At 62.4% G+C, this 56,372-nt stretch carries 52 protein-coding genes and 1 pseudogene; 24 read left to right on the forward strand and 29 right to left on the reverse strand.

Annotation, left to right across the window (positions count from 1 at the left end; genetic code table 11):
* Positions 1–284: 284 nt before the first annotated feature.
* Together NDB2M4_RS13315 and NDB2M4_RS13320 are read right to left on the reverse strand one after the other, a co-directional pair.
* Complete coding sequence (locus tag NDB2M4_RS13315; RefSeq protein WP_139247271.1) at positions 285–539, reverse strand: hypothetical protein; 255 nt, start codon at positions 537–539, stop codon at positions 285–287.
* Between the two features lie 56 nt (positions 540–595).
* Positions 596–955, reverse strand: a complete 360-nt coding sequence (locus NDB2M4_RS13320; RefSeq protein ID WP_139247272.1) for a hypothetical protein — start codon at positions 953–955, stop codon at positions 596–598.
* Between the two features lie 761 nt (positions 956–1,716).
* On the opposite strand from NDB2M4_RS13320, the gene NDB2M4_RS20595 reads away from it, so the two are divergent.
* From NDB2M4_RS20595 to NDB2M4_RS13365, 9 genes are all read left to right on the forward strand, one after another.
* Positions 1,717–1,845 carry a hypothetical protein gene (locus NDB2M4_RS20595; protein WP_280173535.1) on the forward strand — a complete coding sequence of 43 codons (129 nt, stop codon included), beginning with the start codon at positions 1,717–1,719 and terminating at the stop codon, positions 1,843–1,845.
* Between the two features lie 454 nt (positions 1,846–2,299).
* The gene (locus NDB2M4_RS13330; RefSeq protein ID WP_072375923.1) at positions 2,300–2,905 is read left to right on the forward strand and encodes an ANTAR domain-containing response regulator; all 606 of its coding nucleotides are present in this window, start codon (positions 2,300–2,302) and stop codon (positions 2,903–2,905) included.
* Positions 2,905–4,134, forward strand: coding sequence for a CmpA/NrtA family ABC transporter substrate-binding protein (locus tag NDB2M4_RS13335; RefSeq protein WP_072375925.1), 1,230 nt, complete (start codon positions 2,905–2,907; stop codon positions 4,132–4,134). Before NDB2M4_RS13330 ends, NDB2M4_RS13335 begins: the two co-directional genes overlap by 1 nt.
* A gap of 294 nt (positions 4,135–4,428) precedes the next feature.
* A complete protein-coding gene (locus tag NDB2M4_RS13340; protein ID WP_072375927.1) occupies positions 4,429–5,730 on the forward strand; it encodes an MFS transporter in 1,302 nt (433 codons plus the stop codon).
* Positions 5,731–5,744: 14 nt separating this feature from the next.
* Positions 5,745–8,195 (forward strand): nitrite reductase large subunit NirB, encoded by a 2,451-nt coding sequence (nirB, locus tag NDB2M4_RS13345; RefSeq protein ID WP_072375929.1) that lies wholly within the window; start codon positions 5,745–5,747, stop codon positions 8,193–8,195.
* A 4-nt stretch (positions 8,196–8,199) separates the two neighbouring features.
* Positions 8,200–8,529, forward strand: a complete 330-nt coding sequence (gene nirD, locus NDB2M4_RS13350) for a nitrite reductase small subunit NirD (protein ID WP_072375931.1) — start codon at positions 8,200–8,202, stop codon at positions 8,527–8,529.
* Positions 8,530–8,531: 2 nt separating this feature from the next.
* Positions 8,532–11,222, forward strand: coding sequence for a nitrate reductase (locus NDB2M4_RS13355; RefSeq protein WP_072375933.1), 2,691 nt, complete (start codon positions 8,532–8,534; stop codon positions 11,220–11,222).
* Between the two features lie 8 nt (positions 11,223–11,230).
* Positions 11,231–12,133, forward strand: a complete 903-nt coding sequence (gene cobA, locus NDB2M4_RS13360) for a uroporphyrinogen-III C-methyltransferase (RefSeq protein ID WP_072375935.1) — start codon at positions 11,231–11,233, stop codon at positions 12,131–12,133.
* 27 nt (positions 12,134–12,160) lie between these two features.
* Positions 12,161–13,429, forward strand: coding sequence for a porin (locus tag NDB2M4_RS13365; protein WP_072375937.1), 1,269 nt, complete (start codon positions 12,161–12,163; stop codon positions 13,427–13,429).
* Between the two features lie 128 nt (positions 13,430–13,557).
* Here the strand turns inward: NDB2M4_RS13365 and NDB2M4_RS13370 are convergent.
* Positions 13,558–14,400 (reverse strand): annotated as a pseudogene (locus NDB2M4_RS13370) (Glu/Leu/Phe/Val dehydrogenase dimerization domain-containing protein); the annotation flags it as partial.
* A gap of 29 nt (positions 14,401–14,429) precedes the next feature.
* A complete protein-coding gene (gene rnk / locus NDB2M4_RS13375) occupies positions 14,430–14,879 on the reverse strand; it encodes a nucleoside diphosphate kinase regulator (protein ID WP_072375939.1) in 450 nt (149 codons plus the stop codon).
* A gap of 442 nt (positions 14,880–15,321) precedes the next feature.
* Between rnk and NDB2M4_RS13380 the strand changes: the two genes are divergently transcribed.
* The 4 genes from NDB2M4_RS13380 to folE all read left to right on the forward strand — a co-directional run bounded on the left by NDB2M4_RS13380 (position 15,322) and on the right by folE (position 18,944).
* On the forward strand, positions 15,322–16,110 hold the full coding sequence (locus tag NDB2M4_RS13380; RefSeq protein ID WP_171988103.1) for an FkbM family methyltransferase: 789 nt from the start codon (positions 15,322–15,324) through the stop codon (positions 16,108–16,110).
* A gap of 250 nt (positions 16,111–16,360) precedes the next feature.
* Positions 16,361–17,620, forward strand: a complete 1,260-nt coding sequence (gene zigA, locus NDB2M4_RS13385; RefSeq protein ID WP_072375942.1) for a zinc metallochaperone GTPase ZigA — start codon at positions 16,361–16,363, stop codon at positions 17,618–17,620.
* Positions 17,620–18,291, forward strand: a complete 672-nt coding sequence (locus NDB2M4_RS13390) for a DUF1826 domain-containing protein (protein ID WP_072375944.1) — start codon at positions 17,620–17,622, stop codon at positions 18,289–18,291. Before zigA ends, NDB2M4_RS13390 begins: the two co-directional genes overlap by 1 nt.
* Before the next feature lie 29 nt (positions 18,292–18,320).
* Positions 18,321–18,944, forward strand: a complete 624-nt coding sequence (folE, locus tag NDB2M4_RS13395) for a GTP cyclohydrolase I FolE (protein WP_083556340.1) — start codon at positions 18,321–18,323, stop codon at positions 18,942–18,944.
* A gap of 53 nt (positions 18,945–18,997) precedes the next feature.
* Here the strand turns inward: folE and NDB2M4_RS13400 are convergent, their stop codons facing one another.
* The 10 genes from NDB2M4_RS13400 to NDB2M4_RS13445 all read right to left on the reverse strand — a co-directional run bounded on the left by NDB2M4_RS13400 (position 18,998) and on the right by NDB2M4_RS13445 (position 27,910).
* Positions 18,998–20,104, reverse strand: a complete 1,107-nt coding sequence (locus NDB2M4_RS13400) for a site-2 protease family protein (RefSeq protein ID WP_072375948.1) — start codon at positions 20,102–20,104, stop codon at positions 18,998–19,000.
* 77 nt (positions 20,105–20,181) lie between these two features.
* Positions 20,182–21,582: a L,D-transpeptidase family protein gene (locus tag NDB2M4_RS13405; protein WP_083556386.1), complete on the reverse strand. Its 1,401-nt coding sequence runs from the start codon at positions 21,580–21,582 to the stop codon at positions 20,182–20,184.
* Between the two features lie 222 nt (positions 21,583–21,804).
* Complete coding sequence (thiL, locus tag NDB2M4_RS13410) at positions 21,805–22,833, reverse strand: thiamine-phosphate kinase (protein WP_072375952.1); 1,029 nt, start codon at positions 22,831–22,833, stop codon at positions 21,805–21,807.
* Complete coding sequence (gene nusB, locus NDB2M4_RS13415; protein ID WP_072375954.1) at positions 22,820–23,326, reverse strand: transcription antitermination factor NusB; 507 nt, start codon at positions 23,324–23,326, stop codon at positions 22,820–22,822. Before nusB ends, thiL begins: the two co-directional genes overlap by 14 nt.
* The gene (ribH, locus tag NDB2M4_RS13420) at positions 23,323–23,787 is read right to left on the reverse strand and encodes a 6,7-dimethyl-8-ribityllumazine synthase (protein WP_072376337.1); all 465 of its coding nucleotides are present in this window, start codon (positions 23,785–23,787) and stop codon (positions 23,323–23,325) included. The genes nusB and ribH overlap by 4 nt, the downstream gene beginning before the upstream one ends.
* A gap of 54 nt (positions 23,788–23,841) precedes the next feature.
* A complete protein-coding gene (gene ribB / locus NDB2M4_RS13425) occupies positions 23,842–24,990 on the reverse strand; it encodes a 3,4-dihydroxy-2-butanone-4-phosphate synthase (RefSeq protein WP_072375955.1) in 1,149 nt (382 codons plus the stop codon).
* Positions 24,987–25,580, reverse strand: a complete 594-nt coding sequence (locus NDB2M4_RS13430; RefSeq protein WP_072375957.1) for a riboflavin synthase — start codon at positions 25,578–25,580, stop codon at positions 24,987–24,989. The genes ribB and NDB2M4_RS13430 overlap by 4 nt, the downstream gene beginning before the upstream one ends.
* Positions 25,581–25,622: 42 nt before the next feature.
* Positions 25,623–26,756: a bifunctional diaminohydroxyphosphoribosylaminopyrimidine deaminase/5-amino-6-(5-phosphoribosylamino)uracil reductase RibD gene (gene ribD, locus NDB2M4_RS13435; protein ID WP_072375959.1), complete on the reverse strand. Its 1,134-nt coding sequence runs from the start codon at positions 26,754–26,756 to the stop codon at positions 25,623–25,625.
* A 3-nt stretch (positions 26,757–26,759) separates the two neighbouring features.
* The gene (gene nrdR, locus NDB2M4_RS13440) at positions 26,760–27,293 is read right to left on the reverse strand and encodes a transcriptional regulator NrdR (protein ID WP_072375961.1); all 534 of its coding nucleotides are present in this window, start codon (positions 27,291–27,293) and stop codon (positions 26,760–26,762) included.
* Positions 27,294–27,436: 143 nt separating this feature from the next.
* Positions 27,437–27,910: a winged helix-turn-helix transcriptional regulator gene (locus NDB2M4_RS13445; protein WP_244536173.1), complete on the reverse strand. Its 474-nt coding sequence runs from the start codon at positions 27,908–27,910 to the stop codon at positions 27,437–27,439.
* A gap of 61 nt (positions 27,911–27,971) precedes the next feature.
* Between NDB2M4_RS13445 and NDB2M4_RS13450 the strand changes: the two genes are divergently transcribed.
* On the forward strand, positions 27,972–28,574 hold the full coding sequence (locus NDB2M4_RS13450) for a flavodoxin family protein (protein ID WP_072375963.1): 603 nt from the start codon (positions 27,972–27,974) through the stop codon (positions 28,572–28,574).
* A 69-nt stretch (positions 28,575–28,643) separates the two neighbouring features.
* On the opposite strand, the gene glyA is transcribed toward NDB2M4_RS13450, so the two are convergent.
* The 5 genes from glyA to NDB2M4_RS13475 all read right to left on the reverse strand — a co-directional run bounded on the left by glyA (position 28,644) and on the right by NDB2M4_RS13475 (position 34,782).
* Positions 28,644–29,939, reverse strand: coding sequence for a serine hydroxymethyltransferase (gene glyA, locus NDB2M4_RS13455; protein ID WP_072375965.1), 1,296 nt, complete (start codon positions 29,937–29,939; stop codon positions 28,644–28,646).
* Between the two features lie 168 nt (positions 29,940–30,107).
* Positions 30,108–31,343: a 5-aminolevulinate synthase gene (gene hemA, locus NDB2M4_RS13460; protein ID WP_072375967.1), complete on the reverse strand. Its 1,236-nt coding sequence runs from the start codon at positions 31,341–31,343 to the stop codon at positions 30,108–30,110.
* A gap of 162 nt (positions 31,344–31,505) precedes the next feature.
* Complete coding sequence (locus NDB2M4_RS13465) at positions 31,506–32,753, reverse strand: L,D-transpeptidase family protein (RefSeq protein ID WP_072375969.1); 1,248 nt, start codon at positions 32,751–32,753, stop codon at positions 31,506–31,508.
* A gap of 238 nt (positions 32,754–32,991) precedes the next feature.
* Positions 32,992–33,501 carry a transcriptional regulator LdtR gene (locus tag NDB2M4_RS13470; RefSeq protein WP_072375971.1) on the reverse strand — a complete coding sequence of 170 codons (510 nt, stop codon included), beginning with the start codon at positions 33,499–33,501 and terminating at the stop codon, positions 32,992–32,994.
* Between the two features lie 162 nt (positions 33,502–33,663).
* The gene (locus NDB2M4_RS13475) at positions 33,664–34,782 is read right to left on the reverse strand and encodes an enoyl-CoA hydratase/isomerase family protein (RefSeq protein WP_244536174.1); all 1,119 of its coding nucleotides are present in this window, start codon (positions 34,780–34,782) and stop codon (positions 33,664–33,666) included.
* A 169-nt stretch (positions 34,783–34,951) separates the two neighbouring features.
* Here NDB2M4_RS13475 and NDB2M4_RS20495 point away from each other — a divergent pair, with 169 nt between their 5' ends.
* The gene (locus tag NDB2M4_RS20495) at positions 34,952–36,007 is read left to right on the forward strand and encodes an extensin-like domain-containing protein (protein WP_072375975.1); all 1,056 of its coding nucleotides are present in this window, start codon (positions 34,952–34,954) and stop codon (positions 36,005–36,007) included.
* 98 nt (positions 36,008–36,105) lie between these two features.
* Positions 36,106–37,185, forward strand: coding sequence for a porphobilinogen synthase (gene hemB / locus NDB2M4_RS13485; RefSeq protein WP_083556346.1), 1,080 nt, complete (start codon positions 36,106–36,108; stop codon positions 37,183–37,185).
* A gap of 55 nt (positions 37,186–37,240) precedes the next feature.
* Here the strand turns inward: hemB and NDB2M4_RS13490 are convergent, their stop codons facing one another.
* From NDB2M4_RS13490 to NDB2M4_RS13500, 3 genes are all read right to left on the reverse strand, one after another.
* A complete protein-coding gene (locus tag NDB2M4_RS13490) occupies positions 37,241–37,549 on the reverse strand; it encodes a penta-EF hand family protein (RefSeq protein ID WP_244536190.1) in 309 nt (102 codons plus the stop codon).
* A 258-nt stretch (positions 37,550–37,807) separates the two neighbouring features.
* Entirely contained in the window at positions 37,808–38,458 is a 651-nt protein-coding gene (locus NDB2M4_RS13495) for a DUF2155 domain-containing protein (protein ID WP_348533041.1), read from the reverse strand.
* Positions 38,455–38,856, reverse strand: coding sequence for an NADH:ubiquinone oxidoreductase subunit NDUFA12 (locus NDB2M4_RS13500; protein ID WP_072375980.1), 402 nt, complete (start codon positions 38,854–38,856; stop codon positions 38,455–38,457). The genes NDB2M4_RS13495 and NDB2M4_RS13500 overlap by 4 nt, the downstream gene beginning before the upstream one ends.
* 606 nt (positions 38,857–39,462) lie before the next feature.
* Here NDB2M4_RS13500 and NDB2M4_RS13505 point away from each other — a divergent pair.
* The 3 genes from NDB2M4_RS13505 to NDB2M4_RS13515 all read left to right on the forward strand — a co-directional run bounded on the left by NDB2M4_RS13505 (position 39,463) and on the right by NDB2M4_RS13515 (position 44,246).
* Positions 39,463–43,230, forward strand: coding sequence for a vitamin B12-dependent ribonucleotide reductase (locus NDB2M4_RS13505; protein ID WP_072375982.1), 3,768 nt, complete (start codon positions 39,463–39,465; stop codon positions 43,228–43,230).
* A gap of 11 nt (positions 43,231–43,241) precedes the next feature.
* The gene (locus NDB2M4_RS13510; protein ID WP_072375984.1) at positions 43,242–43,478 is read left to right on the forward strand and encodes a hypothetical protein; all 237 of its coding nucleotides are present in this window, start codon (positions 43,242–43,244) and stop codon (positions 43,476–43,478) included.
* A gap of 156 nt (positions 43,479–43,634) precedes the next feature.
* The gene (locus NDB2M4_RS13515; protein ID WP_139247274.1) at positions 43,635–44,246 is read left to right on the forward strand and encodes a hypothetical protein; all 612 of its coding nucleotides are present in this window, start codon (positions 43,635–43,637) and stop codon (positions 44,244–44,246) included.
* A 90-nt stretch (positions 44,247–44,336) separates the two neighbouring features.
* Here NDB2M4_RS13515 and NDB2M4_RS13520 read toward each other — a convergent pair whose 3' ends face one another.
* Together NDB2M4_RS13520 and NDB2M4_RS13525 are read right to left on the reverse strand one after the other, a co-directional pair.
* A complete protein-coding gene (locus NDB2M4_RS13520) occupies positions 44,337–45,623 on the reverse strand; it encodes a septal ring lytic transglycosylase RlpA family protein (protein ID WP_072375988.1) in 1,287 nt (428 codons plus the stop codon).
* A 166-nt stretch (positions 45,624–45,789) separates the two neighbouring features.
* Positions 45,790–46,533, reverse strand: coding sequence for a competence/damage-inducible protein A (locus NDB2M4_RS13525; protein ID WP_139247275.1), 744 nt, complete (start codon positions 46,531–46,533; stop codon positions 45,790–45,792).
* Positions 46,534–46,584: 51 nt separating this feature from the next.
* Between NDB2M4_RS13525 and sfsA the strand changes: the two genes are divergently transcribed.
* The 4 genes from sfsA to msrA all read left to right on the forward strand — a co-directional run bounded on the left by sfsA (position 46,585) and on the right by msrA (position 49,049).
* The gene (gene sfsA, locus NDB2M4_RS13530) at positions 46,585–47,298 is read left to right on the forward strand and encodes a DNA/RNA nuclease SfsA (protein ID WP_072375990.1); all 714 of its coding nucleotides are present in this window, start codon (positions 46,585–46,587) and stop codon (positions 47,296–47,298) included.
* A gap of 126 nt (positions 47,299–47,424) precedes the next feature.
* Positions 47,425–47,961, forward strand: coding sequence for a peptide-methionine (R)-S-oxide reductase MsrB (gene msrB / locus NDB2M4_RS13535; protein WP_210186548.1), 537 nt, complete (start codon positions 47,425–47,427; stop codon positions 47,959–47,961).
* 22 nt (positions 47,962–47,983) lie between these two features.
* On the forward strand, positions 47,984–48,388 hold the full coding sequence (locus NDB2M4_RS13540) for a YkvA family protein (RefSeq protein WP_139247276.1): 405 nt from the start codon (positions 47,984–47,986) through the stop codon (positions 48,386–48,388).
* 10 nt (positions 48,389–48,398) lie between these two features.
* Entirely contained in the window at positions 48,399–49,049 is a 651-nt protein-coding gene (gene msrA, locus NDB2M4_RS13545; RefSeq protein ID WP_072375992.1) for a peptide-methionine (S)-S-oxide reductase MsrA, read from the forward strand.
* 24 nt (positions 49,050–49,073) lie between these two features.
* On the opposite strand, the gene NDB2M4_RS13550 is transcribed toward msrA, so the two are convergent.
* The 4 genes from NDB2M4_RS13550 to NDB2M4_RS13565 form a co-directional block, all read right to left on the reverse strand.
* Entirely contained in the window at positions 49,074–50,015 is a 942-nt protein-coding gene (locus NDB2M4_RS13550) for a catalase family peroxidase (RefSeq protein ID WP_244536175.1), read from the reverse strand.
* A gap of 139 nt (positions 50,016–50,154) precedes the next feature.
* Entirely contained in the window at positions 50,155–51,579 is a 1,425-nt protein-coding gene (locus NDB2M4_RS13555) for a carotenoid oxygenase family protein (protein ID WP_072375996.1), read from the reverse strand.
* A gap of 60 nt (positions 51,580–51,639) precedes the next feature.
* The gene (gene crcB, locus NDB2M4_RS13560) at positions 51,640–52,032 is read right to left on the reverse strand and encodes a fluoride efflux transporter CrcB (RefSeq protein WP_139247277.1); all 393 of its coding nucleotides are present in this window, start codon (positions 52,030–52,032) and stop codon (positions 51,640–51,642) included.
* A gap of 202 nt (positions 52,033–52,234) precedes the next feature.
* Entirely contained in the window at positions 52,235–54,301 is a 2,067-nt protein-coding gene (locus NDB2M4_RS13565) for an elongation factor G (protein WP_072375998.1), read from the reverse strand.
* A gap of 331 nt (positions 54,302–54,632) precedes the next feature.
* Here NDB2M4_RS13565 and NDB2M4_RS13570 point away from each other — a divergent pair, with 331 nt between their 5' ends.
* Positions 54,633–54,851 (forward strand): hypothetical protein, encoded by a 219-nt coding sequence (locus NDB2M4_RS13570; protein WP_072376000.1) that lies wholly within the window; start codon positions 54,633–54,635, stop codon positions 54,849–54,851.
* A gap of 164 nt (positions 54,852–55,015) precedes the next feature.
* Here NDB2M4_RS13570 and NDB2M4_RS13575 read toward each other — a convergent pair whose 3' ends face one another.
* Positions 55,016–56,218 (reverse strand): pyridoxal phosphate-dependent aminotransferase, encoded by a 1,203-nt coding sequence (locus tag NDB2M4_RS13575; protein WP_072376002.1) that lies wholly within the window; start codon positions 56,216–56,218, stop codon positions 55,016–55,018.
* Between the last annotated feature and the right edge of the window lie 154 nt (positions 56,219–56,372).

The following is a 56,372-nucleotide window of genomic DNA, read 5'->3' on the forward strand; positions in this document are numbered from 1 at the left end:
CGTGAAACACGTTCTTAGCGATATCGAGGCCGACCGTGACTGGCTGCACCATCTGACTTCCTCCATCTCTAGCCCGATAACCATACTGGTCGCTCGGGCCGGCTGATGGATGCCGTCCACAGCATCACGAGCGGACCTCGTCGACGGGTAGTCAGGGCGTGTCGACCAAATGCCGCTAATGGCAGCTATTGGGACCGAGCGCGAGTTCACCCGGGAGCGCGAACTGAAGTTTCAGTTCATCGACTCCACCTCATCACGCTGAACCCGAGGAGCGCCACTGAGGCCTAGTACTTCGCCGTCACCTTCACATCTTTGAACGATTGGCTGTGCACGTCGAAGTATCTCATCACCACGCTCTCGTCGGGGATCTTCATAAACCGCGCGAGGCACTTCACCATCCCCTCCTTGCTTCCTAAGAATTTGTTCATCCGCCGTTTGAAGGTCTCTGCCTCTTCAAAGTGGCCCGCCGCTTTGATGGCTTTCGACATCATCTCGATTACGTCTGCATCATTGATGATTGAAGTCGTTAGCCAGCCCATCAAACACTTCATCCGCCGCAACGACGGCTCCGTCGTCGACGGGACGGGGTCTCCGCTCACAGCTTTCGATAGGTTTCGTTCCAATGCCTATGCGGGTCAAATCCGTAGTCGGCCTCTCTCGGCACTATCACGAGATGCTCGAGCGCGTTCTCCATCTGCGCACAGTTCTTCCAGTTTCGGCGATCTGCCGGATAGAGTTGTGGCACATGTTCCATCCAGTACCGCTCGATGTGCAGCAGTTCGTGCGTCACACCCTGAGCCATCACCGGAAATCCGTCGCGCAAGCGCACCGTAGCTCCTGCCGAGGTCATTTCCGCGGCTGGCGCATCTGGGTTAACCTCTCCTGGATCGGCCGGTGTTGAATAAGAACTGAAGGAGATTCCGCGGCCAGCGTAACCTTCGAGCTTTTCCAGCAACGCTTGGCTCTCCGGCGGCAAAGCCTCCAAAACCTCCGCGCGCCAATTTTTCGGCTCAGTCAACGGCTTACCTCAGTGTTAGCTGGGCATGCACCTGCTACGGCACCCGAATGTCCCCTTGATATTGGTGATAGCCCGCTGGCCGAGCGAGTTGGGGACAACATTGCCCGTCTCCCGGACTGGCTTCTGTCGAACGCCCTTGTGCGCCGATGTCGTGCCGTCATCGGCCGCCGGAATGCGTCGTACCAGAGCACACTCTCGCCTCGAGAGCACTCATTAGGCAGTCAGGCTAATTGATCGCAACTACGTCCGATCCCCTCCAGAAGCGTTCGTGAAAGTCGACGGAGTCCGCATGGACCAACTAATTCCCTCAACTTCCGCTGTTGGGACCGACCAGACGAGCGCAGAGTCGCGAGAGGCAATCTCGGCTAGCACGCCAAACCTTGCGCGTTGTATCATCCCGTATGACTTTGTGGATCAGCGAGACAGCCATTAAAGCCGTTCCGACTCGCGTAATCTTCGGACCGGACTAACCCAACATTCTACCCAGCGCTTGACCCAACACGAATTTGCATCACGATAAAATACCGCGACAGTTCAATAGATTACAGAGGCACGCACCAATGACCTTACTCCTACCCGCGGAGCCAATTCCCCCGCCAAAAGTCCCCGTTTTACGGGCCTTTCCTTTCACGCCAGCACCTTCCTCACCAGTACTGACCCAACAGATGACCAACATCGCGTCGGGATGGGCCACGAGGATGAGGTTGCAGCACCTGCGCAAGCGCCGCGGCTACTGGTACTACATCCGTCGCGTCCCTGACCGCGCCCGGCCCGTCGATCCGCGCAAGTGGATCAACAAGACGACCGGGCATCAGGATCGCAGATGATCCGCGCGGCATCTGCGCCGGCGCCAGAGCGGCGCAGCTCGAGACCTTGCTCATTCCCGAATGGGAAGACCGCCTCGCAGGCCGCGCCCCGGCGCCTGCCATCGCGTTTGCGCGAAACGTCGACATCGCCAAGCGTTACGCAGTCGCCTACCTCGCGCACGACGAGGTGCGGCAGCTGCCGGGTTCGTCGATGTTGAAAAGCTGGGCCGCGCTCGGATTTGGGGGGCCACGCCGGGAAGCCTCAATGTCGAGATCGATCTCCAAGAGGGTTCTGCTTTCACACTAGAGTCGGTCGTCAAGGAGAGCATTTGATTGTCCGTCAGGGCCGCCGCGACGTGGTGATGACGGAGCGCAAGGCATTGGTCACACTGCCTACGCTTGAATGACCGCCGCTATAGTTGTTGCTCATCGTGGTAACGTGCTAAGGGCGCTTCCTTCATCGCAAGAGCGCGCCATGCCGGAACGCCCAAGCCCACTGTCGATCCTTATTATCGATGAGAACCGCCTGCGAGCGGCGGTCATCGAGGATGGATTGCGGGATGCGGGTTACTCCAATCTCACTGTCGTCAACGATGTGCAGGGGATCGCACGCAAAATCGCGGACTCCGCGCCGGACGTTATCGTTATCGACCTCGGAAACCCCAATCGCGACATGCTGGAAAGCATGTTTCAATTGTCCCGCGCGGTAAAGCGACCTATCGCCATGTTCGTCGACCGCGCGGACCAGGCATCGATCGAGGCCGCCGTCGAAGCTGGCGTCTCGGCCTACGTTGTCGATGGCCTGAAGAGAGAGCGCGTCAAGCCAATCATCGACATGGCCATCAGTCGATTCAACGCGTTTGCACGCATGGCGCGCGAGTTGGATGAGGCAAGATCGCAGCTGGAAAGCCGCAAGCTGATCGATCGCGCCAAAGGCATCCTGATGTCGACACGCGGCTTGAACGAGTCCGATGCCTACGCGCTGTTGCGCAAGACTGCCATGAACCAGAACCGCAAAATCTCCGACATTGCGGAAAGCCTGATTACGGCCGCGGGGCTTCTCGCCCCACCGGAGGAGTGATGAGCGCAAAGAGCAACCACGAGATTGTCGCCGGCTTCATGCCGCTGCTCGACAGCGCCATTCTCGTCGCTGCCAAGGAGCGGGGATTTGCGGCCGATGAAGGCATTGATCTCCGACTCATCCGAGAAACGTCATGGGCCAGCATTCGCGATCGTATGGCCGTCGGGCACTTCCAGGTCGCGCACCTCCTGGCGCCGATGCCGATCGCAGCGAATCTTGGCTTGACGCCACTTGCGGCCAAGACCATCGCGCCGATCGCGCTTGGCCTCGGCGGCAACGCGGTAACCGTATCCAATGCGCTCTGGGCGCAGATGGCAGAGCACGGCGCCACGGCGAGCTTGGACCCGGCACTTGCCGGCCGCGCACTGCGCTTGACCATCTCACAGCGCGAAGGTGACTGGGTACCCCCACTGAAATTTGCCGTCGTGCATCCGTTCTCTGGACACAACTACGAACTACGCTATTGGCTCGCCGCAAGCGGTATAGCGCCAGATCGCGAAGTCGAGATCGTCATCCTGCCGCCGCCGCTCATGGCCGATGCACTCGCCGCCGGGACCATCGACGGTTATTGCGTTGGCGAGCCCTGGAGCACGGCTGCAACGACCGCGGGCGTCGGACACATAGCCACCGTGAAAGCTGCGATATGGCGGTCGAGCCCAGAAAAGGTTCTCGGAGCAGCGGCAAACTGGGCAGAGCGTGAACCTGACGCGCTCGCCGCGTTGCTGCGCGCGCTATGTCTCGCGGCCCAGTGGTGCAGCAGTGCTGAAAATCACGAAGAGCTGGCACAGATGCTTGCCGAGCCGAACTACGTCGCGCGTCCGGCTGATTGGCTGCTACGCGGCCTGTCCGGAAAGCTTGACGTCGGCGGTGAAGGGACCAAGAGCATCGAGGACTTCTTCGTGCCGTTCGCCAAGGGCGCGACGTTTCCGTGGAAGAGCCACGCGCTCTGGTTCTATTCGCAGATGGTACGGTGGGGACAGGCCGCGCACACACCGGAGAATGCCGCCATCGCCCGCGAGACCTATCGGCCGGACATCTATCGCAGCGCCCTGAAGCCACTCGGCATCGCCCTTCCCGCTGCAAATGCCAAGGTCGAGGGCGCGCTTCGGACCCCCACACCCGTCGGATCCACCGGGGCCAGTCTGACACTGGGCCCTGACGGCTTTTTCGACGGCGCGCTGTTCGATCCGGACAAGCTCGATCAGTACATCGACGCGCAAAAGCTCTGACGAGCAGCGACTTTGCGCTGCACAAACTTTGAGCCGCTACGCGTTGTTTTTGACTATTCTTTGGGCTTGCCGCGCCGCACCCAAACGCGTAGCAAATTACTCATCAGGTTGATCTGAGCCGATTACCGCCAGTCACGAAGGCTGGCATCCGATCTGCTCACCGATGATCGACCAGCGCCCAATGACGGGCGCACATCTGGCAAAGCTGCCGTTCAAACCATTGCGCCACGCGTGCGCAGCGGTTTGGCCGGCAGCTTTTTTGTTTTTGGGCTTTGCGACGCTGGAGATCGCCGAATGCACGAGACCAGAACTGCGGACCTGAACCCAACCACCGAGGAAGGGCGCGCCCTCTGGGTGTCTACGTTGGCTTTCACCGTCTGCTTCGCAGTGTGGACAATTTTTTCAATCATCGGCGTACGCATCAAGGACGAGTTGGGCCTTACCGAAACCGAATTCGGCCTCCTCGTCGGCACGCCTATTCTCACCGGCTCGCTGTCCCGCATCTTTCTCGGCATCTGGACCGACCGCTACGGTGGACGTCTGGTGTTTACGCTCGTGATGCTGGCGACCAGCATTGCAACGGTCCTCCTCGCCTTTGCTCACACCTACGCGCAGGTGCTTGCGGCAGCCCTTGGCGTTGGCCTGGCAGGCGGGTCGTTTGCAGTCGGCGTGGCCTACGTATCGCGCTTCTATCCGCAACAACGACAGGGCACGGCCCTTGGAATCTTCGGAGTCGGCAATGTCGGCGCCGCCGTCACCAAGTTCGCCGCCCCCTTCGTGCTGCTCGCATGGGGCTGGCAAGCAGTAGCGCTCGTCTGGGCTGGCGCACTCGCGTTGATGGCAATCGCATTTTATGTCTCGACGATCGACGACCCAGTGCTCATCGAGCGTCGCCGAACCGGCGCGCCGGCCAAGCCAATGCTGCTTGAGCTGTCGGCACTGCGAGATCTGCGCGTATGGCGCTTTGCATACTACTACTTCTTCGTGTTCGGCGCCTTCGTTGCCCTGGCACTGTGGCTGCCGCGCTACCTGATCGGCGTCTATGGCTTCGACATCGCCACCGCGGGTATGATCGGCGCGCTCTACTCAATTCCAGCAAGCATCTTTCGCGCCTACGGAGGCGTGCTATCCGACCGCATCGGTGCGCGCTCGGTGATGTACTGGAGCCTCGGTGTATCGGCTGTAGCGACGCTCATCCTTTCCTTGCCGCCCACCAGCTACGTGATGCGCGGAATCAAGGGTGATATCGCCTCGCACTTCGAGATCGGGGTAATGGCCTTCATCGTCGCCGCGTTCGTCCTCGGCTTCTTCATGAGCCTCGGCAAGGCGGCCGTGTTCAAGCACATAGCATCCTACTACCCGAATAACGTTGGTGCAGTCGGCGGATTGGTCGGCATGATTGGCGGCCTGGGCGGCTTCATATTGCCGATCGCCTTCGGTGCGCTCAACGACCTTACGGGACTGTGGTCCAGCTGCTTCATGCTGCTGTTCGCCATCGTCGTCGTGGCCCTCGTGTGGATGGACGTCTCAGTACGCCGCACCAAGCAGCCGCAAACTGAAAGTTCGCCCCGAAACGTCGTCGTTGCAGCCGAATGAGCGGGGGAGTCCAAATGACTGAGAAACTCGTCATCATCGGCAACGGCATGGCGCCCGGCCGTATGCTCGAGCATCTGTTCGAGCGCGCGCCGGACCGCTACGAAGTCACCATCTTCAACGCCGAGCCCCGGGTGAACTACGACCGCATCATGCTGTCGCCCGTGCTGTCAGGCGAGAAGGAATACGAACAAATCATCATTCACGGCGACGGCTGGTACATCAAGCACGGCATCACACTTTACAAAGGCCACCGCATCGTCGCCATCGATCGCTCGGCCAAAACGGTAACGTCCGACCAGGGTGTCACCGCTCCCTACGACAAGCTCGTCATTGCCACCGGGTCAGTACCGTTCATCCTTCCTGTTCCGGGCAACAATCTTCCGGGCGTGCTGTCGTATCGCGACCTCGATGACGTCAACGCCATGCTGCTGGCGGCGCAGTCCCGTGCGAAGGCGGTTGTCATTGGCGGAGGACTGCTCGGCCTCGAAGCAGCGGCAGGTCTCTCCGCACGCGACATGGACGTCACTGTGGTGCACCTCATGCCGACGCTGATGGAGCGCCAACTTGATCCGGCTGCCGGCTACATGCTGCAACGCGAACTGGAGAGCCGCGGCATCAAGATCATCACCAAGGCAGAAACTAAAGCGGTACTAGGCGACCGCCGCGCCGAGGGAGTCGAGTTGGCCGACGGCCGCATCATTCCAGCAAATCTCGTCGTTATGGCCGCGGGCATCCGTCCAAGCACGGGCCTCGCCCAAGACGCCGGTCTCGCAATCCAACGCGGCATCCTCGTCGACGACGGGATGCACACTTCCGATCCCGACATCTTCGCCATCGGCGAGTGCGCCGAGGTGGGCGGACATGTGTACGGCCTCGTCGCACCGCTCTACGAAATGGCGCGCATCGCAGCTGCACACATCACCGGCGACACCAGTCCACGCTTTGTTCATAACGACACGCCGACCAAACTTAAGGTCACAGGGATCGACCTCTTCTCGCTCGGTGACTTCGCCGACGGTGACGACCGCCAGGAGATCGTGCTGCGCGATGCTGAGGCCGGTGTCTACAAGCGGCTCATCCTGAAGGAAAACCGCATCATAGGGACCGTGCTCTACGGTGAAACATCCGACGGAGCGTGGTTCAACGACCTCAAGAAGCGAGAAGTCGACATCACCGAGATGCGCGACACGCTCATCTTCGGCCAAGCGTACCAGGGCGGCGCGCCGCTGGACCCTATGGCGGCCGTTGCAGCGTTGCCCGATGACGCAGAGATCTGCGGCTGCAACGGCGTATGTAAGGGCAAGATCGTCGACACCATCAAGGCAAAACGCCTCTCGTCTCTAGACGACGTGCGGGCACATACAAAAGCCTCGGCCTCGTGTGGCTCTTGTACAGGGCTTGTCGAGCAAGTGTTGAGGCTGACGCTCGGCGATGCGTACAATCCGGCCGCCGTCCAACCGATGTGCGGTTGCACCGACCTAGGACACGATGAAGTCCGCAGGCTCATCAAGGCAAAGGGCCTCAAAACCATCTACGCCGTCATGCAGGAGCTCGAATGGAGGACCTCCTGCGGCTGCGCGAAATGCCGCCCCGCGCTCAACTACTATCTCGTGTGCGATTGGCCAGGCGAATACGCCGACGACTACCAGTCGCGCTTCATCAACGAGCGGGTGCACGCCAATATTCAGAAGGACGGCACCTATTCGGTCGTGCCGCGCATGTGGGGCGGCGTCACGAGCGCAACTGAGCTGCGCGCCATTGCCGACGTCGTCGACAAGTTCAACATCCCGACGGTGAAGGTGACCGGCGGCCAACGCATCGACATGCTTGGCATCAAAAAGGAGGATCTGCCCGCGGTCTGGGCGGACCTCGGCAGAGCTGGATTCGTCTCTGGCCACGCATATGCAAAGGGACTGCGCACAGTGAAGACCTGCGTCGGCTCCGACTGGTGCCGCTTCGGCACACAGGATTCCACCGGCCTCGGCATCCGCATCGAGAAGTTCATGTGGGGCTCGTGGACACCAGCCAAAGTGAAGATGGCCGTGTCGGGCTGTCCGCGCAATTGCGCTGAGGCGACCTGCAAGGACGTCGGCGTCATCTGTGTCGACAGCGGCTTTGAGATCCACTTCGCGGGAGCCGCCGGGCTCGACATCAAGGGTACAGAAGTTCTCGGGCTCGTGAAGACGGAGGATGAGGCGCTCGAAGTGATTGTCGCTCTGGTGCAGATGTACCGCGAGCAGGCACGATATCTGGAACGCATCTACAAATGGGCCAAGCGCATCGGCATCGACGAAGTGCGCCGCCAGACACTTGAAGATGCCGAACGCCGCATCGCCTACTTTGGCCGGTTCGTTCACTCGCAGAAGTTCGCCCAGGTCGATCCGTGGTCGGAGCGCGTATCCGGGCTGCACAAGCACGAGTTCCGCCCGCTCGCGGCGGTTCCGCTTACCCAGGCAGCGGAGTAACGGCATGCACTGGACAGCTATCGGCACGCTTTCCGACATCCCCCAACGCGGCGCCCGCTGCATCGAGACACCCGAGGGAAAGATCGCAATATTTCGCACCGGCGATAACAGGGTGTTCGCGATCGATGACCACTGCCCTCACAAAGGCGGTCCCCTCAGCCAGGGCATCGTGCATGGCGCGTCAGTCACCTGCCCACTGCACAGCTGGGTGATCTCGCTCGAAACCGGCAAAGCCCTCGGTGCCGATGAAGGATGCGTCAGAACCATCCCAGTCAAAGTCGAGGATGGAAAGCTCTACGTCGCACTCAACCTGAATGCCGAGCGCGCGGCCTGACCATGGACATGTCAGCCCCACGCTCGATCAAAACTACGTGCCCCTACTGTGGCGTCGGCTGCGGCGTCATCGCCCAGATTGGCAGCGATGGAGACGTCAGCGTGCGCGGCGATGCTACGCATCCGGCCAACTTCGGCCGTCTGTGCTCTAAGGGATTTTCCCTGGCGGAGACCATCGACCTAGACGATAGGCTCTTAACGCCTCAGGTGCACGGCGCCCGCACCGACTGGGAGACGGCTCTCAATCTCGTTGCAGGGAGGTTCAACGAAACGATCCGCGAGCATGGGCCCGGTTCGGTCGCGTTCTACGTCTCCGGTCAACTCCTGACCGAGGACTACTACGTCGCCAACAAACTGATGAAGGGCTTCATCGGTTCGGCGAATATCGATACCAACTCCCGCCTCTGCATGGCGTCCTCGGTCGCAGGCCACCGCCGTGCATTCGGTTCCGACACCGTGCCGGGCTGCTATGAGGATCTGGAGATAGCCGACCTCGTTGTGCTCGTCGGCTCCAACCTCGCCTGGTGTCACCCTGTGCTCTACCAGCGCTTGGTTGCCGCAAAAGAAAAGCGGCCTCACATGAAGGTCGTCCTGATCGATCCACGCCGCACCGCGACGGCGGACATTGCCGATCTGCACCTGCCTATCAAGCCCGACGGTGACGTGGCGCTCTTTCTCGGGCTGTTGCGCCACCTCGCCCGCAATCGCGCCATCGACCGAAAATTCGTCGGCCGCCACACCAATGGATTCGACGAGGCGCTGCGGATTGCAAACACCCTCGACCTCTATGCCCTCGTGCGCCTCACGGGACTTTCCGCGCCATCGTTGCAGGCATTCTTCGAGTTATTTGCAAAGACGGAGCGCACGGTCACGGTCTATAGCCAGGGCGTCAATCAGTCCGTAGCAGGCACCGACAAAGTCAACGCAATCATCAACTGTCACCTCGCTACGGGCCGCGTCGGACGGCCCGGCACGGGACCGTTCTCTGTCACCGGCCAGCCGAATGCCATGGGCGGGCGCGAGGTCGGCGGCCTGGCCAACATGCTCGCCGCACACATGACGATCGAGAGCCCGGCCGACCGCGACCGCGTCCAGCGGTTCTGGCAATCACCGACCATAGCGGTCAAACCAGGCCTGAAGGCAGTAGATATGTTCCGCGCCGTTGCCGACGGGCGCATCAAGGCATTGTGGATCATGGCCACCAACCCGGTGGTCTCGATGCCGGACGCTGAGAGCGTTGCAGAAGCTATCCGCGCTTGTCCCTTTGTTGTCGTCTCCGACGTCACCGCAACGACGGAAACGGCCAAGCTTGCGCATGTCCTTTTGCCGGCCGCCGCCTGGGGTGAAAAGAACGGCACCGTCACCAACTCCGAACGGCGCATATCACGTCAGCGTAGTTTCATGCCCCCCGCAGGCGACGCGCGACCCGATTGGTGGATCATAAGCGAAGTAGCATGTCGGATGGGTCACGCAGGCGGTTTCACTTACTCCGAGCCGGCCGAAATTTTTGCTGAGCACGCGGCGTTGTCGCGCTTCGAGAATGCTGGCACGCGCGACTTCGACATCGGCAGCTGTGCGAATATCGACTCCGAAAGCTACGACGATCTCGCCCCGTTCCAGTGGCCCCGCCCCGCGGACCGCGCTTCCTCGCAGCGCATGCTCGGCGACGGCCAATTCTTTACTCCTGACCGGAAGGCCCGCTTCGTCACGGTCGAGGTTGCATCAAACACACCGCCACACCCCGGTTTTCCATTCACTCTCAACACGGGCCGCGTGCGGGACCATTGGCACACCATGACGCGCACGGGCAAAAGTTCGCGCCTGTCGCAGCACTATGCCGAGCCGTTTGTCGAAATTCATCCAGACGACGCCGCTCGCCTGCACATTGGTGATGCCGACCTCGTGCGCGTATCCACCGGGCTCGGCGCCATCATCGTGCGTGCACTGCTAACCTCGCGTCAGCAAATCGGTTCGATTTTCGTGCCCATGCACTGGAACGACGTGTTCGCCTCGCGTGCGCGCGTTGACGTCCTGATAGAGGGACGAACGGACCACTCCTCCGGCCAGCCAGCCCTGAAAACTATGGCCGCGCGCATGGAACGTTTCGTTGCCCAATCCTACGGCTTTGCCGTGCTTCGGCGCCGGCCGGCAATGGTCGACGCGACGTACTGGTCCCTCGCCAAATGTAACGGCGGGTGGCGGGTCGAGTTGGCATTTGGCATCGATCCAGACGACTGGACACAATTCATGCGAACGCTCGTCGGCGCGAACGTCGAAACGGTCGCCTATCGTGACGGACAGGCCGGGCATCAGCGCTTCGCCTGCTACGAGAATGGCACGCTCGAGGGTCTGCTCTTTCTCGCGTCGGAGCCGGTAGCCGTCTCACGAGAATGGGCTGTATCCCAACTCACCGCGCCACAAGCGTCTGCGCGCAAGCGCAGCACCATCCTCTCAGGCCGTCCCGGAGCAGACGCCCTCGATCGTGGACCCACTGTTTGTGCCTGCTTTGGTGTCGGCATCAATGAAATCGGGGAAGCATTCGCGCGAGGCTGCACGAGCGTCGCCGCAGTCGGCGCCGCAACGCAAGCCGGAACGAATTGCGGCTCCTGCCGCTCCGAGATCCGCAACATCATCGAACAGAAGTCGGCAATGCTAATGACACAGGCGCCGAAAGCTCTCGTGACGTCGAGCTAGGAGACCAGATGCGCAACGCTTTGATACTGTCGCCAACACTAGGGGACCTGCTCGCCACGCTTCTTCAGCGCGTGGGCACCATTATGCGCAACAAGATTGCATCTCATAGCGGCGAATCAACCCCGACCGCGAGAGCAGGCAGCCAGCACGCTCACGTATCGCTAGTCGGCGCGGGGCCCGGCGATCCGCAGCTCGTTACGCTCAAGGCGTTACGCGCGCTGCAGAGCGCCGACGTCATCTTGCACGATCAGCTCGTTTCGGCCGAGGTTCTTGCCATGGCTCCAACGCACGTCGAGCGTATTGACGTCGGTAAGAAAGGCTACGGCCGCGCCTGCCGCCAATCCGACATCAACGCCCTGATGGTCGGCCTCGCATCTGCAGGCCGCCGTGTCGTTCGCCTCAAGGCCGGCGACCCGCTGATGTTCGGGCGCCTCGACGAGGAGATCGCGGCGCTAGAGCACGCTGGCATCGGATACACGGTCATTCCCGGCATCTCGGCAGCCCAAGGGGCAGCCAGCGCATTAGGCATCGGACTGACGCGCCGCCGTGGCGCCCGCCGCTTCCAGGCCATCACTGGCCACGCCGCCGAAGGACAATTGCCGCACGATTTCGATTGGGCCGGTCTCGCCGATCCAAAGGCCACTACGGCCGTATACATGCCTAAGGCTACGCTCGGAACTTTGTGTAGCGAGTTACAGCGGCGTGGTCTCGCCGCATCGCATCCGGCGGTCGCCGTTTTCAACGCGACGCGTACCGATCAGCAGATCGTTGGCGGCACGCTGGCCACGCTGGCGCAGCACATCGCGGCGGTCGAAAGCGGGGCACCGTGCATCATTTTAATCGGCGTGCGCGCGGAACATCATGCGAAAGCTATCGCAGGGTCGCCGGTGACCGCCTGCTTGAATGCGTGAAAGAAGCGTGGAGCGTAAATCAGCGTCATGAGCAGAGCAGAAGTAGCTTTTCGCGTCGCCTTCGTCAGTGCGTGCCTCTTTCTTGCTGAGCGCGCCGGAGCGGCAGATCTTGGCGGCGATTGCTGCGCTGACCTTGAACAACGCATCGTCCAGCTGGAGGCGACAACGGCGCGCAAAGGCAACCGCAAGGTGTCAATGACCATTACCGGCTACGTCACAAAGCAGATCATGTTCTGGAACGACGGCGTCGAGAGCAACGCCTATATCTCGGATATCGGTCCAACGCAGGCGACCAACTTCCGCGTCACCGGAGAGGCATCGAGCTCACCAGGACTGACGGCGGGCTACATGATCCGCATCCAGGATCTCACCGACAACCCTATGGGGTCCAGCCAAAACGTACCGAGCACGAACCAGGGCCTCAACGTGCAGATGGCGAACTGGTACGTCGCCAGCAAGCAACTGGGCAAGCTCAGCTTGGGGAAGAATGCGCTCGCCGCGAAGAGCGCCGCCATGTTCACCGACCTTTCTGGTACGCAGGTCATCGCCAACTACGTACTGTTCGATGGTGGGGCATTCTTTCTGCGCTCGAACGGTGCGCTGACAAATCTGCGTTGGGGTGATTTCGGCTACTGCTACGCTCAACAGAGGCCGTGGGGTGGAGACTGCGACGGCATCGTTATGAACGGGATACGTTATGACAGCCCGACTTTCGCAGGCTTCTCGACATCGGCGAGTTGGGGCGAAGACGACGACTGGGAGATCGCAGCCCGCTACGCCGGTCAGGTCAGCGGCTTCAAACTTGCGTTCGGGATCGGCTACTCGGTTAACACTGACGTGAATACGCAGCCGCCGCCAGTTTCGGTGCGCAAGAATTCGGAATATTTTCAAGCGGGAGGCTACGCACAACACCTCGCCACCGGTCTGTTTCTTCATGCCGCCTATGGCTCAGAAGACAATCACGGCGAGCGCACACTGGCAGGATTCACCGAGCCCAACTCCCACCAATGGTACCTGAAGGGCGGCATCCGTCGTCAATGGTCGCCCCTCGGCTCAACCGTCATTTACGGCGAGTACGGCGCCTACATCGATCAACTATCGCCCACGGCATTAGCAGCGGGCGCCACATCGAGTGAGTTCGAGCGGTTTGGGTTTGGTTTTGTGCAGGAAGTCGACGCTGCGTCGATGTCTCTTTGGATCAAATATCGCGAGCATCACGCCGACATAGACGGCGCCTCCATCGGGGACATTGACGACTTCCGTTACGTCTCGACCGGCGCGCTGATCAACTTCTAGGGCGATTCAAGCTGTCTTGGCGAAGCTCGAGGAGGATTCATTAGTCAATCGAGGTCTCGTTACCACTGTCAGGTAAAGGCTTGCTCGACTTGGTCCCGACGCATCAAAGATAAGCACGGTCGTCGCGCCTTGACGAGCGCCAGATCGATACCGGCGTCGTCGACGATGTAGCCGTTGGAATCGGAGCAAGCGACGACCTTGCCGCCGAACTCGGCGATCTTCTCGATGGCGTAGATGGCGACGTTACCCGATCCCGAGACCGATACTCTGCGCCCGTCAAACGATTGGCCCTTGGTGCCAAGCATGCTCTCGACGAAGTACGTAGCGCCGTATCCGGTCGCCTCGGTGCGTGCTCGCGATCCGCCATAGGTCAATCCCTTGCCGGTCAGGACGCCGGCCTCGTAGCGGTTGGTCAGACGCTTGTATTGCCCGAACATGTAACCGATCTCGCGGCCGCCGACGCCGATATCGCCAGCAGGCACGTCGACGTTCTCACCGAGGTGGCGATGCAGCTCGGTCATGAAAGACTGGCAGAAGCGCATGATCTCGCCGTCGGAGCGACCGCGCGGATTGAAGTCGGATCCGCCCTTGCCGCCGCCGATGGGCATACCGGTCAACGCATTCTTGAAGGTCTGTTCAAAGCCGAGGAATTTGATGATGCCGACGTTGACCGAGGGATGGAAACGCAAACCGCCCTTGTAGGGGCCAAGCGCCGAGTTGAATTGAACGCGGAAGCCGCGGTTAATCCGGACCTGCCCTTGGTCATCGACCCATGGGACGCGAAAGATGACTTGCCGCTCTGGCTCGCAAAGCCGCTCGATCAGAGCTCCGTTGGCATAACGCGGGTGCTTAGCCACCACGCGACCGAGGCTGCCCAGTACCTCCTTTACTGCCTGGTGGAATTCGTCTTCGCCGGCATTCCGATGGAGGACCTCTGCCAGAATGGGGGTAAGTTTTTCGTCGATGTGCATCACTGTCGTCGCAAGTCCAATGTGAGATTTTATTCAGCGTCAGCCGACCGCTCGTCGCTGGCGACGTTCGGCGGATGGCGCATGACCTTGAGTGGGGTGAGCCGGTGCGGGCGGTCATCGTGACCGAGCAACGGTATCGTCTGCCCTGTAGACAGGCCGATGAGTGCAGCGCCGATCGGCGTCAGGATGGAAACCCTGTTCTGCTCGATGTTTGCTTCGCCGGGATAGACGAGTTGCACACAGCGCCGGTTGCGTTCGTCGATCTCAAACTCGACCCACGAATGCATGCGCACAACGTCGGAAGGGAGATCATCGTCGCGCACGATATCGGCGCGTTCGATTTCGGCCAGCAGGATGCGGGCAACCGATTCAGCACGGCCAGCAAGCGCAGCTGCGGTCGCGAGCGCGCTCAACCGGCGCTCTTCTGACACGCCAAGTGTGATGCGAGGTAGCGAGTTGGTTGGAGGATGAAAGTTCATGACGTCCTCAGAGCATGAGTCAGCGCACGAATGACGCGTGGCGCACGCGTCACCCCGCACGATCCGTGCTCTTGAAAGTTCGGAAAAAAGGAGATGAAGGTCCCGGCTTCTCGCGCGCGGAGGCGCGCTCAGGCCGGGCTACGAGCCTGCGGCTTCTCGACCCTCTTGGGGGAGCTTCAGATGGTATGCGAGCATGCTCATGCCTAAATAATGGGCAGATTAAATTCGCGTGTCAACGACCGTCTGACGAGGCTGGCGGTGGCGCTGCGCGCTGGAATATTCAGTCACTTATCCAAAGCTGAATTGCGCGTCCGCCTTGTTGCCCCGGGACCGCGGTGTCACGCTTGCGGCTGCATTCTGCAAGGCTCCGGCAGGTGGCGACACTTTTGCGTCGCGCGACATTTCTGGCCGGGGTGTCACAAACTGAGGGAGGTTGACCACCTTGGTTGCAACGATTGATCGCGCGCGCCTAGTTGCCCGGGGCACTGCACGCGCAAAGCGGCTTATCGATAATGTGCTGGAGTCGGTAAGCCCAGTCTATCGAGGACATCAGGATCAAGTCTTCGGCGCCACAAGCTACGCGCAATGTGGCGAGGATCTCATCGCCGCGAACGTCTTCAAGCTGCTGGGCGTGGAGCGCCCCAGCTACCTCGATATCGGCGGGCATCATCCGCTCCACTGCAGCAACACGGCGTTCTTCTATATGGCCGGCAGCCGCGGCGTGGTCATCGAGGCCAACCCTGACTTGATCGCTCCTTACCGCGCCGCGCGTCCCGAGGACCTCGTGGTCAACGTCGGCGCGGCAAGCCGTAGCGGCCATATGAAGTACTATCGCATCGACAGAACGAGCGGCCGGAACTCGTTCTCAGAGGAGTCGGCGCGTGCGTTCGTCGAGGCGTACCCCCAGTTCCGCATCCAGGATGTGCTCGATATCGAGGTCTGCAGCCTGGGGGAGATCATCGAACGCTACTGCAACGGGCGCTTTCCCGATTTTCTCAGCATCGATGTCGAAGGGCTAGATACCGAGATCCTGCGATCGTACGACTTCGCGACGCGCCCGATGGTTATCTGCGCGGAGTTCGTCAGTGCTGGCAGCGAAGCCGGCGATTCGATATCGAGCGTGCTCAGCGCGCACGGCTATCTGCTTTACGCACGCACGTGGGGCAACGGCATCTATCTGACGCAAGAGGTAGCGCGGCAGCTCAGCATCCCCTCGGCGGCGAGCAAATAGGCTTCGGATTACGGGCGGCTCCGGCTGCCCGTCCGCGCATCGGACGTTACGCCTGTTTATTTAGCCAATTACTTGCGCCGCGGGCCGCCTGCAGCGCGACCCAGCCATTGCTTATGACGGGTCGATAAAGCCAGCCTGTGCGACAGGTGTTCCCATCTAAGACCAACAGCTTCCCGGGACAGTCTCTCTGGCACTTTACGGATGTTATAACATCCGATATGGATCGACTCAGCCAAGGAGAACCCCAGCCATGGATCGCGATCTCAGCGCCCACCTTCAGACCGCATCGCAGGAGCCCGACGGGCGCCTGCCCGTGACAGTGCTTTCCGGCTTTCTCGGCGCCGGCAAGACGACACTGCTCAATCACGTCCTCAACAACCGCGAGGGACGGAAAGTGGCGGTGATCGTCAACGACATGAGCGAGGTGAACATCGACGCCGACCTCGTCATGGGCGGTGGCGCGAACCTGTCGCGCACCGAGGAAACGCTGGTTGAGATGTCGAACGGATGCATTTGCTGCACGCTGCGCGATGACCTGCTGAAGGAAGTTGATCGGCTGGCGAGGGATGGGCGCTACGACTATTTGCTGATCGAGTCGACGGGTATCGCCGAGCCGCTGCCGGTGGCGGCGACATTCGAGTTCCGCGATGAGGAGGGTAAGAGCCTTTCAGATATTGCGCGGCTCGACACCATGGTGACGGTCGTCGATGCGGCGAACCTTCTGCGCGATTATTCCTCGCAAGACTTTTTGAAAGACCGCGGCGAGGTCGCCGGCGAAGAAGATGAGCGCTCGCTGGTCGGGCTGCTCGTCGAGCAGATCGAGTTTGCCGATGTGGTTGTGCTGAACAAGACAGACGTCGCCGCGCCTCGCGAAGTCGAGCTAGCAAAATCGATCGTGCGGGCGCTCAACGCCGATGCACGGATCATCGAAACGAACCACGGGAAGGTGGCGCTCGGCGATATCCTGGATACGGGCCTCTTCTCGTTCGACGCTGCGCATCAGCACCCGACGTGGTTCAAGGAGCTGAACGGCTTCAAGGAGCATCAGCCGGAGACCGAGGAGTACGGTATATCGAGCTTCGTTTATCGAGCTCGTGGTCCGTTCGAGCCGGCAAAGCTGCACGCGTTCTTCGGCAAATCCTGGCCGGGCGTTGTGCGCGCGAAAGGTTTCTTCTGGCTCGCATCCCGCCCAGCCTTCGTCGGCGAGATGTCCCAGGCAGGCCCGCTCGTGCGGACAGAAGCCATGGGTTACTGGTGGGCCGCCGTGCCGAAGAAGAACTGGCCTGATGACGATGCGCTCGTAGCGCGCATCAAGAAGGGCTGGCACGCGCAGTGGGGCGACCGGCGACAAGAGCTGGTATTTATCGGCACTGGCGAGATGGATGAGGCGCGCATCAGGACAGAACTCGACGCGTGCCTGATGAAGTTGCCCGAGACCGGCGAGGTGGACACCAAAGCGTGGTTGCGCCTCGATGATCCATTCCCGCGCTGGCAACGAGATGCGGCCTGATGAGCACCCTCTTCAAACGCTACCAGTTCGCCGGCGCCAGCCTGCCGATAAGCTCCCACGTCTACGCGTCCGATCTGCCGAGCCTGCTGCGCCGCTGGAGCGAGCCCGGCTGCCGGCTTGCCCTCTGGCAACGCCAACCCGCGCCGGACTTGGTGCGGCGGCTCGATGCTCTTGCATTCGAAGCGCTGCCCACGGGCCGCTTCGTTTCGACGCCTGAAGAGGCTGGCCGAAAGTTAAATGCATGCCTGCTTGCAAGTCCGTTGAGCGATGCAAAGCTCATTACCGCACTGAGCCACGACATGGCGCATCTCGTCACGCTGTTCGCCAGCGCCACGTCAGCGAACGAAGTCGAAGTGCGCATAGAGGCCGTGCGCGATGATGCGTGCCGGAAGTTCCATGCCGACGTTACGCTCGGTCGCCTCGTTTCGACATACGTCGGGCCTGGAACGGTGTGGGTGCCCGCGGAAAATGCCGCGGACGCCTTGAGCCTGCAGGACGACTATGCCGGCCCGCAGGAGCAGATGCCGCGATTTTCGGTGGGGATCATGGGCGGATCCGAGACGGCCGAGAAAGCACTGGTGCATCGGTCGCCGCGCATTGCCGGCACCGGCGCATTCAGACTGTTCTTTTGCGTCGATCGCCCGATCCGCCCCCGCGCCACGCTGCATTGAAGAAAAACAAAAACAGGAGGTCATCGGCGATGGATGCCGTCGTAGCGAACCCGTCACGTCCCCACCGGGCCAAGCCGACGCGAGAGAGCGCCGAGGCCGCCGTGCGCACGCTGATCGAATGGGCGGGCGATGATCCTGACCGCGAGGGTCTGCTTGGAACACCGGGACGCGTGGTGCGCGCGTATGAAGAGTTCTTCTCCGGTTACGGGGAAGACCCCGTCGAGATTCTGCGAACGACATTCGAGGAGGCCGCCGGCTACGATGAGATCGTGATGCTGCGCGACATTCGCCTCGAATCCCATTGCGAGCACCACATCGTGCCGATCATCGGGCGTGCGCACGTTGCCTATTACCCTTCGCGGCGCGTGGTCGGCATCTCCAAGCTCGCGCGGCTCGTGGAGATCTACGCCAAGCGGCTGCAGATTCAGGAAGTGCTGACGGCTCAGGTTGCCGATGCGATCGACACCGTTCTAAAGCCGCGCGGGGTGGCGGTCGTCATCGAAGCGGCGCACCAGTGCATGACGACTCGCGGCATCAAGAAACCGGGTGTCGTTACCATCACCAGCCGCATGCTCGGTTGCTTCAAGACGGAACCTGAAACGCGAGCCGAGTTTTATCGGCTCGCCTCGGCACGACCGCTCGATCCGGCATAACAGAGCGATGGTCACGAGCATTGGTGCGCGTCATCGAGCCGGTGCCCCCGCGATCAAGGATCGGGAAGCGGGCGGTCGGTGCGCGCCCGCTCTCGCGAGGTGCCGATCATGATCAGCTCGTTGAGGTTCTCGGGCGTCAGATAGCCGACGAGGCGATCGTCGGCATCGATGATACCGATGAAGCGCGCACCCGTTGAGCGCATCGCGTCGACGGCCTGATCGAGCGTGGCGTCGAGGTGCAGCGTCGGCACGTCGGCGGCCATGATCTCCAGCACTGGCCGCTCGCCCTCCCCTGCGCGCAAGGCCTCGATGATCGCCCTGCTGTCGATGAAGCCGCGCAAGTGGCCGCCGCCGTCGAGAACGGGAAACTCGTGCTGCGTGGTATGCAGCAGTTTCGCTGCCGCGTCGTCCGCCGTCCCACCGACACCAATGGACTCGAAGCGGGTGATCATCGCGTCAGTGATGCGGCGCCCGCGTATGACCTCGCGCATCTCGACGTCGCCCGCCTCGCCGGAGGCCGCAAGGAAGATGAATGCCGCGACGAGGATCAGCATCGGATTGCCCATGAAGCCGAGAAAGGCAAAGCCGATCGCCATGGCCTGACCGATTCTGGCTGCCACGCGGGTCCCGCGCGGGAAGCCCATTTTCATCGCCAAAAGCGCGCGCAGCACGCGGCCGCCATCCATCGGGAAGGCGGGAATGAGATTGAAGACCAGCAATATGATGTTCGCTATGGCGACCTGCGCGAGGAAACTCGACTGCAGAGCCTCGAGGGACATCTGATTGATCGTGAGGCGCAAACCGAGCGCTGCTATGAGCACGAGTGCGATAACGAGGTTGACGGCAGGACCGGCGAGCGCAACGACGATCTCCTGCGACGGCTTTTCAGGCATGCGCTCCATCGAGGCGACGCCGCCGATGGGCAGCAATGTCACGTCAGGGGTGCGGATGCCGTAGCGTGCGGCGGCCCAGATGTGGCCGAACTCGTGCAGCACCACACAGGCAAACAGCACGAGAATGAAAAGAACACCGGCAATGGCACCGTGCGCCCCGCCATGTTGCCATTGCACGGCGGCGATCCATGCGATGAGAAGCAGGAACGTCAGGTGCATGCGGACGGCGGTGCCGCCCCATGTGAAAAGCTTAATCGACCAGCCCACGCCTCAGCTCCGTGATGCCCCGACACGCTCAATATAGGGTGCCGGGGGGCATCGCGAAACGTTGGCGCCGGCTTCGGTCAGGGCGCGAGGGTGATAGCCGGGGCCGGCTCGCTCGGATCCCGGTCCATTTCGGCGATCTGGTCGACGGCGCCGTCGCGGCCGTAAATGTCTGGGCGGAACTCGACTTCGCCATCGCGCTCGGCCCAAGCCGTGATGTAGGTGAAATACACCGGGATGGGGCGCGTGAGATTTACGTCCACGGCCTGGCCTGACTCGACAATTTGCTGGGCGCGGCCGGGCTGCTCCCAACCAGGCTCGTAGTGAGCGATCCAGTCGGCGAGATCGAATACGCCCTCAACACGCACGCAGCCGGCGCTGAAGGCGCGCGAGCGCTGGCCGAAGAGCTGCTTCATGGGCGTGTCGTGCATGTAGACGCCGTGCTCGTTGGCCATATCGATGCGCACGAGGCCGAGCGCGTTCTGCGGTCCAGGATCCTGGCGGAACTTGAGGCGTTGCGCTTCGGGCGAATGCCAATCGACGGTCTGCGGATCGAGCTCGCGCGAACCGGCCGGATCGAGAACGCGGATCTTCTCGTTCTGCAGATAGTCCGGTTCCTTCAACAGGCGCGGAATGAGATCAAGGTGGGCCACGCTATCGGGCACGCGCCAATACGGGAAAAAGTTGAGGGCGCGGATGGTGGCCTTCACGGATGGCGATTGGCGCTCGGTGCGGCCGACAATTACGCGATGACGTTGCTGCACCTCGAAGCGCTCGACCGCCTCGAGCTGGAATGCCGGCACATTGACGAGGACATACCTCTCCTCGATCGCCGTCGACATCAATTCGCGGATGCGGCCGATGTTGAGGCGAAGCTGGTTGATACGCTCATCGACAGTCATGTTGAGCGCAGGGTAGGTGGAACGCTCAATGCGTCCGGTGGGGCGCAGGCCATGACGACGCTGGAAGTTCCTCACCGCATTGGCGAGCTCTTCGTCGAACGTATAGGAATTGTAGTACTGCGAGCGCGGACGCAGGTCGCCGCTGGCGATCAATCTTTTGCGCAGGATCGGAACGCGGTCATCGTCCTCACCCTCACGCATCATGCGACCGGCAGGTACGATGGGCCAACCGCCTTGCTGGGCAATGTCCTGATAACGCGCGATGGCTTTCTCCATCGAGATGATCATCTCGTCGGAGCGCAGCGGCACCGCATCGGGACGCAGATCGTCGAGTGGTTCGGCCTGACGCGCAGCGCGTTCGCGCGCACGGTCCTCCTGACGGCGGCCCGAGTAGTCAGGCGTGCCGGAACCCGTGAGACTCTCCCACCAATTCGCCTGAGCTTGTTGCGCAAGCGCTGGCGCGGGCAAAGCAAACAGCAGACCGACCAAAAGGGCCGCAGCAACTGCGTCGCATTTCCCTGCGCAATGAGCGAAGAGATGCAAACCGTAGAGTCGCGCCCGCGCGCGATATGCCAGCATGAAATCGTCCCACTTTTGCCCGGTCTGCGACAGACCGGTCGTCCCGCCGCCGCGGCGCAACCCCTTATGGCAACCGCACTTCCGTCGTTGAACGTTGTCGTCTCAATAGCCGCCAGGATATGGCCAAACCAAGACGGTTGCGCGTGCTCCGCTTGTCTCGTGCACGCGATAGCCTTTGTCGCGATGCGATTTGGTCGCACGCAGAGCCGGTTTCAAGGCACATCAGCGTGCCAAAAAGTGATCCCAGCCGAGTTTACCGAACGACATGATTTCGCCGGCTGGGTCGATGGCGACTGCACCGGCTGGCCCTGTTGTTACCACCCCGATGCGGGTCACGGGTATTCCGGCGGCGCGCGCCAGGTCCTCGAACTGGGCAACCTTGGCCGGGCTTACCGTTGCGAGTACCTCATAGTCCTCGCCACCAGACATTAGATCGGCAAGGTCGGTTTCCTCTGTGGAGATGGCTTTTCGCGCTGGCGACGAAAGGGGGATCAGCGTTGCCTGCAGGCGTCCGCCGACGCCGGATGCCCGGCAAAGCCGGTCAAAGTCCTTCATCAGACCGTCGGAGACATCCATGGCAGAGGATGCGCAGGCGCGCAGGGCGGGGCCAAGCGCCAGAGGTGGCCGCGGGCGGGATAATCTGTTTTCGAGATAAGCGCACGCCTCGGCATCGAGCCCAGCGCGGTTGGCTAGCTGCGGGTCGTGACGGAGCGCGAGACCGAGCGCGGCGTCGCCGATGGTGCCGCTGACAAAGGCGATGTCGCCAGCACGCCCGGTCGTCCGCTGCACCATGCCGCCGGATGGTACGGTGCCAAATGCCGTGATCGACACGGAGAGCGGCCCAGGTGTGCGGTCAGTATCTCCGCCGATGAGATGACAGCCGAATGCGGTCTGGGCGTTTCGCAATCCGCCGCTGAAGGCGGCGAGCCAGGACCGATCGAGGTCGCGAAGCGCCAGGTTCATCACGTAGCCGAGCGGCACGGCGCCCTTGGCAACGAGATCGGAAACGTTGACGGCGAGTGCCTTCCACGCAATCCCGCCGGGTTCATCGCCGGGCAAGACGTGCACGCCGGCGATGACGGCGTCGGTGGTGACGATCAACTCATGCCCGGACGGCACAGCGATCGCTGCGCAATCGTCTTTCAGACCGTAGGCACCAGGAAAGCCGTCGCTGAGCGGGGCGAAGAACTCGGCGATCAACGCCTCTTCGCCGCCCAAGCTCCCCGCGCGCTGCCGGTCATTTTCCGGCATCGCGGTTGAACTCGGCCGGGCGCAGCTTGCGCGCCAGTTTGTCGAGCACGCCGTTGACCACTTTCGGCTCGTCGTCGGAGAAGAACGAGTGGGCGACGTTGATATACTCGTTGATGACAACGCGGTGCGGAACGTCCGGGCGCTCCATCAGCTCGAACACACCGGCACGCAGGATGGCGCGCACAATGGCGTCGATGCGCACGAGGCGCCAGCCCTCGGCGAGCTGTTGGTCGACGAGCGGATCGATGTCGCGCTGACGGCGCACGACACCGCGCAACAGCTCGGCGAAGAAGGCCGGGTCGGCACCCGCCGCCGCCTCATCTCCAGGCAGCTTGGGGAAACGCAGGCGCACGAACTCGTCGATCACCGCGTTGAGATCCGTGCCTGCGAGATCCATCTGATAGAGGCCTTGCACGGTCGCCACGCGGGCCGCCGTGCGCGGCGCGAGAGCAATCTTGCCCGGGATCGGCGTCGCGTTGCTCGCGGTGGTCATACGTTTTGTCCCTCGAACTCGCGCTGTAGCTCGATTAGGCGCAGACAAGCGCGCGCAGCGTCGGCTCCCTTACTGCTAATGCCGCCGCGGGCGCGGGCAAGGGCCTGCTCCTCGTTCTCAACTGTTAGAATGCCGTTGCCGACGGGAACGGAATGCTCGGTCGCAATTTGCATGAGCCAGTGGTTGGCGTTGTTGCAGACGATTTCGAAGTGATAGGTCTCGCCACGGATCACGCACCCCAGCGCGACAGCGCCATCCCACTTGCCACCCGCTGCGCGACCAGGAATGAGCCCGCTCGCGACCGCCTGCTGCAACGCCTGGGGGATCTCCAGCGCGCCGGGCACCGTGATGCGATCGTAGGCGACGCCCGCCTCGTCGAGTGCGGCTTCAGCGCCGGCGATGAGCTCGTTGCCGATCTCCTCGTAGAAGCGGCCTTCGATGATGAGGACGCGCGCACTCATCGGTCCTTTGCTGGACTTCGGCGCGCGCGGCTTGTCGGGCTTTACGATCATCTCTTACTCAATTTTTCTTGTGTCGACGATGCGCAGTCCGAAGCCTTCGAGGCCGACGTAGACGTGGGCTGGCGAATTGGTCATGAGGATCATGTCGCGAACGCCAAGATCGGTGAGGATCTGCGAGCCGATGCCGATCTCCACCTGGCGGCGTTCCTGCGCACCCGCGGCCGGCTTCTTCGGCTGAACGCGCGAGGCGATCCATTCCGACATCAGTCGGGGGCGCAGGTCGCGGATGAGCACGACGACGCCACGCCCTTCGCGCTCGATCATGCGCAGAGAGTTGGTGATCTGCGAGGTGTCGCCGGCTTCGCCGACGCCGAGGACATCGCCGAGCAGATTGACGGCGTGGACGCGCACGAGAACGGGACCCGGCTCAGTCAGATCACCTTTGACGAGCGCCAGATGCTCGGCGGGCTCGACGGTCGTCTCGTAGACGTGCATGTCGAAGCGGCCGACCGACGTCGCAATGTTCGTCTTGGCGACAGGACGCACGATGTGGTCGTTGCGCAGGCGGTAGGCGATCAACTCGTCGATTGCACCGATCTTCAGGCCGTGCCGTTGCGCGAAGGTGACGAGATCGGGCAGGCGCGCCATGGTGCCGTCGTCGTTCATGATCTCGCAGATGACAGCAGCGGGATAAAGACCGGCGAGGCGTGCGAGATCGACCGACGCTTCAGTGTGTCCAGCGCGGATCAGCACGCCGCCTTCCCGGGCGACGAGCGGAAACACGTGGCCCGGCGAAACGATGTCGTCGGCGCTCTTGGTGGGGTCGATGGCGGTCGCGATCGTGCGTGCGCGATCGGCCGCGGAGATACCGGTAGAGATCCCCTCGCGCGCCTCGATCGACTGCGTGAAGGCGGTGCGATTGCGCGAGCGGTTGTTGCCCACCATGGCGGCGAGCTGAAGCTCGCTGGCGCGTGCCCCCGTCAGCGTGAGGCAGATCAGACCGCGTCCATACCGCGCCATGAAGTTGACAGCGTCGGGCGTTGCCATCTGCGCAGGGATGACGAGGTCGCCCTCGTTCTCGCGCTCCTCGGCATCGACGAGGATGACCATCCGACCATTGCGCATGTCTTCGAGGATCTCAGGGATCGACGACAGGCAGCCACGGCCTTCCGAGATGGCGTATTTGCCAACTTCGTGCGTCACGGGCGAAACTCCAGGAGCCGCGCGATATAGCGCGCGAACAGGTCAACTTCCAGGTTGACCATCTGCCCGGGGGTTTTCGCGCCCCAGGTGGTCACCGTCAAGGTGTGCGGAATGAGGTTGACGCCAAAGCGGCAATCGGAAACCTCGTTGACAGTCAAGGAAACGCCGTCAAGAGCGACCGAGCCTTTCGGGGCGATGTAAGGGGCAAGGTGCTCGGGCACCTCGAAGGAAAAGCGCTGGCTTTCCCCGTCTGCCACGATGTCAACGATGCGGGCGGTGCCGTCAACGTGGCCGGTGACAAGATGCCCGCCCAACTCCTGACCTAGTCGCAACGCCTGCTCGAGGTTGATCTTCTCGCCGGGCTTCCAGCCGCCGAGCGTCGTCTTACCGCAGGTCTCGTTGGAGACGTCGACGGTGAAGACGCTTCCCGTCCCCTCGCTGGCGATCGACGTCATGGTCAAGCAGCATCCGTTACACGCCATCGAGCCGCCAACCTCGAGCCTGTCGGCTGGAAAATGCGAGCGGATGGTGAAGCGGCCTCCATCGCGCGCGATGACCTCGCCAGTGTCGGTGACTATCCCGGTGAACATGCCCTGGCTTTCCTTCCTGCCTTAGCGTCTTTCGTTGTCCGTCTAGCGGCGGATGCCGCGATGCCACGGCCGGCGGAACGCGATCATATCGTCACCGCCGATCGTTCGCCGATCGTAAATGTCGAAGCCTTCGCTGGAGATATAGCGGCCGAGGGCGGCTATAGCGCATGCGGGGGACAGCTCGGCGCCGTCAGGCCCGCGAGCGTGGAACATCACGGCCTCGTCGACAAGGCCAGCGTTGGAAAAGGCGGCCCAAGTTGCTGGACCACCTTCAACGAGAAGCCGCGTCACGCCCTTGGCGACCAAAGCTTCCATGATGGCCGGGAGCCATAGCTCGCCTGCTACCAGCCGGGTGGGGATGATCGCTGCTCCCTTGTCTGCCAAGGCTGACGCGTCCGAGCCTTCGGGGCACACGACCCACAGAGGCATTTCGCGCGCTGTGCTTGCGAGCCTGGATCGCTCAAGTCCTTCAAGCGAGCGCGCGAGGACGATGCGTATGGGCGAGTTGGCAGCCAGCCCCGGCAGTCGACAGTTGAGCAGCGGGTCGTCGTCGAGCACAGTGCGGCGGCCGACAAGGATGGCATCGGAACGCGCGCGGAGCAGGTGTCCGGCCGATCTTGCGCCCTCCCCTGTCACCCATGTCGGCTGGCCCTCACCGCCGCGCGGGACTGCGCCCTTGGCATCAAGGGCAAGCTTGAGCGTTACCAACGGGCGGCGCTCCGTGACGCGGAGGATGTGTCCTGCCGTCACCCAGTGCGCGGCGTCTGCCAACACATTGCGCTGCACGGCAAGACCCGCCTGGCGCAGGCGCGCCAGGCCGCGGCCGGCGACGCGCGGATCGGGATCCTCGATACCGCAGACGACGCGCGCCAGGCCCGCCGACACGATCGTGTCGGCGCACGGCGGCGTGACCCCATAGTGCGAACAGGGCTCCAAGGTGACGTAGATCGTGGCGCCACGGGCGCGCTCCCCGGCGCGCGCTATGGCTTGAGGCTCTGCATGCGGGCGGCCGCCAGGCGCAGTCCAGCCGCGGGCGATGACCTCGCCGGTGCGCTCATCGGCAATCACGGCGCCGACCGCGGGATTGGGAGCCGTGCGACCGAGGCCGCGCGCGGCAAGGCGGAGCGCGATGCGCATCATCTGGATGTCAAACCCGCTGGGCTCGGACGCGCCCATTGCTCAATGCTTCTTGAGGCGAGCTGTCTCCACAACGGAGGTTTCGAAGGCGATGTGCTGGGTTGTGTCGTGGTCGCCGACGACCGGCTCGGCAGCGATTTCGCCGAGCACCTCATGGAAGTCGGCAGCCTCGCGGAAGTCGCGATAGACGGAGGCAAATCGCACGTATGCAACGGGGTCGAGGCCGCGCAACGCCTCCATGACAAGACCGCCGATGGTGGACGAGGCGACCTCGCTCTCGCCTGCACTTTCGAGCTGGCGAACGAGGCCTGACACCATGCGCTCGACGCGGTCGCTATCGACAGGACGCTTGCGCAGCGCGATCTCGACGGAGCGCATCAGCTTGTCGCGATCGAACGCGACCTTGCGGCCGGAGCGCTTGACCACGGTGAGTTCGCGCAGCTGCACGCGCTCGAAGGTGGTGAATCGGCCACCGCAATCGGGGCAGACGCGGCGCCGGCGGATGGAGGCGTTCTCCTCAGTCGGGCGGCTGTCTTTGACCTGCGTATTCTCGCCGGCGCAGTAGGGGCAGCGCATGGCGCGACACTCCTTGAGGGTTATTGGTCTTTGTTATTGAGGCTCGTAGCTGCGGCCAGCTTCGGTATCGACTCGTAGCCGAATTCCGAGGCAGTTGAAACGGCCTGCCAAACATCGCTGTGGGGCAGATTCGCCTTTCACGCTCATGGCTTCTGCTTCTCACGCGCCTCGAACGCATCGCGCGCTGCGATTACCTGCTCGAGATGCTCTTCTGCCCACGAGCCAAGGCTGCGGACGAGGTCCGACAATGAGCGGCCGAGCGGGGACAATTCATACTCGACCCGAGGCGGCACCTCGTGATGATCGATGCGGTTGACGATGCCGTTGCGCTCCAACTCGCGCAGCGTCTGCGTGAGCATTTTCTGTGACACTCCGCCAATCAGCCGCATGAGATCGCTGTTGCGCATGCGGCCATCGCGCAGCGCGGGCAATATCAGCAGCGTCCACTTATCAGCGATGAGCTCCAGAATCGCACGGGAAGGGCACGCCTCGACGTAGACGTTCGTCGGGGGCGGTTCGGGATTGGTTGGCGACCCAAAAAGGCCGCGGGTGAGCACGTGCTTGCTGACCATGGATACGTCACGTCGCAGGTAGTTACCAAAAGGTGCGTACTTCACTGGTGGTGCCCCTAGCATATATCCCCGCTCACAGGGATTTCAACCAACTGGAGCACGGGACATGACTAGAGTTGCAATCGTCTATCATTCAGGCTTCGGGCACACTGCCGTCGTCGCCGAGCACGTTGCCAAGGGAGCCGGGGCGGTTCCCGGGGCAACCGTCAAGCTGATCAAGGCGGACGAGCTGTCCTCGCCCGACGCCGGCCCGTGGGCCGAACTCGCCCAGGCCGACGCGATCATCTTCGGCGCGCCGACATACATGGGCTCGGCGTCCGCCGTCATGAAGCAGTTCATGGATGCGTCCTCGAAGGTCTGGTACGCGCGCGGCTGGAAGGACAAAGTCGCTGCCGGCTTTACCAACTCGGCCAGCCAGTCGGGCGACAAGCTGTCGACGCTGGAGCAGTTCTCTGTCTTTGCTGCGCAGCACGGCATGATCTGGGCTGGCAACACGATGCTGCCCGGAAACAATTCGAGCGGTGGCTCGGTCGAGGACGACAATCGACTCGGTGCGTTCCTCGGCCTGATGACGCAGTCCAATGCCGACCAGGGTCCGGATGTTACGCCTCCGCGCAGCGACCGGCACACAGCGGAATTGTTCGGTCAGCGCATCGCCGAAGTGGCGGCCCGGTGGGCGAGCGGGGCAGCGCAGCGCCAGGCTGCGTAAGTCATCCCAAAAGCAAAAAGGCCGGCTGCGGGATCTCTTCCGCAGCCGGCCTTTTTAATTGCGCCGATCTCAGTAGATCGGGAAGCGCTCGCAGAGGGCGATGGCCTGAGCCTTCACCTTCTCTTCGACGGCGCCGTTGCCGGCCTCGCCGTTCTTTGCCAGGCCGTCGAGAACCTCGGAGATCATGCGGCCGATCTCCTGGAACTCAGCGACGCCGAAGCCGCGCGTGGTGCCGGCCGGTGCGCCGAGGCGGACGCCCGAGGTCACCATCGGCTTCTCCGGGTCGAACGGCACGCCGTTCTTGTTCGTGGTGATGTTGGCGCGGCCGAGAGCCTTCTCGGAGATGTTTCCGGTCAGCTTCTTGGGGCGCAGGTCGAGCAGGATCAAGTGCGTGTCGGTGCCGCCGGAAACGAGCGCAAAGCCGTTGTTCACCAGCACTTCGCCCATCGCCTTGGCGTTCTCGATCACGTTCTTTGCGTAGATCTTGAAGTCGGGACGCAGCGCCTCGCCGAACGCAACCGCCTTACCAGCGATGGCATGCATCAGCGGGCCGCCCTGGATGCCAGGGAAGATCGCCGAGTTGATCTTCTTGGCGATGTCCTCGTCGTTGGTGAGGATCATGCCGCCGCGCGGGCCGCGCAGGGTTTTGTGCGTCGTCGTGGTGACAACGTGCGCATGCGGGAACGGGCTCGGGTGCTGGCCACCGGCGACCAGGCCGGCGAAGTGGGCCATGTCGACCATGAGGTAAGCGCCGATCTCGTTGGCGATGGCGCGGAACTCAGCGAACTCGATGTGGCGCGGATAGGCCGAGCCGCCGGCGATGATGATGCGCGGCTTGTGCTCAAGGGCGAGCTTGTAGACCTCGTCCATGTCGATGCGGTGCGTGTCGGGGCGCACCATGTACGACACCGGCTTGAACCACTTGCCCGACTGGTTCACAGGCGAGCCGTGGGTGAGATGGCCGCCGTGCGCAAGGCTCAGGCCGAGGATGGTGTCGCCCGGCTGTGCGAGCGCGTTGAACACGCCCTGGTTCGCCTGGCTGCCCGAGTTCGGCTGCACGTTGGCGAAGCCGCAGCCAAACAGCTTCTTGGCGCGGTCGATAGCGAGCTGCTCGACGACGTCGACGTACTGGCAGCCACCGTAGTAGCGCTTGCCGGGATAGCCTTCGGCGTACTTGTTGGTCAGGACGCTGCCGGCGGCTTCGAGCACGGCCTTGGAGACGATGTTCTCAGAGGCGATCAGCTCGATCTCATGCTGCTGCCGGCCAAGCTCGTTCTTGATGGCATCGGCGATTTCAGGATCGCTCTCGCTCAGGGTGGCGGAGAAAAATCCGCTCTTTGAGGGCTCGGCCTTGGCGTTCAACATTCGTGTTATCCTTGCTTCTCGGACGGATGAATGGGTGCATGCGGGCGGGCGGGCAGCCTGCAGTCTCCTACCATAGTAGGAGGGCGCCGCGCCGGGCTCAACCCGTACAGCTTCTTGCGGCTTCCAACTAGCGGTTTTTGCGGGGTGCGCCGAAGCGCGCAGGCGGCCTTATTCGGCCGCCAACCGCACGTACTCGCCCTTGGCGACCGGGCAAGCCTGCCAAAGCTCCGTCAGCGCGCTGATGAGCTGCTCGACCTGGGCTTCATTGTGCACCGGCGAAGGCGTCAGCCGGATCCGCTCGGTGCCTCGGGGCACGGTCGGATAATTAATGGGCTGGGCATAGATCGCGTAGTGCTCGAGGAGCGCGTCCGTTACGGCCTTGCAGTGCACCGGATCGCCGATGGCGACGGGCACGATGTGGCTCGGCGACTGCATAACCGGGAGGCCAGCGTCGGTGAGGCGGCCCTTGACCTCGGCGGCACGCTCCTGGAGCTGTGCGCGCTCGATCTGGCTCGACTTGAGGTGGCGGATGCTGGCGAGGGCACCTGCTGCGATGGCGGGTGCCAGCGAGGTGGTGAAGATGAAGCCGGCGGCGTACGAGCGGATGGCATCGCAGCAATCGCGCGAGGCAGCGATGTAGCCGCCCATGACGCCGAAGCCCTTGGCGAGCGTGCCATTGATGATGTCAACGCGGTGCATGACGCCATCGCGTTCGGCGATGCCGCCGCCGCGGGGCCCATAAAGGCCGACGGCGTGGACTTCGTCGAGGTAGGTCATGGCGCCGTACTTCTCGGCGAGGTCGCAGATCGCGCCGATGGGCGCGATGTGGCCGTCCATCGAGTAGACGCTCTCGAAGGCGATGATCTTCGGCGTGGCGCGATCATACTGCTTCAGCTGCGCTTCGAGGTCCTCGATGTCGTTGTGGCGCCAGATATGCTTGGGACCGCGCCCGTGGCGGATGCCGGCGATCATGGAGGCGTGGTTCTTCTCGTCGGAGAAGATGACGACCCCAGGGAAGAGCTGGGCAAGGGTGGCGAGCGTAGAATCGTTGGCGACGTAAGCCGAGGTGAACAGAAGCGCGGCTTCCTTGCCGTGCAGGTCAGCAAGCTCGGCTTCGAGCTGCACGTGATAGTGCGTGGTGCCAGAAATGTTGCGGGTGCCGCCCGAGCCGGCGCCGACCGTATCGATGGCCTCGTGCATGGCGGCGAGAACAGCCGGATGCTGGCCCATGCCGAGATAGTCGTTAGAGCACCAGACTGTGATGGGGCGCGCGGCTTCAGCCTCAACGAAGTGGTCGGCTGCAGGGTAGTCGCCGCGGCGGCGCTTCAGATCGGCGAATACGCGATACCGGCCTTCACGATGAATGGCGTCGAGCGCATCCCTGAACTGCTTTGCATAGTCCATCAGGCGACTTTCACTCCCCTAGGCATATTTTTCGTTATCATCGCCCGGCAATCCCCGGCGAGCAACGTGTCTATTGTCGCGCGACCGTTAAAGATGACAACGCGAATTTCAGCGATCTCCAAGCACGAAGCCTTGATGCCGGTCAACGGTGCACCGCGACATCTAATACGCGGATGCGACGTCGCCTACGCCGTCCTTTAGGTAAATATCCGGGCGAAACTGCGTAACTCCGTCAGGTGTCGCCCAGGCCGTCACGTAAGCAAAAAACAGCGGCACGGGGCGGCGAAGGCGCACAAACTTAGTCTCGCCGCTCTCTTTCAGTTGCGCGACCTGCTCAGGCGTTCCTTGTCCGGCGAGGAGCCATGCAGCGAGCTGCTCGATGTTTTGCACGCGCACACATCCTGAGCTGGCCGCTCGGAAATTACGGCCGAAGAGGGACTCCTTCGGGCTGTCGTGCATGTAGACAGAGCTCGAGTTGGCAAAGTTGATCTTCAGAAAGCCGAGCGGGTTGTCCTTTCCCGCGGCCTGCCGATACGAAAGCGAAAACGGCTGCGAGGAACTCCAGTCGATCGATTCCGGGTTGAGCTTCTTGCCACCCTGGTAGGCGTCAATACCGAACTTCAGGAGCACGTTGCCGCCCGACTTCTGCATGTCACGGCCCTTGGGGATCAGGTCCTCCTTGATGACCGTGGGCGGCAGCGTCCAAACCGGATTGAAGGCGAGGTCGGTGATCGTCGAACGCAAAAGTGGAGTGGGACGGTCGGGTTTTCCGACGACGCCCGAGTACCGCGCCACCACGGCGTTGTTCTCCACGGCCTCGATGTGCGCGGCGGGGATATTGACGAGCACGTAGCGCTTGCCGACGAGCTTCGTCAGGTCAGTGAGGCGAGTGAGATTGGCCTTCAATTGAGCCAAGCGCACCTCGGAGGGGACATTGAGGGCGGCGATGGTGCGCTTGTCGACGACGCCCGTCGGGGCGAGGCCGTTCGAGGCCTGGAAGCGCTTCACGGCCGTGTCGAGATCGGTGCCAAAGTGCTCGGGATAGTTCGTGTCGGAGGTGAGGTCGCCAGAGCGCGTCAGGCGGCGACGCAAAATTGCGACGGCCGGATCGGACGAGCCCTGCTCGAGTTCGACGTCGGGCACCAACGGGAAGCCGCCGCGGGCGACGATTTCCTCGTAATGGGCGATCGCAGCCTTCGTTGGAGCGAGATTGGCTTTCGACAGCGTCGGATAGCCCTTGGGCGGGTTCGATTGCCACTCGCGAACAAAGCTGCGGTCGTAGGTTCTATTATATTCGCCGGGCCCCTCGCCTACCGGGCCAAAGCGCAGAAAATCCTGCGCCACTCCGGGGGCGGCAATCGCCAACAGCCCCACGCTTGCGGCCGCAGCAGCGGCCAGCTTCCCCCACATCGAGCTCACGACAGCCCTCCCGTTTATGACAACGGCGTCATCGTCTTGTGGGCGTTGCGAAGTCCAACCACGCTGCATCTGGAGACGTTCGCGGCCCGCGTGCGCGAACGTAAGCCGGGGTCCGCGAGGAAGGCAAGCGATGCGCGGCGCGGAGAGCCAAAGGGGCTTAATATGCGAAGAGGAGCCGCGGTACACCGCAGCTCCTCATTGAGTTCGTCGCTATGCTGCGAAGCAGCAATCAGAGGCGATAGCGAATCTGATCGGACCAGAAGCGCTCAAGTCGAACGAGCGCCTTGTTGAGGTTGCGGAAGTCCTCTTCCGTGACCTCGCCAACGGTCTCAACAGAACCGAGCTGGCGCTGGTAGAGCTTCTGCACGACTTCGCATGCTTCCTTGCCCTTCTCGGTCAAGCTGACGCGGACAGAGCGGCGATCGGTTTCCGAACGCTTGTAGTGAAGATAGCCCATGTCGACGAGCTTCTTCAGATTGTACGAGACGTTCGAGCCGAGGTAGTAACCGCGCGTCTTGAGTTCACCTGCGGTCAGCTCGCTATCACCGATGTTGTAAAGCAGCAGCGCCTGTACGCTGTTGAGGTCGGCGCCACCAAGACGATCGAACTCGTCCTTGATCACGTCGAGAAGCAAACGGTGCAGCCTTTCGACGAGGCGCAGTGCTTGCAAATATTCCGATCGGAAGCTGTCTGTCTGAACTGGCGCACGATGGCGCGCCACATCGAGCGCAACACTCATAACTAGCCTCACACTGTTTGACGCCGATCCCGGGGAATTTTGTTTTTTCCGGGTTATGCCAACAGGTAGGGCATAAAACTAAAAGTCACCTAAATAGTCATAGTAAAAGAATAGTAGTCGGGGGTGCGCGGAACACTTTATTCAGCGAACCGCGCGTCCAAATTATACCCGTGCAGCCTGCATTTCCGGCCTTGTTGGCAGCACCATCTCATCGGGGCCCATGGGCACAAAATAATTGTCCACCATCTGCTCTGTCACATCAGAGATGGCCGCTGGATGCCACTTCGGATGGCCGTCCTTGTCGATTAGAACGGCGCGCACACCCTCGTAAAAATCATGCGCATCGAGGAAGCGGCAGGCGAGGCGATAATCGACGCATAAGGTTTGGCGAAGATCGAGGGTGCGTGCATCGCGAATGTGCCGGTGTGTAATCTTCAGAGATGTTGGCGAGCGCGAGAGAAGATCGGTAACGACGGCATTCGCCCATTCATTTTGCGATCCCGTCACTGCAGAGAGCCGTTCGATGATTTCTTCGACGGTGTCCGCGGAGAAGCACTTCTCAATAAGCGAAGCATATGGCGCCAGTTCGCCAGGTCCAGGATCGACATGGCGATCATCGAGCACGGTGTCGACGGGCCAGGTGTCGGCAAGTGCTGTCTTGATCTCATCGAAGCGCGCGGCAGGGATGCAGTGCGTCAGCAATCCCAGCGCATACGCATCGGCGGCCCCAATAGTGCGGCCGGTCAGCCCGAGGTACATGCCGATGGCATTGGGCATGCGCGAGAGTGCCCAAGCGGTGCCGACATCAGGGAAGAGCCCGATGGCGGTCTCGGGCATGGCGAAGCGGTAACGCTCGCCGGCAACGCGATGGGTGCCAAACAAAGTGATGCCGACGCCCGAGCCCATCACGGCGCCATCGATCAGCGAGATGGTCGGCTTGGAGAAGCACTCGTGCAGCCAGTTGAGCGCGTATTCATCCTTGAAGGCGAGGCGAGCGCGCTCGCGGTCGTCTCGTCCCCAGCCGACGATCTCGCGCACATCGCCGCCGGCACAGAACGCCCTATCACCAGCCGACTGGATGACGACGCAATAGGTTTGGGCCTCACGCGCAAAGCGCGGAAACGCCTCGGAAAGCTTGGCGCGCATGGCGGTGTTGAGCGCGTTAAGCGCGCGCGGTCGGTTCAGCGTGACCAGGGCACAAGACCCTTTGGCCTCGACCAGCAACTCCTCCGGAGCTGCTTCCACCGATCCTTCGGCCTGCATGTGCGTGTTGGACGTCACGTGTTCACAACTTTCTTCTCTGCGGGAGGTCACTTGCCGCGCCTCATCATCAATCGGACTGAATCCCCTATACACTGGAGGCGATTACGAAGAAACTTTGCGCGGTCGATTCGCTTTTTCCTTGGCCGAAGAAGCCGTGCCACACCCTCGAACGGTGGAGACGCGAGATATGTTGCGATTCGGTGCAGGGCTGACGGTGGCGCTTGGTGTGCTCGCGGGGCCCTTGAACCCTGCCATTGCAAAGCAGCCCGCACCGAAGGTCGAGCCGGCGCAAGTCCCGCCGCTGCCTGAGCGCAAAGATGCTAAGGCCTCTACCGCCCCGCCGGCCGACGTCTGGAGCCCGGCTGAAATTGCCGCGGCGAAGTCGCGCTGCGTCGCCGCGCTGAAACATATGGCTGCCGTTTACACCTACGAGGCGCCCATCAAGGACGGCGACTGCGGCGATCCGGCTCCAATCCGGCTAAGCAAGCTGTCAAACGTCACGTTCGAGCCTGCCGCACTCATCAATTGCGGCATGGTCGCCCCGCTCAATCAGTGGATTACGCGCGATCTGCAAACCCTGGCGCGCCGCCAACTCGGCGGTCGCATCACCAAAATCGGGGTGATGAGCGACTATTCTTGCCGCACTGCGCTTGGTCGCATCGGAAAAAAACTCAGCCAGCACGCCTATGTCGATGCACTCGATATCCGCGGCTTCGAGACCGACAAAGGGCGGCAAGTTGTTGTTTTGACCGGCTGGGGCGCTACAGAGCGGGATCTGGCCAAAGCCAAGCTGATCAAAGAGCAACAGCTCGCGCTCGCCGAAGCGGCGAAAGCGAAGGCGACCGACCCCAGCAAGACCGCCCCGTCAGCCGACAGCCACAGCATCCTCAAGCCTTCACGCCTGGACGGCAGCGACGTGGTGGCCGCTATCCTGCCCGGCGGCGTCAATCAGCATCAGAAGGCCGCTCGGCTGGGCGGGCCCGCGGATAAGTCACCCGGCGCGGACAAGGCGCCGAAGCAGTCCGTTGCGACGGCGGGCACCAAACCGATCAAGCTGAGCAAGGCAGCGCTTGCAGCGTTGTCCTCCACTCCTGATCCGGCCCAGGCCGGCTTCCTGCGCGAGGCTCACGCTGCTGCCTGCCGCATATTCGGCACCACGCTCGGCCCGGAAGCCAACGAGATGCATCGCAATCACTTCCACGTCGACATGGCCGAGCGAAAGATTAAGAAGATCTGCGACTAAGTAGACGTCGCTAGAAGCGGTGCTTCGCTTGCCAAAGCCGGCCTGTTGCGTTGAGTTGCAGCAGGTTGGGCCGGATTGGCCGCCTCGGATGAGACCCCATGAAACCGCGCCCCCCTGCTCAGCAGCTCGACACCAACCCCCGCCGCTCGAATACCGCCGAAGGCGGCGGCGCGCTCGGGGCCTTTCCCAGCATACGGCTTCGCCGCGCGCGGTCGACGCGATGGTCGCGCCGGCTGGTCGCCGAACACCGGCTGACCGTCGATGATCTGATCTGGCCGCTGTTCGTCATTGAGGGAAGCAACAAGCGCGTGCCGATCGCTTCGATGCCTGGCGTGGACCGGCTTTCGGTCGACAACATCGTCGCGGCGGCAGAGCAGGCCATGGGGCTCGGCATTCCGGCGATCGCACTATTTCCGAATACCGAACCGAAGCTGCGCTCCGACGATGGACGTGAGGCATTCAATCCCGAGAACCTCGTCTGCCGGGCGACGCGCGCGGTGAAGGAGGCTGGCCTCGATATCGGCATCGTGCTGGACGTTGCGCTCGATCCTTACACGTCGCACGGCCATGACGGACTGATGCGCGACGACGAGATCGTCAACGACGAGACAATCGAAGCGCTGGTGCGCCAGTCGCTGGTACAGGCTGAGGCAGGCGCAGACATTCTGGCGCCGTCCGACATGATGGACGGCCGTGTCGGCGCAATCCGTGCTGCACTGGAAGAGAACGGCTATGCCAACACGCTGATCATGGCATATGCCGCGAAATACGCGTCGGCTTTCTATGGTCCGTTCCGGGATGCTGTCGGATCTTCCGTCACGCTGGCGTCATCGCAGAAGAAGCGCGACAAGCGCTCGTATCAGATGGATCCCGCCAACACCGATGAAGCGTTGCGAGAAGTGGCGCTCGATCTTGCCGAGGGCGCCGATCTCATCATGGTGAAGCCCGGCATGGCGTATCTCGATATCGTGCGCCGGGTGTCAGAGACGTTTCGCGTGCCGACGTTCGCCTATCAGGTGTCGGGTGAGTACGCGATGCTGCAGGCGGCTGCGCAGGCAGGCTGGCTCGATGGCGATGCAGTGATGATGGAGAGCCTGCTCGCTTTCAAGCGCGCAGGCGCTGCGGGCATCCTCACATACTTTGCGCCGCGCGCCGCAGCGATGATCGGCGAAGTCTGAATGATATGCGGGCCGAAACTGTTCCGGCCCGCGCTTGCTCCGTGACCCAGCGCGGTCACACGAGCTTCAAGAACTTCTGACCCTTCTTCGACTTGAGCTCGGCCTCGCTGAGCGTGCCGTCGTTGTCGGGATCGGCGGCCTTGAAGTCCTTCTCGACAATGGCGGTGTACTCGTTGAGGTCGAGCGTACCGTCGTTATCCGGGTCGGCCTTCTTAATCGCTGACTTGTCGAGCCGGCCCTTCAGCTCCTTGGCGTCGAGCGTGCCGTCGTTGTCCTTGTCGAGCCGCTTGAACTCGGTGGCGGCGGCGGCCTTGGCTTCGTTCATATCGACAGTGCCGTCGTTGTCAGGATCGAGCGTCTTCATCAGCGCGGCGTCGACCTTGATCTTCGCTGACGCGGGCTGAGCGATGAACGCTCCAGCGGCAAGCAGTAGCCCGAGCGAAAGGACTAGCCTTGGAAACATGAGCAGTACTCCGTTCTCTTTTTTCCTTGTGAGGAAGCGAGAGTGGAGGCGCTGGCGCTCGTCTTCCAGACGAACTGCGGATGCCGGTAAGCGCGCGATGAGGTGCGCGGCATGGAAACAGGGAAAATTTGATAGAAAGTGCGCCCGCGCGAGGGGCGATCAGCGACGTACGCGGCGGCGAGGTGCGAACGGATCTTCCTCGGGCATGGCCGGCGCATCTGTGGCAGCCGCGTTGGGATCATCGGGATTGGCGCGCTGCGCGATCGTGCCTTTCGGCTTCTCGCATGCCGTCAGCCACACGTCGAAGACGGGATGCTCGACGGCGTTGATCCCCGGGCTTTCGGCGAACATCCATCCAGTGAAGATGCGCTTTTCCTGACCGTCGAGTTGTATCTCGTCCACCTCGACGAAAGACGTCGTTTTTGGTTGCTCTTCAGGCGGGCGGGAATAGCACACGCGCGGCGTGACCTTCAGCGCACCGAACTGCACCGTCGTGTTGAGCGGAACCTCGAACTTGGAGGTGCGCGCCGTCACCTTGTCGAGAGCCGAGAAGACAGCGACGCCGTTCTCGATACGGTCAGCGTGGGCGGGGATGGCAACGGAGGCCGTCACAGCGGCGGCTGCCATGATCATGGCGGTGCGCGTATGCCTTGCTGCGGTAGTGGGCGCCATGCTTGCTGTGCCGCGCTGCTGTGCGGCTCCCTGCTCTGCCTTTCCCTCGCGCGCGAGTGGGGCCGAAATGGGGAGCCGGGGCGCTTTGGCGATCGGCCGCACGCCATGCTTCACGCGGAACGTCACGCTAAACGTCACGCTTCTGGGCGCCAGGGCTTGTAGTCGCCGGTCGCCTTGGGGCGGGTGCCGGCGGCCAGAATAGAACCTGGTGGACGATAGGCGTTGGGCGTGCCGGTCTCGTTCGGGAGGTGCGGGCGCTGCCAGGGCCGGGGTACGTAGTTCTCTTCGGTCGGTGGCGTGTCGACCATGTAGTGCAGCCAGCCGTACCAGCCTGGAGGCACCTTCGAGGCCTCGGAGATATCCGTGTAGGTGACCCAGCGGCGCGGGCGATCGAGCGGTCCTGTGCCCTTCCGCTGCTCGTAGTAGCGGTTGCCGAACTCGTCTTTGCCGACGAGGCGCCCCTGGCGCCAGATCGTCAGGCGCGTGCCCCAGGTGTTGCCACCCCACCAGCAGAAGATCTCGCTGAAAATTCCCATTGCCCGTGCCCGCTGTTTCGCTGCCGCAACATGACCGATCTCGCCTCAAACGGCAATGCGGCCACCCGATCCAGCTTAGCGCGGCAGATGCGCCACACCTGATATGCAACGAAGGTCGCGCCGGTGTCTGCCGCCCCCGGAATCGCCCTAGCTTGGAGTTTAGAGGCCATTTGGCGGCACCCGTTCTCAACACCCGCGCTGGCTCTTTATTTCCAAGGCCTTAGGCCGGGTTCTGGGCGCAACGCCCCACAGGAAATCCCCGACTTACCCAGCGCTTACTTGAGCGTCTATCTACATCTTGTGTGTCGCTATTGCCGATGTGGCAGCAACCCTACTACTGGTAGACGCATCCGCCGAATCGAGCCAGCTTTGGCATCGACGCGACGGACATGGGGTGGCGGCCCGCCCCAATGCTCTTGTTGCCCACCAGTATCGGGTCCGTACGACCCACTCCAAACAACGCGTAAGCGGCAGGCGATGACGCTGGAAACAGGCGTTTTCGCTGACGGGGAAGTTGTGCCTGCCGCCGACCGCAGACGACTGACAGAACTCATGGCGTTTTCTTGTTTCTCGTAGACGCCCCGACATGCCAACCGGGGGACACTTATGAAGATCACGCGGCGCTTCACCACTGCAGATGCCTCGCCTTACGACCTGATCGAATTCCGCCGCGCAACCAGCGAGATCAAGAACCCGGACGGCTCGATCGTCTTCCGCCTCGACGGCTTCATGGTGCCGGCGCAGTGGAGCCAGGTCGCCGCCGACATTCTCGCGCAGAAGTACTTCCGCAAGGCCGGCGTTGCTCGCCGCCTGAAGAAGGTGGAGGAAACCCAGATCCCGTCCTGGGCTTGGCGCTCAGTGCCCGACGAGAAGGCACTGGCCGAGCTGCCCAAGGAGGAGCGCTACGGCGGTGAGGGCGACGCGCGGCAGGTGTTCGACCGCCTCGCCGGCACGTGGACCTACTGGGGCATCAAGGGCGGTTATTTCACGACCGAGGAAGATGCACGCGCGTTCTATGACGAGATGCGCTACATGCTCGCCATGCAGATGGCGGCGCCGAACAGCCCGCAGTGGTTCAATACCGGCCTGCACTGGGCGTATGGCATCGATGGCCCGGGCCAGGGACATCTCTACGTCGACTTCGAAACGGGGAAGCTGACGGTTTCCGATTCGGCTTATGAGCATCCGCAGCCGCACGCCTGCTTCATCCAGTCGGTCGCTGACGATCTCGTCAACGAAAACGGCATCATGGACCTGTGGGTGCGCGAGGCGCGCCTGTTCAAGTATGGCTCCGGCACCGGCTCCAACTTCTCCAGCCTGCGCGGCGCCAACGAGAAGCTGTCAGGCGGCGGCAAGTCGTCGGGCCTGATGAGCTTTCTCAAGATTGGCGATCGCGCGGCCGGCGCGATCAAGTCGGGCGGCACGACGCGCCGTGCCGCCAAGATGGTCGTCGTCGACGTCGACCATCCGGACATCGAGGAATACATCAACTGGAAGGTGAAGGAGGAGCAGAAGGTTGCTGCCCTCGTCGCCGGCTCGAAGATCTGCCAGAAGCGTCTGGCCGCGGTGATGAAGGCGTGCGTCAACTGCGATGCGGATGGCGATGCCTGCTTCGATCCCGCCAAGAACCCGGCTCTGAAGCGTGCCATCAAGGAAGCGCGTCGCGACGAGGTGCCGAACAATTACATCCTGCGCGTCATCCAGTTCGCGCGTCAGGGCTACCGCGACATCGAATTCTCGACCTACGACACTGATTGGGATTCTGAAGCCTATCTGACCGTGTCCGGCCAGAACTCCAACAACTCGGTGCGCGTCACCGACGAGTTCTTGAACCTCGTCGAGGAAGACGGCGACTGGGTGTTGAAGTCTCGCCTCTCGGGCAAGCCCCACAAGACGCTGAAGGCACGCGATCTTTGGGAGCAGATCGGCTTTGCGGCGTGGGCCTCGGCCGATCCTGGCATCCAGTTCCACACCACGATCAACGACTGGCACACGTGCCCCAAGTCGGGTCCGATCCGCGCATCGAACCCGTGCTCGGAGTACATGTTCCTCGACGACACTGCGTGCAACCTCGCCTCCGTCAACCTGATGACGTTCCGTCAGCAGGACGGCACGTTCGATGTTCCCGGTTTCGAGCACGCATGCCGGCTGTGGACGATCGTGCTGGAAATCTCAGTGCTGATGGCGCAATTCCCGTCGCGCCAGATCGCTGAGCTTTCCTACCGCTATCGGACACTGGGTCTCGGGTTTGCGAACATCGGCGGCCTGCTGATGGCGAGCGGCATTGGTTACGACTCGGCTCCCGGCCGCGCCATTTGCGGTGCGATCTCGGCCGTGATGACCGGTGTCGCCTATGCGACCTCGGCGGAGATGGCGCGCGAGCTTGGCCCGTTCGCCGGCTATCACGCCAACGCTGCCGACATGCTGCGCGTCATTCGCAACCATCGCCGCGCCGCCTACGGGCTCAGGGACGGCTATGAGAAGCTCGAAACCAATCCGGTGCCGCTCGACCACGAGTCGTGCCCGGAAGTTGCGCTGATCGACGCTGCAAAACGTGCTTGGGACCGCGCCATCGCGCTCGGACAGGCGCACGGCTTCCGCAATGCTCAGGCGACCGTCATCGCGCCGACCGGCACGATCGGCCTCGTCATGGATTGCGACACGACCGGCATCGAACCCGACTTCGCGCTGGTGAAGTTCAAGAAGCTGGCTGGCGGCGGCTACTTCAAGATCATCAACCGCGCAGTGCCTGAAGCGTTGCGGACGCTGGGCTATCGCGAGGCGGAGATCGCTGAGATCGAAGCCTACGCGGTGGGCCATGGCTCGCTGGCTCAGGCTCCGGCCATCAACTCCTCCACGCTGCGTGCGAAGGGTTTTGACGACGAAGCGCTGGCGAAGATCGAAGCTGGGCTCGAAAGCGCATTCGACATCAAGTTCGTCTTCAACAAGTGGACGGTGGGCGAGGACTTCATCGTCTCCAAGCTGAAGATCGCTGCGGACAAGGTGAAGGATCCGGCGTTCGACCTGCTGACCGCGCTCGGCTTCTCCAAGAAGGACATCGAGGCTGCCAACGAGCACGTGTGCGGCGCGATGACCCTCGAAGGCGCTCCGTACCTCAAGGTCGAGCACCTGCCGGTGTTCGACTGCGCCAATCCGTGCGGCCGCAAGGGCAAGCGCTATCTCTCGGTCGACAGCCACATCTACATGATGGCCGCTGCGCAGCCGTTCATCTCGGGTGCGATCTCCAAGACCATCAACATGCCGAACGAGGCGACGGTCGAGGACTGCAAGGCGTCCTACATGCTGTCGTGGAAGCTGGCACTGAAGGCCAACGCGCTTTATCGCGATGGCTCGAAGCTGTCCCAGCCGCTCAACGCGCAGGTGCTGGGCGACGACATCGACGAGCAGGAAGATGCCGCCGAGCAGATGATGGCCGACAAGCCGCAGCTGCAGCGTGCACTTGCTGCCGCCGAGAAGCTGGCGAAGCGCGTTGCCGAGCTGGAAACCTCGCTGAAGTCGGCGAACGAGCGCTCGAAGATGCGTGAGCGCGACCGGATGCCGAACCGCCGCAAGAGCTACACGCAGAAGGCCACCGTCGGCGGCCACAAGGTGTACCTCCACACCGGCGAGTACGAGGACGGCAAGCTGGGCGAGATCTTCATCGACATGCACAAGGAAGGCGCCGCCTTCCGGTCGCTGATGAACAACTTCGCCATCGCCATCTCGCTCGGCCTGCAATACGGCGTGCCGCTGGAAGAGTTCGTGGAGGCCTTCACCTTCACGCGCTTCGAGCCGGCTGGCCTCGTCACCGGCAACGAGACGATCAAGAACGCTACGTCGGTGCTGGACTACATCTTCCGTGAGCTTGCGGTGTCGTACCTCGGCCGTCACGACCTGGCGCACGTCGACCCGCGCGAGATCGTCGGCGAGACGGGCCTCGGCTCGTCTGACGAGGAGACCGACGAGACGCTTGGCCTCGATCTGCCAGAGCAGGTCACCAAGGTCGTCTCGAAGGGCTTCATGCGCGGCAACCTCCGGCTGGCATCGGGTGGCCGTAGCCAAGCGGAGATGCGCGACAGCTTCAGCGAAGATGTCGTTTCATCGTCGTTCCCGGTGGTGGAAGGCGATACGGCGCTCTACCCGATGAGCGATGGTGCAACGGCACTGAAGGCCGATACATCGGTGATGTACTCGCGCACGACGGTGACGCGCGCCGAGGTTCAGGTGAAGACGCGCGAATCCGATCTGAGAGCGGAGGCACGCATTCGCGGTTACGAGGGTGAAGCCTGCCGCGAGTGCGGAAACTTCACGCTGGTTCGCAACGGCACCTGCCTCAAGTGCGATACCTGCGGTGGTACGAGCGGCTGCTCGTAAGGGAGGCGGCGATGACCAAACTCGCTGATCTTGTCCCACTGTTCGAGATGACGGCTGCCGAGCTTCGGCAGCGTCGTTTCGATGAACTGCTCGAAGCGCGCATCAACCCGTTTTCGGTGCGTGAGATGAAGGCGACGGAGGTCGCCAAGGCAGACGAGCGGGCGCGCGAATACGACCGGGCGGCCAAACGGCACCAGTTGTGGATCACCCGCATGCTGCAGGCTTGTCCATCGCGAGCAGATGCCTGAATAACAACGGATGGGCCCCTTTCGGGGCCCTTCCAATTTCCAGTTCAGTGCGTACCGGGCGTTGTGAACCAGCCTGGGGACGGTCTGGGGACAGGCCGTGCATGGACAAGGGAATCGCGTCAGCATCCCGAGGGGATGTTCCGCGCGGGGGACGCGATGAGCGATGACGATTCGATGAAGCGCCTCGAGGCTCCGGCCAGCATTTATCTGCTGGCCGAGCACTTGGATGCCGCGCTTGCCGCGGGCGAGGACCTCACCGGCGTGCTCTTCATCTGGCCGGGGGCGGCTCCGCGCGAGCCCGAAAAGATCGCTGAGTTGCGCGAAGGGCAGCGCTCGGCGATCGAGCGCATCCGTACCTTCGAGCTGGCTCTGATCTCACGCGTCCTCAAGGGGCGCGAATGGGCCGAGGAGGTCGCGGAAAGCGAAGAGCGGTTCGCATTGATGGCGCGGCTCTATCTTGGCGGAACGGCGGTGCTGCTCGATGCCGTGGAGGAGTGCGCGGACGTCAGCGCAGCAGATTTCGATGCGGGGAGCGATCTCCTAGCCTACGTGCGCAGCCGGGGCATGATACCGGCGGACGCGCCCGCACTTTCCGACACGACACCGCTGGTGGCTGGCGAGGACTTCCTTGTCGCGCGGCGCATTCCGCTGGGCCCGCTGCTGGACCTTGCGGCGATGTTTCTGGATACGCTCGAAGCAGAATACGAGCTGTTCTTCCGCTATGACGATAGCGGCTCGTTCGGGCTTCCTGCCTCGCATCTTCTCTAATTTTAGCGCTTCAGCGCTCATTTCCGCTATCGGCGGAATCAAAACGGAAGCGACCTTGCGATCGCTTCCGTTTGTGATGTCTTGACCAGATTAGAGCGGACGGAAGTTGTCCTGCATCGTCTGGCCGGCGCTGCGGCCGCCGTCGCTGTGGCCATAGGGCGAATAGCCGGATTCATAGGCGACGCGAGGACGGTATGACCCGCGATCATCGCGATAGCCACTGCGGCTGGAGCGACCTTCGTAGCTGGCAACATCCTGGTCAGTCCGCGAGCGGCGCGACTTGCTAGCCGACTTGCTCGACTTCGACTTCGATTTCGATGCCGACTTCGATGACTTCTTCTTCGCCTTGGCTTCCTCGTCATAGGCAGCCGCGGCGAGCTTTGCCTTGGCGCTCGCCTTCGCGTCGTCGTGCTTCTTCTTCGGCGCGACGGCAGTGATGGAGGACGTCTCAGTTACCGGCGGAATATTCGCAGAGAGCTTCACGGGGCCATCGATCACGCGGTCCTCGTCCCAGCGGGACTGATTGGCGGACAGATGCGTGCGCGACTGCAAGATGCCGTGGTCGTTGTGGCTCTGCGTGGTGAAGCCGCCGAAAGCCAGCGACGTGCTGGCAGGCGTGTAAGCGATGGTCATGACGCGACCCATCGCCTGCGGGGCCTCGGCAACGAGCATGTTGCCAGCGCCGACGCTCTGACCAGAGAACGCATTAGCGGTCGTGACAGGCGCGAACGGCGAGCCGGTCGTAGCCTTGAAGGCGAGCACGACGGCCATGCCGCGCTGCGCATCATCGAGGCTTGCATACTGGCCGATGTCACCAGGGACCGGATCGTATTCGCGGTTCTTCTTGTAGCGGGCTTCCTCAGGCTCCGGTGCCTTGATCACCTTCACCTTCAGCTTGGCAACGCCGTCGCCTTCAAAGCCGAGCTTGCGGGCGGCTGCACGCGAAAGGTCGAGCGTGCGGTTACCCCAATAGGGACCAGCATTGTTCACGCGTACGACGAGAGCGCGCTTGTTGGATGGGCTCCAGACGAGGAGCTGCGTGCCATCGGGATAGATGGGGCTCGCCGTGTTGTCCGGACGATCAGGGTGGAAACGCTCTCCCGAGGAAGTCAGGCCACACGGATTATAACGATCTTTACTGCAGTCGTCGTAGTGAGAGGCAGTGACAGACTGCTCGACGCCCACCAGCGCCTGCGTCTCTTCAATAGTTTTAACGCGATGGCATTTGCCAACGAAGCAATAGGTCTTACCCGGCGTCTTCGCCTCGACCGGCGATGTCATGACTGCCGGAATGGCCACCGCGGCGATCGCAGAGGCGACCGAGGCGATGCACGCCAGGCGAACGCGCTTCGCCCAGGTGGATGGTTTCCACGCCATTACAGAACTCCGTCGTTGTTTCTTTTTTGCGCCGCGAGAACGAAGGAGCGGAAGCTTATGTTCCGCGCCAACTCCCCCCGGAGCGGCTTGCATCAAACAGCAGGAAGAGGAGATAACGCGGCGAATCACTGCGTAAAGCCGCCGCTGCGACGCATGGCCGCGATTTTTAGATTAATCCGCGCGATGCAAGAACGCGTTCCAATTCTTCCCGCGCGCCTTTGAGCAATGCTGAATCTGTTGAGCGCAGAACGAGTTGCGTAGAGACACGTCCGTCGGCAAATGACGGATAGCTACCCATTGCAACATCTGGAAATGTTTTTTGATGGGCAGCGAATAAGTCCGCGACTTCGCCTTCAGGGCGCTGAAGCTGGATCGTTTCGGTGAGCATTTTGGCTCCCGTGCGCAATTTCGGCGTCACGTCGTCGAGCATCACCTGCATGATATCGGGCACGCCGGCGAGCACGATCACGTTGTCGATCATGAAGCCGGGCGCAACGGAAACGATGTTGGTGATGAGCTCGGCACCGAGCGGAATGCGCGCCATTCGCAGTCGCGCGCTAGTGGCCTCGATGCCGCGTCGCGCGAAGTAGGCCATGAGCAATTCGACAGCGCGGGGATCATGATCGATCGGGACGTCGAAGGCCTTCGCAACGGCATCTGCGGTGATGTCGTCGTGGGTCGGTCCGATGCCGCCTGTGGTGAAGAGATAGTCGTGACTTTTGCGCAGGGCGTTTACGGCCGCGACGATCGCAGGCTCGTCATCGGCGACGACGCGCACCTCGCGCAGGCGGATGCCCACGCGCGTCAAATGGGCGGCGATATAATTGATGTTGCGGTCGGGCGTGCGGCCCGAGAGAATCTCGTCGCCGATCACCAGAACCGCTGCCGTGACGATCTCCTCGCTACTCAAGGTGGGTTCTCCCAGTTGGCGGTTGGCTCTCTTAGCACTTAGGCTCCTCGCATGCGATTCCCCTCCCCGCTCGTGCGCGGCCGCCTCGAGAAAAGATACAAGCGTTTCCTTGCCGACGTGGTGCTGGATAACGGCGAGCGGATCACGTGCGCGTGCCCTAATACCGGGTCGATGCTGGGGCTTGCGAGCCCGGGCGCGCGGGTTTGGCTGTCGCGCAGTGATGCTGCGAGCCGGAAGTATCCGCACACCTGGGAGATGGTCGAGGCGGACCTTGGCGGCGGGCCGACGCTGGTCGGCATCAATCCGATGCATCCCAACAAGCTGGTAGCCGAGGCCATCTTGGCCGGGACGATTTCGGAGCTTACCGGGTATGCCGGCTCGCGGCGCGAGGTGAAGTACGGCGCGGCGAGCCGCGTCGATCTGCTGCTCGAGGATGACCGTCGCGGGCTATGCTACGTCGAAGTGAAGAACGTGCACCTGATGCGCCGCTCCGGCTGCGCCGAGTTCCCTGACAGCGTGACCTCGCGCGGCGCAAAGCACTTGGCCGAACTGGCAAGCATGGTCGCGCAAGGGCACCGCGCCGTGATGGTCTATCTGGTGCAGCGCGCGGACGCGCAGACCTTCTCGATCTCAGGCGACATCGACCCCATCTATCTTGCGGCATTCAAGGCGGCGGCCGATGCCGGGGTCGAGGCGGTCGCCTACCGCTGCCAGCTGAGCGAGGAAGAGATCGTGGTCGAATGCCCCGTGCAGATCACGCGCTGAATTCATTTCCAGCCGTCATGAAGCTTTTCTAATGTAACGAAGGTGGTGCTGCTGCGTATTCAGGAGCAACACCAACAAGAAGCCGGCGCAGCAACAGCCGGCGTCAAATGCACCAGGGAGGTGCCAATGCTGACCCGTCGGACATTCGGCCTTGCCAGTCTCCGCACTATTGGAAGTCTGGGCCTGGCTGCTGCCGCCGCCAGCGGATTGCGTGGGCCGCTTGCCTACGCTGACGAGGAGAAAATGACCACAGCCACCGATACCAAGTTCGAGGTTACCAAGACGCCCGAGGAATGGCGCCGCATTCTGACGCCCGAGCAGTACCAGGTGCTGCGCGAGCACGGGACCGAGCGCGCCGGAACGAGCCCGCTGGACAAGAACTATGCCGACGGCACCTATGATTGCGCGGGCTGCGACCTGCCGCTGTTCTCCTCGGAGACCAAATTCAACAGCGGCACCGGTTGGCCGAGCTTCTACAAGCCGCTCGACAATGCAGTGGGCGATACTGTCGATAAGAGCTTCTTCATGACGCGCACGGAGATTCATTGCCGGCGCTGCGGAGGACACCTGGGCCACGTGTTCGAGGACGGCCCGCCACCGACGGGACTGCGCTACTGCATGAATGGCGTTGCGCTGAAGTTCGTGCCGAAGGCCAGTGGATGAACCGACCAGCGGAGGCGCTATAATGACGACATCGGCCGATGCTTCGATCATGGGGCGCCTGCGCAGCTGGGCACGCAGCATCAAGCGGGACGTGCATGCGCTCTATCTTTCGGCGCGTGATCCGCGCGTGCCCTGGTACGCCAAGGCGGTGGCGCTGGCTGTTGCAGCCTATGCGCTGTCGCCGATCGACCTGATCCCGGATTTTGTTCCGGTGATCGGATACCTGGACGACCTCATTTTAGTTCCGCTGGGAATTCTTCTGGCGGTTCGGCTCATTCCCGCGGACGTGCTTGCCGAGCATCGCGCGACCGCAACCGACGCGCGCCTTGCTCCGAGCCGGGGCGCGGCTTTCGTCATCATCGCTATCTGGATTGGCCTTGCGCTGGTCGCTATCGGCGCGGGGCTTCGCTACCTCGAAACCACGTAGGAAAACTGCCATGCGCCTTATCCCCCTCAGCGCCGCGGTTATCGTCGCGGCGGTAAGCTTCGCTGTGTCCCCATCGTACGGTGCTTCAACGGCGGCATCTCCACCCGCGGCTGCGGAGACGCTGTCGGTCGCTACGTTTGCGGGCGGATGCTTCTGGTCGATGGAGTATGATTTCGACAAGGTGCCGGGCGTCAAATCGACGACGTCGGGCTTCATGGGCGGGCACACCGCGAACCCGACCTATGCCCAGGTTTCAAGCGGCAAGACAGGGCATGCGGAAAGCGTGCAGGTTACATACGATCCGAAGGTCGTGAGCTATGGGCAGCTCGTCGATTACTACTGGCATCATGTCGATCTGCTCGACAGCGGCGGGCAGTTCTGTGACCGCGGCGATGAGTATCGTCCGGTGATTTTCGCGCATACGCCGCAGCAGAAGCAGATCGCTCAGCAGAGCAAAGCGGCGCTCGACCAGAGCCACCGCTTTTCGACGCCGATTGCCGTTGAGATTGTCGATGCCGGGCCGTTCACCGCCGCGGAGGACTATCACCAGAACTTCCACAGCAACAACGAAGCTTACTACAAGCGCTATCGCGTCGGCTGCCGGCGTGATGCACGGCTGAAGGAGATCTGGGGCGAGGAGGCCGATACGGCGGCGCACTAAAGAGAGCGCGCCGCCGCTTAGCTGTTACTGCGTGCGGCGCCCGAAAGAGACGGCGTAGTCGAGCGAACGCATCGGCAGGATCTTGTCGTTGGGTGAAGGCTCGATGCCATCGGCGACGACGTTGGGATCGAAGATACCCTCATCGCACGTTGCAGCCGGCTCAAGGCCGCTGAACGAGATGGTGCCGACTTTCACGCTCTTGCGGTCCGCGGGCCATTCGGCGGTCGGGTCGTCGTCCTGATCACCGGGCTGGCCGAGGACAGCATAGAGATTGAAGGCGACTGGGCCTTTGGCGAACTGATCGTTGAGCTCCTTGGCGTAGAAGTCGGTGCCTTTCGCTTCCGCGTCTTTGTCGCTGAGGCCGACGAAGCCGCCAACCGGCTCGGCCTTCCACTTCACAGCCTGGCGCTCGCCCTTGGCGTTGGTGAGGTAGAACGTGTGCACGCCGAAATAGTCGGCCGTGGCGTAGCTCGCCGGTGTCGGTCGGGCCTTCAACCAAGCGCCCTGGCGTGTGGATTCAGGGTGCTCCTTGAAGTAGGCGCCGATCTTGTCTTTGTCCTTGCTGGCGACGGCTGTCAGCAGCGCCAGGAAATCCTCGGGCGTCTTGGCCGCGAAGATGGGCGCCGAGATCAAGAGCAGATCGGAGTTGCTGCCGTCGGGCAACTGGAAGTGCATGGCGATGCCGCGCACGTTGTCCTTCTGGCTGTCGGACGCCATCGGGTTGCCGCCGCCGAGCGAGAAGCGGCCGATGAGCGGCACCGGGGCGGCAAACTGCGGCGCCTTGCTGAGGCTGGCTGCCTCGGGAGTCGGAGTGAAGTTGCCTTTGATGCAGATGCCCTTGGTGTGGGCCGCGCGCATCTTCGCGTGAGCGCCGAATAGGTTGTTGAGCGCGTTGATGAGCTTTTCGGGTTCGGAGTCCTCGGCTGAAGCCGGTGCCGCCAGCAGCACCAATGACAGTGCAGCCATGCCAACTCGTCGTGACCTACCCATTATTCCCGTCTCCCATGTGGCTCGGAACGTAGCCTAGCTAATCGGTAACGCACGCTATTCGTCGCCGCCGACACGTTTGTGTCAACGGCTGCCCGACCGCAATGTCGCAGCCTGATTACGCGTCGGGGTAGAAGTTGCCGTGCAGACCGAATGGGATCTTGTGGGGGCATTCTGCGCGCGCGATCTCGGAAAGCGTGCGGGCATCGAGCAGCAGCAGGGAAGAGGTGCCTTTGATGGCATCGAGCACAACGGACAGCAGCACGCCCTCCCCTTCTTGATCCGCCCCAGGCCGGCTTACGAATACGGGCTCGCCCGGGAAGCACCCCTCGGCGAACCAGCGGCTGGTCTCGCCCTTTGCGACATCGACGCGGACGATGCTGTCGAGGAAAGAGCCGCCGGGCGATTGTCCAGCGCCCCACATGTAGCGATAGGGACGACCTGCGCAACGGTCGTAGTCCATGCGCGGCAACTCCAGCATCTCATCGGCGATGACGGTGCTGGTGACGGGGGCATCATGATCGAGAGCGAGCGTGAAGCGTATCGGGCGACCGATCGCGGCAATAGTCTCGCCAGCGCGCAGTGGCGCCAAATAGAGCTGATCGATGATGGTCGGATCGTCGTAGACGCTGGCATCGATCTGGAGGTTGTCGCCATCCTCGAAGGCGTTGATGTGATGGAATGCGAATGCCGCCTTCGCTGAGCGTGTCGCGATCAGCTCGCCAGTGTCCTTATCGAATACGTGGAAGCGTAAGCCACGCTCCGGCTGCCATTCGTAATTGCGAATAAAGGGTGAGAGCGCAAGCAGCAGCTTCAGCGGGTCGACGACGATCGGAAACTCGGTGAGGATGAGATAGCGCTCGGTCATCGCAAACGAGTGCATGTAGGCGGGCTTGTCGACTGGCATCTCCGCTATGACGCGTTCGGGCGAGCCATCGTCGGGGATGGCGAACAGCCGGTAATGCGAGTGCGGGCCGAATTTGACGACGTAGCTGAATCGGCACCCACGCGACTTATCGTGATGAGGATGGGCGATGGAGAGCTGGCCTCCGACGTCGGCACTGATGGGCGCCTGCCCCATGGTCGCCAGCGTTTGCGGATCAAAGCGCACGGGCAACGTGGTTTCGGTGAGAGCGACGGTCGCGCCGCCGAATACGTCGATGTTGACGTTGCCATTGTCGGTGTAGTGCGGCGAGAACACGGAAGCGACGCGCTGAAACAGCGTCCGGCACGGATCCGTTGCAAAGCCGCCGAGCGCCAGCTGACCTTCGGCCACTGACTCAGTGAAGGCCTCGGACCGCAAGAAGCGGTTGGTATAAGTGACGTTGCCGCCGCCGAACTCGAAGCGATGCAGCATCGCCAGACCGTCGAACCAGTGATTGACGGTGGTGCTGCCGATATCGAACTTCGCCGGACCGTTGCGAAGGAGCGTGCCCTGGAGCCACGCGGGGAACTCGCCGCGTACGACCAACGGGATCGGCCCGACCTCTTCGTCGAGGTCGGAAAAGCCAGTTGCATATGACGCGCGATCAGAGCCTGCCATGGCTCATTGATAGGATCGCAAGAGCAAAGGAAGCCTCAACGCTCCCGACACAGATTAAACCTACAGCGGATTGAGCTGCGTCGCGATGGCGTTGCCGAGCCAGACGAAGAGCAGGCACAGAGCCACCGAGCCGAGGATATAGCCGCCAGCTTGCAGCCATTCCCCTTCCTGCATCAGCACCATGGTTTGCAGGCTGAAGGCCGAGAAGGTGGTGAACCCGCCGCAGAAGCCGACAGTCACAAACGCGCGGATGTTGGGATCGACGACGTAGCGGCCGCCTTCCGGGCTGGTGAGGGCGACGAAGAAGCCGATGATGAACGAGCCCAAGATGTTGATCACCAACGTGCCCCAGGGAAACGTCTCTCCGAACAGGCGAGCCATAGCCCCCGTGCACCAGTAGCGCGCCATGCCGCCCAGCGCGCTGCCGGCGGCGATCCAGATGTAGGGGTGCACGTATCCTCCCGAGGCGAATCTTCGACCGCTGCGGCCGAGTTTATCCCGTTTTTGGCGTTGTGATCCCGGGCGAGTGATCGCAGCGGGTGAAAGCGAGAGCCGGCTAAGGCGGCGAAGCCCAATGGCGAGGCTTCGCCACACTTAACGATAGGTCCCTGATAGCCGCTCGCTGCGCTCGCGGCTTCCGGGATGACAAAGTTCGCTACTCGGCTGCGGGGCGATGGGCCGAGAGCACCTGATCGGCCAGCCTGCCGCTGAGTTCGGCGAGATGGTCGAAATGGGCGGTATAGGTGCCCACGCCCGAGGTGGCCGAGCGCAGGTCAACGATGAGGCTCTCCATCTCCGAGGCCGGCATCTGCGCCTGCACGACGTCCCAGCCGTTCCACCCCTCACGGGAGTCGAAGCCGAGGATCTGCCCGCGGCGTTGCGCGATGATGGCGTTGACGCGGGCCGTCGCCTCGCTCGGCACCGCGATCTCGACCGCCATGACGGGCTCCAATAAAACCGGCGAACACTTGGGCAAGCCATCCGACATGCCGATGCGTGCCGCTTGGCGGAACGCCATGTCGGATGAATCGACCGTGTGGTACGAGCCATCGAGCAACGTCACCGAAACATCGACCACCGGGAAGCCCAGAGGTCCGTGCTGGAGGAAGTCCTTCACGCCGGTCTCGACAGACGGGATGAACTGGCGCGGGACGACGCCTCCGGTAATCTTTTCCGAGAACGCGAACCCAGCCCCGCGCGGTTGCGGCTTGATTTCCAGTACGACGTCGCCGAACTGGCCGTGGCCCCCCGATTGCTTCTTATGGCGCCCGCGGACCTGGGTGGCTGCGCGGATCGTCTCCTTGTAGGGGACGAGGCGCGGCTGGCGCTCAACGGCGACGCCGTATTTGCGCTGCAGACGCTCGAGCGAAACGCGCAGGTGCATTTCGCCCTGGCCCAACAACAGCAATTGATGCGTGTCGCTATTGGTCTCGATGGATAGCGAGGGATCGTCCTCGAGCAACTTGGCGAGGGCCGTCGTCAGCTTCACTTCGTCCTTGCGGTCTTTCAGTCCGAGACCGATGGCGAACACCGGAGGCAGCGCGGCAGGGCCCTTCGCCTGGATCGCACCGCCTTTCTCGGCACTGATGGTATCGCCTGTTTTGATGCCTTCGAGGCGGCCGAGCGCGACCGTTTCGCCAGCGGACGCGGGGCCACGTTTTACCGGCTCTTCGCCGCGCAGGCTGAACACCCCGGCCGCACGCTCGTCGCGACCTTCAGGTCCGGTGACGGTGGTGCCATCGCCGAACTCTCCGGTGAGTACGCGGACCAGCGAGAGCTTTCCGCCGTGCGCGGTATGCAGCGTCTTCATTACGTAGGCTGCGGATTTGGCATTTTCGAGTTTCAAGCGGCGTGCCGTGGTCTCGACTGTCGGCGCCTCGTGGCGGAGGGCCTTCAGCAACCGGAAGACGCCGTGATTGTCGCGTGCCGAGCCGATCAGGACCGGGCAGATGAGCCCATCGCGGAACTCTTGCGTCAGATCTTCGAAGATCTTGTCGCGCGGTGTCGGCAGGTCAGACAGCAACTGCTCCATCAGCTCGTCGTCGTAGTCGGCGAGCTGCTCGAGCATATGGAAGCGGGCTTCTTTCTCGCGCGCGGAAATGGAGCTTGGCAGCTCGACAATCTCGGAAGGCGCGTTGGTGCGGTAGACGAAGGCGCGTTCGGATGCGAGATCGACAAAGCCGGTGATGGCGCCGTTTTCGCGGATGGGTATCTGCCGCAGGACAAGCGGGCGTGCGCTCGCGGGCTGCAACAGAGGGATAAGTTCGCGCAGGGGAAGTCCGGACTCGTCGATCTTATTGAGGAACAGGAAGTGAGGTATGCCGCGGTCTTCGAGCTGCTTGAGAATCATCTGCAGGGCGGGGACGCGTCTTGCATCGGCTTCGCAGACGACGACGGCGGCGTCGCAGGCGGTGAGCGCGATGGCGCCTTCGTGCTGGAACTCTATCGAGCCTGGGCAGTCGATGAAGGTGAAGTTGTCGCCGAGGAAGGTGGTGTCGGCGACGTTGAGGGACACGCTCATCCCGTGGTCGCGGGCCTCGGGGCTGGCATCGCCGACCGAAGTCCGGTCAGAAACGCTGCCTTGGCGGATAATGGCTCCGGTGCGGGCCAGGATGCTTTCGAGGAGAGTGGTCTTGCCGCTGAGGTAGGGACCGACAAGTGCGATGCAGCGGGAGCGGGGGCTCCCATTGGCTCCCGCTTTAGGGACTTCGGACTGTGCCATCTGCTTTCCTCCTTGGTTGGAGGCGCACGCACCCGCGTCGCGGTCGCGCGCCTCGCGCCTCTGGGAGGAGCGCGACTAGATCAATGTTCGCGCCGCGCGGGATTGCTTGCAAGAGCCGAACTGCAAAAGATCGTCGAGTTGTTGAGGTAAGTCATAAAAGCTTGAATATTGCATCGCACAACGTCAGCGAAGAATTCGTCTCTCCAGTTCTGCGCAGCACAATCGAAATTACTTGCTCGGGAACCTAATTGGCTCATTATGAATTCACTGGTTCGTGCAGCGGAGAGCCAGGGCAGCCTGCGGCAGGCAGCCCAGAAAGAGAAGGCGTGCGATGAGTATCAAGACTCTCATGTCGGCAGCCCACGCAGCGGGTTATGCCATGGCGGCAGAGGATGTCGCTGAGACGCGGCCGATGACAGCGCGGCTGCCGTCTACAGCCATCGTGGTGCGGCCAGTTCAGCGCGGAAAGATTGCCAGCGCCCAGCGTTCGGTGCGCCGTATGTGGCTTCAGTTCATGTCTGAGCATTGGGCGCACCGGGCAGCAGCCTGAAGCCCCTCGAAATGACCGCCCGCGGGCGCGCAATCTGCGCGCCCTTTTTATTTGCTCACGAGAGAAGCCAGCTCGCCGCTAAGACAATGAGTGTTGCCGCGAAGGCGAGCCGCCAGTAGCGGCACGCCCTGCATTGAATCTCGCGGCCGTTTCTCACTCCCGCGTCAGCGGAGATTGCCGCAGAAGCGCTGGATGCGCCGGCAGGCGTCCTCCAGGATTTCCTTGGAGGTCGCGTACGAGACGCGGAATGCCGGCGAGGATGCGAACGCCGCGCCGTGCACCACGGCGACGCCCTCGTCTTCCAGCAGCGCGGTGACGAAATCCTCGTCGTTGGCGATCACCTTCCCTGACGGGGTCGTCTTGCCGATCGTGCCGGCGCAGCTCGGATAGACGTAGAATGCGCCTTCCGGCTTCGGACACTTGAGACCGGCCGCCTGGTTCAGCATCGACACGACAAGATCGCGGCGCTCGACGAACTTGGCATTGTTCTCGGCGATGAAATCTTGCGGGCCATCGAGTGCCTCGACTGCAGCCGCCTGAGTGATCGAGCACGGGTTTGACGTCGACTGCGACTGCAGCTTGCGCATCGCGTCGATCAGCTTCACCGGACCGCCGGCATAACCAAGGCGCCAGCCGGTCATGCAGTACGCCTTCGAGAGACCGTTGACCGTCAGGGTGCGATCGAAGAGGCCCGGCTCTACTTCGGCGATGGTGTGGAACTTCAGTCCGTCATAGAGCAGGTGCTCGTAGATGTCGTCGGTCAGGATCCAGACATCGGGGTGCTTCAGGAGCACGTCGGTCAGAACCTTGATCTCGTCGCGCGAATACGCGGCGCCGGTCGGGTTCGACGGCGAGTTGAAGATGATCCACTTCGTCTTCGGGGTGATGGCAGCTTCGAGCGCCTCTGGCTTCAGGCGGAAACCGTCCTCGATCTTGGTGTCGACGAACACCGGCTTGCCATCCGCAAGCATGACGATATCGGCATAAGACACCCAGCACGGCGCCGGGATGATCACCTCGTCGCCCGGGTTCAACGTCGCCAGCAGGGCGTTGTAGATCACCTGCTTGCCGCCGGTGCCGACGGAAATCTGGTTCGGCTTGTAGTCGAGGTTGTTCTCGCGCTTGAACTTGCGCGCGATTGCCGCCTTGAGTTCGGGCGTACCATCGACGTCGGTGTACTTGGTGAGGCCGTCAGCGAGCGCCTTCACGGCGGCTTGCTTGATGTTATCGGGCGTATCGAAATCAGGCTCGCCGGCAGACAGCGAGATGACGTCCCGGCCGGTTGCTTTCAGTTGCCGCGCTTTCGTCGAGACCGCGATGGTGGCGGAGGGCTGAATGCGGTTCAAGCTGTCGGCGATGAAACCCATTGTGAAAGCCTTTCGATAGCTTTTTCGGCGCGAGCGGCGCGGACACTATCTGCAGCGCGCGGTGACTTCAATACATCGGCCGTTGCGTCATGAGCGCAGGTCGAATGCCGGAAATGCTTAGCTGGACTAAGGTCGAGTGACCAACGCGCCACAG

Origin of the sequence: Hyphomicrobium sp. NDB2Meth4 (assembly GCF_900117445.1) — a bacterium.
In the GTDB taxonomy this organism is placed as follows: Bacteria; Pseudomonadota; Alphaproteobacteria; order Rhizobiales; family Hyphomicrobiaceae; genus Hyphomicrobium_A.

Excerpts from the sequence above, each read along its gene's own strand:
- NDB2M4_RS13315 (WP_139247271.1), bottom strand. The coding sequence starts at position 539 with ATGGGCTGGCTAACGACTTCAATCATCAATGATGCAGACGTAATCGAG.
- NDB2M4_RS20595 (WP_280173535.1), top strand. The coding sequence starts at position 1,717 with ATGAGGTTGCAGCACCTGCGCAAGCGCCGCGGCTACTGGTACTACATC.
- NDB2M4_RS13330 (WP_072375923.1), top strand. The coding sequence starts at position 2,300 with ATGCCGGAACGCCCAAGCCCACTGTCGATCCTTATTATCGATGAGAAC.
- NDB2M4_RS13335 (WP_072375925.1), top strand. The coding sequence starts at position 2,905 with ATGAGCGCAAAGAGCAACCACGAGATTGTCGCCGGCTTCATGCCGCTG.
- NDB2M4_RS13340 (WP_072375927.1), top strand. The coding sequence starts at position 4,429 with ATGCACGAGACCAGAACTGCGGACCTGAACCCAACCACCGAGGAAGGG.
- nirB (WP_072375929.1), top strand. The coding sequence starts at position 5,745 with ATGACTGAGAAACTCGTCATCATCGGCAACGGCATGGCGCCCGGCCGT.
- nirD (WP_072375931.1), top strand. The coding sequence starts at position 8,200 with ATGCACTGGACAGCTATCGGCACGCTTTCCGACATCCCCCAACGCGGC.
- NDB2M4_RS13355 (WP_072375933.1), top strand. The coding sequence starts at position 8,532 with ATGGACATGTCAGCCCCACGCTCGATCAAAACTACGTGCCCCTACTGT.
- cobA (WP_072375935.1), top strand. The coding sequence starts at position 11,231 with ATGCGCAACGCTTTGATACTGTCGCCAACACTAGGGGACCTGCTCGCC.
- NDB2M4_RS13365 (WP_072375937.1), top strand. The coding sequence starts at position 12,161 with ATGAGCAGAGCAGAAGTAGCTTTTCGCGTCGCCTTCGTCAGTGCGTGC.
- rnk (WP_072375939.1), bottom strand. The coding sequence starts at position 14,879 with ATGAACTTTCATCCTCCAACCAACTCGCTACCTCGCATCACACTTGGC.
- zigA (WP_072375942.1), top strand. The coding sequence starts at position 16,361 with ATGGATCGCGATCTCAGCGCCCACCTTCAGACCGCATCGCAGGAGCCC.
- NDB2M4_RS13390 (WP_072375944.1), top strand. The coding sequence starts at position 17,620 with ATGAGCACCCTCTTCAAACGCTACCAGTTCGCCGGCGCCAGCCTGCCG.
- folE (WP_083556340.1), top strand. The coding sequence starts at position 18,321 with ATGGATGCCGTCGTAGCGAACCCGTCACGTCCCCACCGGGCCAAGCCG.
- NDB2M4_RS13405 (WP_083556386.1), bottom strand. The coding sequence starts at position 21,582 with ATGCTGGCATATCGCGCGCGGGCGCGACTCTACGGTTTGCATCTCTTC.
- thiL (WP_072375952.1), bottom strand. The coding sequence starts at position 22,833 with ATGCCGGAAAATGACCGGCAGCGCGCGGGGAGCTTGGGCGGCGAAGAG.
- nusB (WP_072375954.1), bottom strand. The coding sequence starts at position 23,326 with ATGACCACCGCGAGCAACGCGACGCCGATCCCGGGCAAGATTGCTCTC.
- ribH (WP_072376337.1), bottom strand. The coding sequence starts at position 23,787 with ATGAGTGCGCGCGTCCTCATCATCGAAGGCCGCTTCTACGAGGAGATC.
- NDB2M4_RS13430 (WP_072375957.1), bottom strand. The coding sequence starts at position 25,580 with ATGTTCACCGGGATAGTCACCGACACTGGCGAGGTCATCGCGCGCGAT.
- ribD (WP_072375959.1), bottom strand. The coding sequence starts at position 26,756 with ATGGGCGCGTCCGAGCCCAGCGGGTTTGACATCCAGATGATGCGCATC.
- nrdR (WP_072375961.1), bottom strand. The coding sequence starts at position 27,293 with ATGCGCTGCCCCTACTGCGCCGGCGAGAATACGCAGGTCAAAGACAGC.
- NDB2M4_RS13450 (WP_072375963.1), top strand. The coding sequence starts at position 27,972 with ATGACTAGAGTTGCAATCGTCTATCATTCAGGCTTCGGGCACACTGCC.
- glyA (WP_072375965.1), bottom strand. The coding sequence starts at position 29,939 with ATGTTGAACGCCAAGGCCGAGCCCTCAAAGAGCGGATTTTTCTCCGCC.
- hemA (WP_072375967.1), bottom strand. The coding sequence starts at position 31,343 with ATGGACTATGCAAAGCAGTTCAGGGATGCGCTCGACGCCATTCATCGT.
- NDB2M4_RS13465 (WP_072375969.1), bottom strand. The coding sequence starts at position 32,753 with ATGTGGGGGAAGCTGGCCGCTGCTGCGGCCGCAAGCGTGGGGCTGTTG.
- NDB2M4_RS13470 (WP_072375971.1), bottom strand. The coding sequence starts at position 33,501 with ATGAGTGTTGCGCTCGATGTGGCGCGCCATCGTGCGCCAGTTCAGACA.
- NDB2M4_RS20495 (WP_072375975.1), top strand. The coding sequence starts at position 34,952 with ATGTTGCGATTCGGTGCAGGGCTGACGGTGGCGCTTGGTGTGCTCGCG.
- hemB (WP_083556346.1), top strand. The coding sequence starts at position 36,106 with ATGAAACCGCGCCCCCCTGCTCAGCAGCTCGACACCAACCCCCGCCGC.
- NDB2M4_RS13490 (WP_244536190.1), bottom strand. The coding sequence starts at position 37,549 with ATGAAGACGCTCGATCCTGACAACGACGGCACTGTCGATATGAACGAA.
- NDB2M4_RS13500 (WP_072375980.1), bottom strand. The coding sequence starts at position 38,856 with ATGGGAATTTTCAGCGAGATCTTCTGCTGGTGGGGTGGCAACACCTGG.
- NDB2M4_RS13505 (WP_072375982.1), top strand. The coding sequence starts at position 39,463 with ATGAAGATCACGCGGCGCTTCACCACTGCAGATGCCTCGCCTTACGAC.
- NDB2M4_RS13510 (WP_072375984.1), top strand. The coding sequence starts at position 43,242 with ATGACCAAACTCGCTGATCTTGTCCCACTGTTCGAGATGACGGCTGCC.
- NDB2M4_RS13515 (WP_139247274.1), top strand. The coding sequence starts at position 43,635 with ATGAGCGATGACGATTCGATGAAGCGCCTCGAGGCTCCGGCCAGCATT.
- NDB2M4_RS13520 (WP_072375988.1), bottom strand. The coding sequence starts at position 45,623 with ATGGCGTGGAAACCATCCACCTGGGCGAAGCGCGTTCGCCTGGCGTGC.
- sfsA (WP_072375990.1), top strand. The coding sequence starts at position 46,585 with ATGCGATTCCCCTCCCCGCTCGTGCGCGGCCGCCTCGAGAAAAGATAC.
- msrB (WP_210186548.1), top strand. The coding sequence starts at position 47,425 with ATGCTGACCCGTCGGACATTCGGCCTTGCCAGTCTCCGCACTATTGGA.
- NDB2M4_RS13540 (WP_139247276.1), top strand. The coding sequence starts at position 47,984 with ATGACGACATCGGCCGATGCTTCGATCATGGGGCGCCTGCGCAGCTGG.
- msrA (WP_072375992.1), top strand. The coding sequence starts at position 48,399 with ATGCGCCTTATCCCCCTCAGCGCCGCGGTTATCGTCGCGGCGGTAAGC.
- NDB2M4_RS13550 (WP_244536175.1), bottom strand. The coding sequence starts at position 50,015 with ATGGCTGCACTGTCATTGGTGCTGCTGGCGGCACCGGCTTCAGCCGAG.
- NDB2M4_RS13555 (WP_072375996.1), bottom strand. The coding sequence starts at position 51,579 with ATGGCAGGCTCTGATCGCGCGTCATATGCAACTGGCTTTTCCGACCTC.
- NDB2M4_RS13565 (WP_072375998.1), bottom strand. The coding sequence starts at position 54,301 with ATGGCACAGTCCGAAGTCCCTAAAGCGGGAGCCAATGGGAGCCCCCGC.
- NDB2M4_RS13570 (WP_072376000.1), top strand. The coding sequence starts at position 54,633 with ATGAGTATCAAGACTCTCATGTCGGCAGCCCACGCAGCGGGTTATGCC.
- NDB2M4_RS13575 (WP_072376002.1), bottom strand. The coding sequence starts at position 56,218 with ATGGGTTTCATCGCCGACAGCTTGAACCGCATTCAGCCCTCCGCCACC.